At 29.1% G+C, this 57,671-nt stretch carries 52 protein-coding genes and 3 tRNA genes (2 of these 55 only partly in view); 31 read left to right on the forward strand and 24 right to left on the reverse strand.

Translation table 11 applies throughout. The features are described from left to right. The 4 genes in view from ACTTA4_RS01530 to argH are tightly spaced (at most 11 nt apart) and all read right to left on the reverse strand, a layout consistent with a single transcriptional unit that may run on beyond the window. A protein-coding gene (locus ACTTA4_RS01530; RefSeq protein WP_440633238.1) for a lysophospholipid acyltransferase family protein crosses the window boundary here: on the reverse strand, positions 1-167 show its beginning. The gene continues 535 nt to the left of window position 1, outside the view; the window shows 167 of its 702 coding nt (coding positions 1-167); its start codon is at positions 165-167; its stop codon lies off the left edge, out of view. A gap of 11 nt (positions 168-178) precedes the next feature. After that, positions 179-1,393 (reverse strand): diaminopimelate decarboxylase, encoded by a 1,215-nt coding sequence (gene lysA / locus ACTTA4_RS01535; RefSeq protein ID WP_440633239.1) that lies wholly within the window; start codon positions 1,391-1,393, stop codon positions 179-181. Further along, entirely contained in the window at positions 1,393-1,524 is a 132-nt protein-coding gene (locus ACTTA4_RS01540; protein WP_440633241.1) for a hypothetical protein, read from the reverse strand. The genes lysA and ACTTA4_RS01540 overlap by 1 nt, the downstream gene beginning before the upstream one ends. Then, positions 1,521-2,912: an argininosuccinate lyase gene (gene argH / locus ACTTA4_RS01545; protein WP_440633242.1), complete on the reverse strand. Its 1,392-nt coding sequence runs from the start codon at positions 2,910-2,912 to the stop codon at positions 1,521-1,523. The genes ACTTA4_RS01540 and argH overlap by 4 nt, the downstream gene beginning before the upstream one ends. 24 nt (positions 2,913-2,936) lie before the next feature. On the opposite strand from argH, the gene ACTTA4_RS01550 reads away from it, so the two are divergent. Next, the gene (locus ACTTA4_RS01550; protein ID WP_440633243.1) at positions 2,937-3,446 is read left to right on the forward strand and encodes a TlpA family protein disulfide reductase; all 510 of its coding nucleotides are present in this window, start codon (positions 2,937-2,939) and stop codon (positions 3,444-3,446) included. Here ACTTA4_RS01550 and ACTTA4_RS01555 read toward each other — a convergent pair. Beyond that, on the reverse strand, positions 3,443-3,646 hold the full coding sequence (locus tag ACTTA4_RS01555) for a twin transmembrane helix small protein (RefSeq protein ID WP_262590092.1): 204 nt from the start codon (positions 3,644-3,646) through the stop codon (positions 3,443-3,445). The genes ACTTA4_RS01550 and ACTTA4_RS01555 overlap by 4 nt on opposite strands. 49 nt (positions 3,647-3,695) lie before the next feature. On the opposite strand from ACTTA4_RS01555, the gene ACTTA4_RS01560 reads away from it, so the two are divergent. Together ACTTA4_RS01560 and ACTTA4_RS01565 are read left to right on the forward strand one after the other, a co-directional pair. After that, complete coding sequence (locus tag ACTTA4_RS01560) at positions 3,696-4,346, forward strand: alpha/beta hydrolase (protein WP_440633244.1); 651 nt, start codon at positions 3,696-3,698, stop codon at positions 4,344-4,346. Positions 4,347-4,393: 47 nt separating this feature from the next. Then, a complete protein-coding gene (locus ACTTA4_RS01565) occupies positions 4,394-4,963 on the forward strand; it encodes an HNH endonuclease (RefSeq protein WP_262590094.1) in 570 nt (189 codons plus the stop codon). Here ACTTA4_RS01565 and ACTTA4_RS01570 read toward each other — a convergent pair. From ACTTA4_RS01570 to ACTTA4_RS01580, 3 genes are read right to left on the reverse strand one after another with little or no spacing between them, the layout of a single operon-like run. Beyond that, positions 4,960-5,493 carry a demethoxyubiquinone hydroxylase family protein gene (locus ACTTA4_RS01570; protein WP_440633245.1) on the reverse strand — a complete coding sequence of 178 codons (534 nt, stop codon included), beginning with the start codon at positions 5,491-5,493 and terminating at the stop codon, positions 4,960-4,962. The two genes, ACTTA4_RS01565 and ACTTA4_RS01570, sit on opposite strands and share 4 nt — an antisense overlap. Further along, positions 5,477-5,959 (reverse strand): disulfide bond formation protein B, encoded by a 483-nt coding sequence (locus ACTTA4_RS01575; protein ID WP_440633246.1) that lies wholly within the window; start codon positions 5,957-5,959, stop codon positions 5,477-5,479. The genes ACTTA4_RS01570 and ACTTA4_RS01575 overlap by 17 nt, the downstream gene beginning before the upstream one ends. Continuing rightward, the gene (locus ACTTA4_RS01580; protein WP_440633247.1) at positions 5,952-6,557 is read right to left on the reverse strand and encodes a YqaA family protein; all 606 of its coding nucleotides are present in this window, start codon (positions 6,555-6,557) and stop codon (positions 5,952-5,954) included. Before ACTTA4_RS01580 ends, ACTTA4_RS01575 begins: the two co-directional genes overlap by 8 nt. Before the next feature lie 57 nt (positions 6,558-6,614). Here ACTTA4_RS01580 and ACTTA4_RS01585 point away from each other — a divergent pair. Both ACTTA4_RS01585 and ACTTA4_RS01590 read left to right on the forward strand, forming a co-directional pair. Then, a tRNA-Leu gene (locus tag ACTTA4_RS01585) sits at positions 6,615-6,699 on the forward strand. Between the two features lie 6 nt (positions 6,700-6,705). Next, positions 6,706-8,403, forward strand: a complete 1,698-nt coding sequence (locus ACTTA4_RS01590; RefSeq protein ID WP_440633248.1) for an AMP-dependent synthetase/ligase — start codon at positions 6,706-6,708, stop codon at positions 8,401-8,403. A 359-nt stretch (positions 8,404-8,762) separates the two neighbouring features. On the opposite strand, the gene ACTTA4_RS01595 is transcribed toward ACTTA4_RS01590, so the two are convergent. Genes ACTTA4_RS01595 through ACTTA4_RS01610 form a run of 4 tightly spaced genes read right to left on the reverse strand, consistent with a single transcriptional unit; the run spans position 8,763 to position 12,858 of the window. After that, positions 8,763-9,680 carry a CarD family transcriptional regulator gene (locus ACTTA4_RS01595; RefSeq protein WP_440633249.1) on the reverse strand — a complete coding sequence of 306 codons (918 nt, stop codon included), beginning with the start codon at positions 9,678-9,680 and terminating at the stop codon, positions 8,763-8,765. Then, complete coding sequence (gene fdxA, locus ACTTA4_RS01600; protein WP_075484280.1) at positions 9,637-9,963, reverse strand: ferredoxin FdxA; 327 nt, start codon at positions 9,961-9,963, stop codon at positions 9,637-9,639. Before fdxA ends, ACTTA4_RS01595 begins: the two co-directional genes overlap by 44 nt. Further along, on the reverse strand, positions 9,960-10,376 hold the full coding sequence (locus ACTTA4_RS01605; protein WP_440633250.1) for a TerB family tellurite resistance protein: 417 nt from the start codon (positions 10,374-10,376) through the stop codon (positions 9,960-9,962). The genes fdxA and ACTTA4_RS01605 overlap by 4 nt, the downstream gene beginning before the upstream one ends. Before the next feature lie 4 nt (positions 10,377-10,380). Beyond that, positions 10,381-12,858 (reverse strand): helicase-related protein, encoded by a 2,478-nt coding sequence (locus tag ACTTA4_RS01610; RefSeq protein WP_440633251.1) that lies wholly within the window; start codon positions 12,856-12,858, stop codon positions 10,381-10,383. 174 nt (positions 12,859-13,032) lie between these two features. On the opposite strand from ACTTA4_RS01610, the gene ACTTA4_RS01615 reads away from it, so the two are divergent. The 4 genes from ACTTA4_RS01615 (at position 13,033) to ACTTA4_RS01630 (ending at position 19,704) form a co-directional block, all read left to right on the forward strand. Continuing rightward, positions 13,033-14,994, forward strand: a complete 1,962-nt coding sequence (locus ACTTA4_RS01615) for an acetoacetate--CoA ligase (protein ID WP_440633252.1) — start codon at positions 13,033-13,035, stop codon at positions 14,992-14,994. Continuing rightward, positions 14,995-16,221 carry a pyridoxal phosphate-dependent aminotransferase gene (locus ACTTA4_RS01620; RefSeq protein ID WP_440633253.1) on the forward strand — a complete coding sequence of 409 codons (1,227 nt, stop codon included), beginning with the start codon at positions 14,995-14,997 and terminating at the stop codon, positions 16,219-16,221. An 84-nt stretch (positions 16,222-16,305) separates the two neighbouring features. Then, positions 16,306-17,310: a TAXI family TRAP transporter solute-binding subunit gene (locus ACTTA4_RS01625; protein WP_262590104.1), complete on the forward strand. Its 1,005-nt coding sequence runs from the start codon at positions 16,306-16,308 to the stop codon at positions 17,308-17,310. A 72-nt stretch (positions 17,311-17,382) separates the two neighbouring features. Continuing rightward, on the forward strand, positions 17,383-19,704 hold the full coding sequence (locus ACTTA4_RS01630) for a TRAP transporter permease (RefSeq protein ID WP_440633254.1): 2,322 nt from the start codon (positions 17,383-17,385) through the stop codon (positions 19,702-19,704). 1 nt (position 19,705) lies between these two features. On the opposite strand, the gene ACTTA4_RS01635 is transcribed toward ACTTA4_RS01630, so the two are convergent. Beyond that, the gene (locus ACTTA4_RS01635; RefSeq protein ID WP_440619311.1) at positions 19,706-20,131 is read right to left on the reverse strand and encodes a PaaI family thioesterase; all 426 of its coding nucleotides are present in this window, start codon (positions 20,129-20,131) and stop codon (positions 19,706-19,708) included. A 116-nt stretch (positions 20,132-20,247) separates the two neighbouring features. Continuing rightward, positions 20,248-20,324, reverse strand: a tRNA-Arg gene (locus tag ACTTA4_RS01640). 147 nt (positions 20,325-20,471) lie between these two features. On the opposite strand from ACTTA4_RS01640, the gene aceE reads away from it, so the two are divergent. The 3 genes from aceE to ACTTA4_RS01655 are packed head-to-tail and all read left to right on the forward strand — an operon-like array spanning position 20,472 to position 25,678. Next, entirely contained in the window at positions 20,472-23,516 is a 3,045-nt protein-coding gene (gene aceE / locus ACTTA4_RS01645) for a pyruvate dehydrogenase (acetyl-transferring), homodimeric type (RefSeq protein ID WP_440633255.1), read from the forward strand. Continuing rightward, entirely contained in the window at positions 23,516-24,778 is a 1,263-nt protein-coding gene (locus ACTTA4_RS01650; RefSeq protein ID WP_440633256.1) for a 2-oxo acid dehydrogenase subunit E2, read from the forward strand. Before aceE ends, ACTTA4_RS01650 begins: the two co-directional genes overlap by 1 nt. Positions 24,779-24,784: 6 nt before the next feature. Continuing rightward, the gene (locus tag ACTTA4_RS01655; RefSeq protein ID WP_440633257.1) at positions 24,785-25,678 is read left to right on the forward strand and encodes a DMT family transporter; all 894 of its coding nucleotides are present in this window, start codon (positions 24,785-24,787) and stop codon (positions 25,676-25,678) included. Here the strand turns inward: ACTTA4_RS01655 and ACTTA4_RS01660 are convergent. After that, entirely contained in the window at positions 25,675-26,439 is a 765-nt protein-coding gene (locus ACTTA4_RS01660; protein ID WP_440633258.1) for an undecaprenyl-diphosphate phosphatase, read from the reverse strand. The genes ACTTA4_RS01655 and ACTTA4_RS01660 overlap by 4 nt on opposite strands. Positions 26,440-26,621: 182 nt before the next feature. On the opposite strand from ACTTA4_RS01660, the gene ACTTA4_RS01665 reads away from it, so the two are divergent. Then, the gene (locus ACTTA4_RS01665; RefSeq protein ID WP_440633259.1) at positions 26,622-28,061 is read left to right on the forward strand and encodes an NAD(P)-dependent oxidoreductase; all 1,440 of its coding nucleotides are present in this window, start codon (positions 26,622-26,624) and stop codon (positions 28,059-28,061) included. Then, positions 28,061-32,566, forward strand: a complete 4,506-nt coding sequence (gene gltB / locus ACTTA4_RS01670; protein WP_440633260.1) for a glutamate synthase large subunit — start codon at positions 28,061-28,063, stop codon at positions 32,564-32,566. Before ACTTA4_RS01665 ends, gltB begins: the two co-directional genes overlap by 1 nt. Here the strand turns inward: gltB and ACTTA4_RS01675 are convergent. Beyond that, positions 32,559-33,305, reverse strand: coding sequence for an alpha/beta hydrolase (locus tag ACTTA4_RS01675; RefSeq protein WP_440633261.1), 747 nt, complete (start codon positions 33,303-33,305; stop codon positions 32,559-32,561). The genes gltB and ACTTA4_RS01675 overlap by 8 nt on opposite strands. 42 nt (positions 33,306-33,347) lie before the next feature. On the opposite strand from ACTTA4_RS01675, the gene ACTTA4_RS01680 reads away from it, so the two are divergent. The 11 genes from ACTTA4_RS01680 (at position 33,348) to ACTTA4_RS01730 (ending at position 46,467) form a co-directional block, all read left to right on the forward strand. Then, entirely contained in the window at positions 33,348-34,502 is a 1,155-nt protein-coding gene (locus ACTTA4_RS01680; protein WP_262590113.1) for a glycosyltransferase family 4 protein, read from the forward strand. Next, complete coding sequence (gene thrS, locus ACTTA4_RS01685) at positions 34,503-36,419, forward strand: threonine--tRNA ligase (protein ID WP_440633262.1); 1,917 nt, start codon at positions 34,503-34,505, stop codon at positions 36,417-36,419. It begins immediately after the preceding gene. After that, entirely contained in the window at positions 36,420-36,965 is a 546-nt protein-coding gene (gene infC, locus ACTTA4_RS01690) for a translation initiation factor IF-3 (protein ID WP_440633263.1), read from the forward strand. It begins immediately after the preceding gene. A gap of 53 nt (positions 36,966-37,018) precedes the next feature. Further along, positions 37,019-37,225 carry a 50S ribosomal protein L35 gene (gene rpmI / locus ACTTA4_RS01695; protein ID WP_023854436.1) on the forward strand — a complete coding sequence of 69 codons (207 nt, stop codon included), beginning with the start codon at positions 37,019-37,021 and terminating at the stop codon, positions 37,223-37,225. 2 nt (positions 37,226-37,227) lie between these two features. Next, positions 37,228-37,584 (forward strand): 50S ribosomal protein L20, encoded by a 357-nt coding sequence (rplT, locus tag ACTTA4_RS01700; protein ID WP_440633264.1) that lies wholly within the window; start codon positions 37,228-37,230, stop codon positions 37,582-37,584. A 40-nt stretch (positions 37,585-37,624) separates the two neighbouring features. Further along, entirely contained in the window at positions 37,625-38,692 is a 1,068-nt protein-coding gene (pheS, locus tag ACTTA4_RS01705) for a phenylalanine--tRNA ligase subunit alpha (RefSeq protein ID WP_440633265.1), read from the forward strand. Then, positions 38,689-41,097, forward strand: coding sequence for a phenylalanine--tRNA ligase subunit beta (pheT, locus tag ACTTA4_RS01710; RefSeq protein WP_440633266.1), 2,409 nt, complete (start codon positions 38,689-38,691; stop codon positions 41,095-41,097). Before pheS ends, pheT begins: the two co-directional genes overlap by 4 nt. A 5-nt stretch (positions 41,098-41,102) precedes the next feature. Next, positions 41,103-42,911 carry a translation elongation factor 4 gene (lepA, locus tag ACTTA4_RS01715; protein WP_440633267.1) on the forward strand — a complete coding sequence of 603 codons (1,809 nt, stop codon included), beginning with the start codon at positions 41,103-41,105 and terminating at the stop codon, positions 42,909-42,911. Positions 42,912-42,913: 2 nt separating this feature from the next. After that, positions 42,914-43,003: transfer RNA gene (locus ACTTA4_RS01720), tRNA-Ser, on the forward strand. A 114-nt stretch (positions 43,004-43,117) separates the two neighbouring features. Continuing rightward, positions 43,118-45,181, forward strand: coding sequence for a DNA gyrase subunit B (locus ACTTA4_RS01725; protein WP_440633268.1), 2,064 nt, complete (start codon positions 43,118-43,120; stop codon positions 45,179-45,181). A 2-nt stretch (positions 45,182-45,183) separates the two neighbouring features. Further along, complete coding sequence (locus ACTTA4_RS01730) at positions 45,184-46,467, forward strand: ActS/PrrB/RegB family redox-sensitive histidine kinase (RefSeq protein ID WP_440633269.1); 1,284 nt, start codon at positions 45,184-45,186, stop codon at positions 46,465-46,467. Here the strand turns inward: ACTTA4_RS01730 and ACTTA4_RS01735 are convergent. The 3 genes from ACTTA4_RS01735 to ACTTA4_RS01745 are packed head-to-tail and all read right to left on the reverse strand — an operon-like array spanning position 46,461 to position 49,752. Further along, entirely contained in the window at positions 46,461-48,260 is a 1,800-nt protein-coding gene (locus tag ACTTA4_RS01735) for a cobaltochelatase CobT-related protein (protein WP_440633270.1), read from the reverse strand. The two genes, ACTTA4_RS01730 and ACTTA4_RS01735, sit on opposite strands and share 7 nt — an antisense overlap. Continuing rightward, complete coding sequence (gene cobS, locus ACTTA4_RS01740) at positions 48,261-49,235, reverse strand: cobaltochelatase subunit CobS (protein ID WP_440633271.1); 975 nt, start codon at positions 49,233-49,235, stop codon at positions 48,261-48,263. It abuts the gene before it with no gap. Then, positions 49,219-49,752 (reverse strand): J domain-containing protein, encoded by a 534-nt coding sequence (locus ACTTA4_RS01745; RefSeq protein ID WP_440633272.1) that lies wholly within the window; start codon positions 49,750-49,752, stop codon positions 49,219-49,221. The genes cobS and ACTTA4_RS01745 overlap by 17 nt, the downstream gene beginning before the upstream one ends. 17 nt (positions 49,753-49,769) lie before the next feature. Between ACTTA4_RS01745 and ACTTA4_RS01750 the strand changes: the two genes are divergently transcribed. Continuing rightward, entirely contained in the window at positions 49,770-50,030 is a 261-nt protein-coding gene (locus ACTTA4_RS01750; RefSeq protein ID WP_440633273.1) for a BolA family protein, read from the forward strand. On the opposite strand, the gene aroB is transcribed toward ACTTA4_RS01750, so the two are convergent. Together aroB and ACTTA4_RS01760 are read right to left on the reverse strand one after the other, a co-directional pair. Next, entirely contained in the window at positions 50,022-51,125 is a 1,104-nt protein-coding gene (gene aroB, locus ACTTA4_RS01755; protein WP_440633274.1) for a 3-dehydroquinate synthase, read from the reverse strand. The genes ACTTA4_RS01750 and aroB overlap by 9 nt on opposite strands. Next, positions 51,112-51,624, reverse strand: coding sequence for a shikimate kinase (locus tag ACTTA4_RS01760; RefSeq protein WP_440633275.1), 513 nt, complete (start codon positions 51,622-51,624; stop codon positions 51,112-51,114). Before ACTTA4_RS01760 ends, aroB begins: the two co-directional genes overlap by 14 nt. Positions 51,625-51,681: 57 nt before the next feature. Here ACTTA4_RS01760 and ACTTA4_RS01765 point away from each other — a divergent pair, with 57 nt between their 5' ends. From ACTTA4_RS01765 to truA, 5 genes are read left to right on the forward strand one after another with little or no spacing between them, the layout of a single operon-like run. Then, positions 51,682-51,864: a hypothetical protein gene (locus tag ACTTA4_RS01765; protein WP_440633276.1), complete on the forward strand. Its 183-nt coding sequence runs from the start codon at positions 51,682-51,684 to the stop codon at positions 51,862-51,864. Further along, positions 51,839-53,596 (forward strand): hypothetical protein, encoded by a 1,758-nt coding sequence (locus tag ACTTA4_RS01770; RefSeq protein WP_440633277.1) that lies wholly within the window; start codon positions 51,839-51,841, stop codon positions 53,594-53,596. Before ACTTA4_RS01765 ends, ACTTA4_RS01770 begins: the two co-directional genes overlap by 26 nt. Before the next feature lie 25 nt (positions 53,597-53,621). Next, on the forward strand, positions 53,622-54,140 hold the full coding sequence (gene def, locus ACTTA4_RS01775) for a peptide deformylase (protein WP_440633278.1): 519 nt from the start codon (positions 53,622-53,624) through the stop codon (positions 54,138-54,140). Positions 54,141-54,143: 3 nt separating this feature from the next. Then, a complete protein-coding gene (fmt, locus tag ACTTA4_RS01780) occupies positions 54,144-55,064 on the forward strand; it encodes a methionyl-tRNA formyltransferase (protein ID WP_440633279.1) in 921 nt (306 codons plus the stop codon). Continuing rightward, a complete protein-coding gene (gene truA, locus ACTTA4_RS01785) occupies positions 55,065-55,805 on the forward strand; it encodes a tRNA pseudouridine(38-40) synthase TruA (RefSeq protein WP_440633280.1) in 741 nt (246 codons plus the stop codon). Here truA and ACTTA4_RS01790 read toward each other — a convergent pair. The 3 genes in view from ACTTA4_RS01790 to dapE are tightly spaced (at most 31 nt apart) and all read right to left on the reverse strand, a layout consistent with a single transcriptional unit that may run on beyond the window. After that, on the reverse strand, positions 55,785-56,276 hold the full coding sequence (locus ACTTA4_RS01790) for an SET domain-containing protein (RefSeq protein ID WP_440633281.1): 492 nt from the start codon (positions 56,274-56,276) through the stop codon (positions 55,785-55,787). The genes truA and ACTTA4_RS01790 overlap by 21 nt on opposite strands. Positions 56,277-56,307: 31 nt before the next feature. Then, positions 56,308-57,237, reverse strand: coding sequence for a histone deacetylase family protein (locus ACTTA4_RS01795; protein ID WP_440633282.1), 930 nt, complete (start codon positions 57,235-57,237; stop codon positions 56,308-56,310). Further along, positions 57,234-57,671, reverse strand: partial view of a succinyl-diaminopimelate desuccinylase gene (gene dapE, locus ACTTA4_RS01800; protein ID WP_440633283.1) — the 3' end only. Its footprint extends 720 nt past the window's final position; the window shows 438 of its 1,158 coding nt (coding positions 721-1,158); its start codon lies off the right edge, out of view; it ends in the stop codon at positions 57,234-57,236. Before dapE ends, ACTTA4_RS01795 begins: the two co-directional genes overlap by 4 nt.

Consider the following 57,671-nt stretch of genomic DNA (forward strand, 5'->3'; position numbering starts at 1 on the left):
ATTTTTACTGAAAGGATAAACCTTAAGCAAACACTAGTCCAATAGCCCATTAATTTGCCACCAATTAAAACTATTTTTCTTGGTAGGAAAAAAGAAGGTAAAAAAATTATAGAAATAAAAATAATTCCAGTAAAAAAAATTATTGAAAATAAAATGTTTCTTATCATTGTCTCAAAAGCTAAATTAAATCTTTATGCTTTTGTCTTTTTCTAATTATTTTTATTTTGTTGTTTTTAATTAATATTTCTAATGGTTTTGTTCTTAAGTTATAATTTGAACTTAGTGACATTCCGTAAGCACCAACATCACATATTGCAACATAGTCTTTTTCTTGAAGTTCCTGAAAGTTTTTAATAGTTACAAACTTGTCTGTAGTTTCACATATAGGTCCTACAAATTCATAAGTTTTTTTAGAAACTTTTCCAGATTTAATAACAGGTAAAGTTTTGTGAATTGCACCATATAATGCTGGTCTCATTAAATCATTCATTGCTGCATCTAATATAATGAATTTTTTACTTTCACTGTCTTTTATATAAATTACTTTTGTAATCAATGTTCCAGAATTTCCTATTATAGATCTTCCTGGTTCAAATATAATTTTACATTTTTTATTTTTTAAAAATTTTTTAATAGCTAAATTATATTTTTTATAATTAAGTTTTTTATTTTTATCTGAATAAGAAATTCCCATACCACCACCTAAATCGATGTATTCAAATGTATGAGATGTTTTCTTTAAAATATTATCGACTACTTTAAGCATCTTTTCATAAGGCTTATGATCTAAAATTTGGCTTCCAATATGAACACTTAGGCAATTAAGATCTATATTTTGTGAACTTTTGCAATATTCAATTATTTCATAAAATGTTTTTTCATTTACACCAAACTTATTCTCCTTTTTACCAGTCGAAATTTGGCTTAATGTTTTTGCATCAGTATTAGGATTTAATCTTAAACCAATTTTTACAATTTTATTTTTTTGTCTAGCCACTCTATTTATTTCTACTACTTCACTTTTCGATTCTGCGTTTATTAGTAAAATTTTTTTATCTATTGCGTAACTTATTTCATTTGTAGTTTTACCAACTCCTGAAAAGACAATTTTTTTTGGACTAATACCTGCTTTAAGAGCCATCATCATTTCACCAACAGATACTACATCAGCTCCAAAACCAAATTTTGATATTTCATTTATTAAATTTACATTGGTATTTGATTTAACTGCAAAACATATCAATGGTGATATTGATTTAAAATTTTTTTTAAAATTTAAAATATTTTTTTTTAACCTTGAGTAAGAATAGCAATATGTTGGAGTACCATATTTTTTTGCAATTTTTAAAAAGTTAACTTTATCAATAGATAATTTTTTATTTATGTATTTCATTACACTCTATTTTTAGAGAATAGATTTAAATAAACTTGTTTTTTGTCCTCTTTGTATACAGGGTCACCTTTCTTGCCACATGAAAATAATAGTAGCAACATAACTAACATAAATGTGATTTTTTTTATCATTTTAATTTTTTATATTTAGTTATCATTTTTTTAATATTTTCAAAAGAAGTTCCCCCAAATGATTTTTTTGAATTTATAGAGTTTTTTAAATTGAAAATTTCTAAAACCTTTTCTGTCAATTTTGGCTCAATTTTTTTAAGTTCATTTAAACTTAATTCGTTTAAATTTTTCTTTCTTTTTTCAGCTATGTTAACAATAGCAGCTGTTTTTTGATATGCCTTTCTAAACGACATGTTGTGTTCTCTAACTAAATAATCAGCTAGATCTGTTGCTGTAATATGACCTGTATTTGCAAGTTCAAGCATCTTCTTTTTATTTGCACTGCAATTTTTTAAAACTTCATCAAATATTTTTAAGCAATTTATTAAAGTATCATTAGAATTAAAAACCAATTCCTTATCATCCTGTAAATCTTTAAAGTAGGATAGTGGCAAGCCTTTTAGTATCGTTAACATAGAAAAAAAATTTCCGTAAGAAGTACCAGTTTTTCCTCTTAGATATTCTAAGAGATCAGGATTCTTTTTTTGAGGCATAATCGAAGAGCCTGTAACAACTTTATCTGATAAGTTAATTAAGTTAAATCCATCTGAATTCCATATAATTAATTCCTCTGCAATTCTAGAAATATGCATTGAACATACTGAAACTGCATAAAGAAAATCCAGCACAAAGTCTCTATCTGAAACTGTATCTATTGAATTATTGGTTGGTCTTTTAAATCCAAGTTTTTTAGATGTAAAATTTCTATCTATATTAAATGAAGTGCCTGATAGAGCTGCTACACCTAATGGACTTTCATCTAAACAATTTAAATTGTTTAAAAATCTTTTTTTATCTCTAGTAAACATTTCTACATAAGCCATTAAATAATGGCCAAATGATATAGCTTGAGCATTTTTAAGATGAGTAAACCCTGGCATGATAGTCTCTATATTTTTTTCAGCCAGTTTAATTGTGCTTTTGATTACTTTATCTATATTATTATTAATATCTTTTGTTGCAGTTTTAATCCAAATTTTAAAATCAGTTATTACCTGATCATTTCTTGATCTAGCTGTATGAATGTATCCAGCTTCATCACCAATTATTTGAAATAATCTTTTCTCAATATTCATATGAATGTCTTCATATTTTTTATTAAATTCAAATTTTTTGTAAGTTATTTCTTTATAAATTTTATTTAGACCATAAATAATTTTATTTTTTATTTTAAAGGAAATTATCTTTTGTCTAAAAAGCATTTCAACGTGTGCAATGGATCCTTGGATGTCTTCTTTATAAAGTCTCTTGTCTATATCAATAGAATTACCAACTTTTTGAAATAAGTTTGACGCTTCCTTTTGTATTCGCGTGTTCCATATTGCTTGGTTGTTTTTATTTTTTGCCATGATATTTAGTTATACCTAATTAATATGAGAATTTTAGCATTATTTATTTTTTTAATTACAACTGCAGAAGCTAGTGATTTACCAAACATTAAAAATATTGTTATTCATAAAGTTCCAAAAACGTATGAAAATGTATTTTTTTTAAATAAAAAAAATGAAAAAATTAAAATTAATGATTTCAAAGGAAAATTGTTAGTTTTAAATTTTTGGGCTACTTGGTGTCCTCCGTGCAAAGAAGAGATGCCTTCATTAGACAATATGCAAGCAAATTCATCACTTAATAATTTAAAAGTTTTTCCTATTAATATTGGGAAAGAAAAACTAAATAAAGTTGAAGAATTTTTTGCGAAATTAGACTTAAAAAATTTGGAACCTTTTTTTGATCCAGAAGTAACTTTAGCTAAAACATTTTCTCTAAGAGGAGTTCCAACATCAATATTTATAAATAAAGAAGGTGAGGAATTTGCAAGGGTTCTTGGTGACATAGACTTTAATGACAAAGATTTTTTAAAGTGGATTGAGAAATATAATTAGTTTTTAAAAAAATATGCGAAAGCTACCAAAACAAGTATAGCCACAAACTGCAGTAGAACTCTAAGCTGCATTAGTTTATTTGAATATTTTTTACTTGTTTCTCCACCTTTAAATAAAGTACCAATACCCAAAACCAAAACTATTCCAACAGCTATTAAAAGAGCTATAGATAAAATTTTAACTAATATTCCAGAAAACATATTATTATTGTAGTGTGTTTTTAAAAATAAAAAACATAATAAATCATCTATGACATTTTGCCTTAATTCAATCATCATCAAGCCAGAAGAAGGAACAGAAATTAAGAATGCGATAATTTTACTTCATGGGTATGGTGGAGATGGAAAAGACATAAGTATGTTAACTTTAAATTGGAAAAGACATTTGCCAAACACTATTTTTATTTGTCCTAATGGACATGAAAAGTGTGCAATTAATCCTTCAGGATATCAATGGTTTGATTTAACCAAAGAAGATTCATCTTATATCCTTGAAGAGTCAATTAAAGCTGAAAATGTTATTAAAAAATTTATTGAGGAAGTTAAAACTGAATATAACTTATCAAATCAACAAATTTGTTTGTCAGGTTTTAGCCAGGGCTGCATGATGTCTTTGAATGTTGGTCTTACCTCAAGTGAAAAATTTTTATGTGTCGTAGGATTTTCAGGGAAAATAATAGATCAAATTAATTTGAAAGATAGAATAAAAAATAGCACAGATACATTACTAATACATGGTGATGTCGACCAAATTGTTCCATCAACACATTTACTTGAAGCTAAAGATTTTTTAATTCGAAATAATATTCCTGTTGAAACGTTATTAATAAAAAATTGTGACCATCACATTCCTATCGAGGCATCAAGTACAGCATTAAATTATATTTTAAAAAAAATTTAACATCTGATCATATTGATTATGATGCTAAACTAAGTTAATGTTTTAATGTGAACAACTTTATTGAACAAGATGTATCATTAGAAAAATGTCCTGCATTAGTTCTCAATGCTGATTACAGACCTCTAAGCTATTACCCACTATCATTATGGTCATGGCAAGACACTGTGAAATCAGTTTTTCTTGATAGAGTTATAATTGTAAGTCATTATGATAGAACTATCAGAAGCCCTTCATTTAATATGAAGCTACCAAGTGTTATAGCTTTAAAAGACTATATTGTTCCTCAAACGAAACCAAGTTTTACTAGATTTAACGTTTTTTTAAGAGATAAATTTTCTTGTCAATATTGTGGAAGTAATGAGGAACTTACTTTTGATCATTTGCTTCCAAGATCTAAAGGTGGAGAGACAAATTGGGACAATGTTGTTACAGCTTGTTCAGCTTGTAATGTAAAAAAAGGTGGAAAATTATTAAAACATTCAGGAATGAAATTAAATCAATATCCATTCAGACCTTCAACAGAAGATTTACATAAAAATGGTAAGAACTTTCCTCCTAACTTTTTACACAAAAGTTGGATGGATTATTTGTATTGGGATGTTGAATTAGAAACTTAAATTTTTTCAGAAATATTAATTGCAATTTTAGAACCAGTTTTAATTATTTTATCTAAAATACTATAAGGTCCTTTTTTAGTTGCACCCTTTTCATAAGCGATATCCTTATGATTAAGCTCATCTTCTCTAAATTTTGTAATTTTGTTTTTGAGAAATTTTTCATCTTCATCCAATTGATTAATTTGATTTAAGTAGTGTTCATCAATTACTTCCTCTACAGATGCTGTGCATAGCATGGCTGCCTTTTTCCCTAACAAAGTAGAACCAAATCCTAAACCAACACCTAGCAAATCCCACAGTGGTAAAAGTTTTGTAGGAGCAATGTTTCTTTTTTTAATTTCATTTTCAAAGAATTCACTATGTTCCTTTTCATGAATTTTCATATCTTCTATAATTTTTTTCAAATTTTCATCTTTGATAAATGTATTTAAAGCTAACAATTGACCTTCATATATTTTAACTGCTCCACGCTCACCAGCATGATCTACCCTTATAAATTCTTCAATTTTTTTTTTACTTACTTTTGGCATAGTTAAAATAAATTTTTAATGCATTGATTGTAATTAGTATAGAAATTACAATATTGTAAGTTGTAAGTGATAATCCAAAAATTTTAAATGTTACATCTTTGCAGCTAACTTTTTGTTCCTGCAATTGTTTTAAAATTTCTTCTTTGGAAGTTGCCTCAGAGCCATTTTTTAGGTCACAAACTAAAGATTCCTTGATAAATCCTTGTTCAATACCAAAATGATAAATTGATAAGATAGTAGCTGTTAAAAAAACAATTACCAATAAAACCAAAAATATTTTTTCAAACTGAGAAAATTTATAATTCAAGAGTATAATTACTATTGCAATTACATATGGAATTCTCTCTAAGACACAAAGATTGCATGGTTGATGGCCCAAAACATATTCAATAAAGAACGCTAACAATAAAGCAACGAAACTGACAAATAAAATTAGGTTAAGAAACAATGATTTGTTATTAAGCATTAAATTTAAAAATTAAAAATATAATTCCTAATACTATAACTATTAAAATTCCAATTATAGTGAACCATTTTGAACCATGCTTCTCCATGAATTCAGTAAATAAGTCACCAAATTTATAAGATAAATAAGCAACAATAAAAAATCTAAGACTTCTCGAGATTAAACTTACAACAATAAATACTGGTAAACTAAAACCAACAACACCGCTAGCAATAGTGAATGCTTTATAGGGAAGTGGAGTAAATCCTGCTAGAAAAAGAATACTAAGCCAGGCAAAAAAACCTGATCCTTGAGACAAACTTGTCTTCAAATTTTCTACTTTATTTTCATAACCATAAAATTCAATTACATGAATAGCTAAATCATAAAACAAATAACCTAGTAAATATCCAAAAATTCCACCTAAAACTGAAAATAAAGATGCGATTAAAAATATTTTAAAATATTCTTTTTTTTTAGCAATCACCATAGGAACAATCATTACATCTGGAGGTATAGGAAAAAACGAACTTTCAGTGAAGGAAACAATTCCTAAGTACAAATTTGAACTTTTGTGAGCAGCTAAATTTAAACACTTTTTATAAAGACTTTGGAACATTTTTTGGTTTTAATATAATTTTAGTTCTTATACTATTTAATTATAATTTAATTTAATGGGCGAATGGCGGAACTGGTAGACGCGCACGACTCAAAATCGTGTTTCGCAAGAAGTGAGAGTTCGATTCTCTCTTCGCCCACCAAAGTTTATGAATATAAAAAACTATAATAATCTTTTAGAACTATTTTATAATCAGTATACAAAAGAAAAAGCAGATCAAATTTTTCTAAAATCCTTAAAAAATCCAAACGATAAATTTTCTTGGAGAGATACTTATTTGAATATTTTAAAATTAAGCGATGAGCTTAAATCTTTAATTCAAAAAAAAGATAGATGTTTATTAATTTCAGAAAATAGACCCGAATGGATGATATCTGATTTAGCGATAATGTTAGCAGGTGGAATTACCGTGCCAGCCTATACCACTTACACCGAAAGAGATTATGAATATTTAATTAATGATTGTAATCCATCAGTAATAGTTGTCTCAGATCAAGTTCAATATAATAAAATTAAAAATATAATTTCTACAAAGCCATTTATAAAAAAGGTTATCACCTTTGATCAAATTGACAGTCAATCAGATATTTTATGTATTAAAGACATTTTTCTAAAGAACGATTGTGAAGAGATCGATTTTTTAAAATTAGAAATTTCAAGAAAAGATGTAGCTTGTATTATTTATACATCAGGAACCCAAGGTAACCCCAAGGGAGTAATGCTCAGCCATGGGGGGATTTTAAATAATTGTGAAGGTTCTATTTCACTTTTAAAAGAGATAATATCTTACAAACCTAAATTCCTAACTTGGTTACCATTATCGCATTCTTATGAACACACCGTTCAGTTTGTCCAAATAGCAGTAGGAGCCGAAGTTTATTATGCAGAAAGTATAGATAAGTTAATTAAAAATATGGGAGAATGTAGTCCCGATATTATGACAGCTGTTCCAAGATTTTATCAGAATCTGTATCAAAAAATTAATTCGACTTTTAATAAAGCTACTGGTTTTAAAAAATCTCTAATAAATAAAATGCTTTATCTTGGAGAAAAAGTACTAACAAATCAAAAACTTACTTTTTTTGAAAAAGTGCAAAACACAATTTGCGAAAAAATAGTTAGAAAAAAAATAAAAGCTCAATTTGGAGGTTCTCTAAAAGCATTCATTTCTGGAGGAGGTGCGCTGGATAAAGAAGTGGGTGTTTTTTTAAATTCGATAGGTTTACCGACTTTACAAGGGTATGGGTTAACTGAAACCTCTCCAGTTGTAAGTTGCAACCCAATAAAAGATATAAGGATAGATACAGTAGGTCCTGCTTTTAGTGGTAATGAAGTGAAAATTGCAGACGATGGTGAAATTCTGGTTAAAGGCGAAAATGTTATGTTAGGCTATTGGAATAAAAAGCAAGAGACAGAAAAAGTTTTAAAGGATGGCTGGTTATATACTGGAGATATAGGACATTTTGAAAATGGATATTTAAAAATCACTGATAGAAAAAAAGATATTTTAATTACACCAGGTGGTGACAATATTTCTCCTGTGAAAATTGAAAATGATTTACTTAAGATTGAATTTGTAGAGCAAGCATTAGTTTATGGAGATAACAAACCATATTTAATAGCTATTTTAGTTTTAAATAATAATGAAAGTAATGTGTCAGATGAAAACATTTCAAAAGAAATAGAAACAATAAATGAAAACTTATCTAAGATAGAAAAAATTAAAAAGTTTTTTGTAATTAAAGATCAATTTACAATTGAAAATGGATTAATGACACCAACTTTAAAGTTAAAAAGATATAAAATTATTGAAAAGTATAAAAGTGAAATAGAAAAACTTTATTAAATTTCTTTAAATTAATAGTTTATTTACCGCATAAACATTAACTAAATTAATAAAAAAATTTTTTTATAATAAATAAAAAATAAAAAATAATTTTTTTAAAATTCGCTTTTAATTAATGATTTGACATAAGTTGTATAAAAAAATAAAAATAAGTTAACAACGAATCAAATTGATTCGTTAAACTAAAAAGGGAGCTAAAGATGCCTAAGAAAAGAAAAAAAGCGGCAAAGAAAACTAAGAAAAAAGCTAAGAAAAAAGCTAAGAAAAAAGCTAAAAAGGCTAAGAAAAGAAGAAAATAATAACTTAGTATTCTTTACAAAAAACGCTTCTCATAACTTTTTGTGTGAGAGGCGTTTTTTTTATTCGTCTATAGGTTCGTCAGTTTCAGAAATAGGCTCTTCGACAGGTAAATCAGCAGTTGGAGTTTTAGGAGTAGCGCTAATAGCTTGTGTTTGTCCACCAACATTTCTCTTTAATGCTTTATCTAATTTTTTTTGAGTGTCTTCTGGTGATAAATTTAAAATTATCTGAAATTCTGATTGCATTCTTTCATAAGCTTTTTCAAAAAGTTGTCTTTCACTATAAGATTGATCAACCATAAGATCATCACCTTTGTTTAGATCTCTTACAACTTCAGCTAATTCATAAATTTTACCTGATGAAATTTTTGCCTCATATTCTTGTGCTCTTCTACTCCACATTGATCTTTTGATTTTTGGCTTACTTTTTAATATAGAAATACATTTGTTTACTTGATTAATTGTTGCTAAAGGCCTTAGGTGAGACTGTTTGTTAACGGGTACCATACCATTAGCTTTATCTTTTTCAAATTTGATAACGTATGTTTCAACATCAATACCACCGATATTTATTTTTTTAAATTCTGTAATCTGACCAACACCATGTTTTGGATAAACAACATAGTCTTTAATCTTAAATTCTCTTTTTTCAGTTTCTTGTTTTTTAACTTTTTTTATCTCAGGTTTAACCTCATTAGTTTTTGATATTCTTAAATTATCTACTTTCGGTTCATCTGACGTTTCAGTAGTTTTTGAAACTTTTTTTATTTTAGGGGATTTATCTGGAATTTTTTTTAATACTTTTTTAGCTTTTTTTACTACTACTTTTTTGACTTTTTTGGTTTTAGTTTTAGTTTTAGTTTTTACAACTTTTTTAACTTTAGTTACTTTTTTCTTTTTAACTTTTTTTGTCATTTGTTTATCTGATTTGCCTTTAAAGATTTTCTTTAAAATACTTTTCGTACTTATTTTGCTCATTTTTAAATTTTTCGTGATCCGCAGGGGGATCTTTTTTCTCACTTATGTTTGGCCAGATTTCTGAATATTTTTTATTGATCTCTAACCATTTTTCGCTTCCAGGCTCTGTATCTGCTTTTATAGCATCAACGGGGCACTCTGGCTCACAAACGCCACAATCTATACACTCATCCGGTTTAATTACAAGCATATTTTTACCTTCATAAAAACAATCAACCGGACAAACGTCTACACAATCAGTAAGTTTACACTTAATACAATTATCGTTTACAATATAAGTCACTCTTTACTTTCCTCTTTTAATCTATGCTTAATATCCCCCATAGTTTTACTGTCAATGTATAAAAGTCCCGCTAATCTTCTCATAAGATTTGTTTCATACATATCTGCATCTTCATTAGAATAAATAATTGACCAAAGAGCTTCCACTATTTTAATTTTATCTTTTTCAGGTAAATTTTTAATTTCTCTTGTGAAGTCTAAAATTTGGTTTGAATTTTCCTCAATAATTTTTGCATCTTGTATAGTTTTTGTGATTTTTTCACTTTCAAGGCCCAACTCTAGAAGTGTTTTTTTAATTATTTCCTCTTCTTTGTCAGTATAATTTTCATCTATTTTTGCAGCATGGATTAATAAAGCACAAACTTTTACTATTAAATTATTTTCTTCTTTTTTATCTGTCTTTTTAAAAAACATAAAATTAATCTAACTTGAGATTTTTAAGAACTTTAAATGGATTTTCATTTGAAACTTTTTTGTTGTGTATCTTTTTAAATTTTTTAACAGGATTATATTTAAAAAACATGTCTTGATCTTTCTCATAAGTTTTATAACCCATTTTTTGTAATAATTTTTTAAAGCTCTCTTTGCTGCACCCTAAAAGATTTAACATTTCAGGTATCATTTTTATTTCATTATTTTCTTTTGAAGTAGCATTAATAATTTGTACAAAGAGTCTTTCAAGAATATCTATTCTAACAAAAAAATTATCAAATTTTTCAAATCCACAGAGAAGCATAAAGTTTTTATTTTTAGAATCTTTATCTTCTAAAAAATTTAATCCAAAAGTTGGTGGTTTTAAATTATAGAATTTTTGATGAAAATTTTTCCACAATAAGGTTCTTAAAGATACAGCATCTGGTTTTATAAGCTCATAAAGGAATACATGGTATCTTCCAAATTTTACACCCAATTCTCTAAGTACTTTTCTATCTATTTGTTCAAGATTTTTTAAATAATCAGAAACTTGTTCTCTTTTTAAAACACCATTATTTTCATAAAGCTGATAAGCTAGTGCCTTAATTGAAGACTTATCTTCTTTAATGTTTTTTAAATCTATTAAACTTTTCAAGACATCGCTTATTTTAGAGTTTAGCCATTTTTGAATAAAATCATTTAGTTTTTGTTTCGGATTTTGTTCAATAATGTCATCAACAACTAAAGTAAAATTAGGACTCAAATAATCATTTCCTGGTAAGAGTCTAGCAATTGGAAATTCATTCCAATATATTTTAAAATCCTCTTTTAAATCTATTAATCCCGTATCTATAATTGATTGAATTCTTTTATCAAACTCAGGTCCAATTGATTGTCTAGCAGCTTTTTTTAATGACTTGATATCAGTTTCAAGAGAGCCTTTTTTTAAATCTAATTCTAATTTCAAACCTTTGATCTTACCAATAAACTGATCATCTATTTTAACGTCATTGTTCTGTAATATCTCAGTTTTGAATTCCATGTCTTGTTTTAAACCTCTTGCAAGTATACTTGCTCTTTTGTCGATAAAAGTCTTGGTAAGTTCTTCATGAAGTCTATCAGAAAGTCTATCTTCTAAATGTTTTGTTTTTTCTATCCAATAATTTTGATTTTCTACCCAATTATTTTTATTTGAAACATAAGACCAAGTTCTTACATTTGCAATTCTATTTGATAAAGAATCTACATTTCCCTCTAATTTATCAAGTTTCATGAGCTGTAATCTCATGTAGTCTTCTGAAATTAGACCTTTTTCACTGTTTAAAAATTTAAAAACATTTCTGATCACCTCATAATGATTGCCGTAGGTTTTTTTAACAAAATCAGGTATCTGACAACATTCCCATAATAATTTGAGAGTTCTTTCGTTAAATTCTAGATTATTTTTTTCATCTTTTATAAAATATTTTAGCGCTCTTTCATCCTCACATTCGTGAACTTTTCTTAACCATTCCATCTGGGGTCTTTCTTCAAGACTTTTAATCAGTGAATTTGGGTTATTGAAATTAAGATCAGAATTTCTCCAGAATAAAGTTCTTATTTCTTCAAATTTATGTCCTTCAATTAATTCGACTTCTTCAGGTGAAATTTCTTTACAATCACCAGTTATTCCAAAACCACCATCATTTAAATATCTTCCAGCTCTTCCCGCTATTTGACCTATTTCAGATAAATTTAATTTTCTTAATTTTTTTCCATCAAACTTTTTAAGATTTGAAAAATATACATAATCTAGATCCATATTTATTCCCATTCCAATAGCGTCAGTAGCTACTAAAAAATCGACATCTCCAGATTGGTAAAGTTCTACTTGAGCATTTCTCGTTTTAGGACTTAATGAACCCATAACTATAGCTGCCCCACCCTTTTGTCTTCTTATTAATTCTGCTATTGCATAAACTTCCTCTGCTGAAAAAGCTATGATTGCAGTTTTTCTATTTATTCTTGATATTTTTTTATGTCCGGCATAAGTGAGTCTTGACAATCTATCTCTATTAATAAATTCTAAATCTTCGTTTAATTTAGATATGATGTTTTTAATAGTACTAGAACCCATTAGCATCGTAAGTTTTTCACCTCTTAAGTTTAATAATCTATCTGTGAATATGTGACCTCTTTCATGATCTGCACACATTTGGATTTCATCTATGCCTACAAATTCTAAATGTTTTTCAATAGGCATTGATTCGACTGTGCATAAATAATATTTTGCGTTTGTAGGAATTATTTTTTCTTCACCAGTAATTAAAGCAACTTTGTCTATACTAATTTTTTTTATTACTTTATCGTAAACCTCTCTTGCTAATAATCTTAATGGGAACCCAATCATTCCGCTGTCAAAAGATAGCATTGTGTCAATTGCAAGATGAGTTTTACCTGTGTTTGTTGGACCAAGAACAGCTGTAATTTTATTTTTAGGCATTTCTATCTTTGGTGTATAATTTTTTTTACCTACCAGATATTGTTAGTGCTAAAGAACAAAAATAGACTAAAACATGACCGAATCGGAGGGTAAAAAGTTCTCATTTTTATATTAATATTAATGAGAATATCATAATTGAGATTAATTCTATAATAGTAATTTAATAAAATAAAAATGACCAATAAACTTTGGGAAGCATCTTTAAAAGAGAAAAAAAATTCAAATCTTTATGCTTTTGAGAAATTTATTTCAAATAAAATCAAAAAAAAATTTAATTTAAATTACAAAACTTTTTTAAATTGGACTGTTAAAAATTCTCCTGAGTTTTGGAATTATTTTTGGGAATTTTCAGAAATTAAAGGATTGAAAAGTAAAAAAAAAATTAAAAAATCTAAAATATTTTATAAAAATTTATTCCTACCAGGTAGTAAGTTAAATTTTGGTGAGAATTTATTGTCAAAAAATAATGATGATAAGGCAATCACTTTTATAAGCGAAAATGGCTTTAGAGAAGAAAAATCTTGGAGAGAATTAAATTTAAGTACAGGCAAAATTGTAAAGTTTTTAAAGGAAATTAAAATTAAAAAAGGAGACAGAGTTGCAGCTTATATGCCTAATACTATCGAGACAGTTGAGGCGTTCATAGCAGCGTGTACTATAGGAAGCATTTGGTCATCATGCAGTCCTGATTTTGGTATTAAAGGTGTTGTTGAAAGATTTTCTCAAATTAATCCAAAAGTTTTGTTCATTACAGACCAGTATTTTTACAACGGGAAAAAAATTAATGTATTAGAGAGATTATCTGAAATTTTAAAATCTATTCCATCAATTAAAAATGTTGTGATTGTTAATTATCCTGGAAAAAAATATGTCACTAATAAAAGTAAATATAAGAAAATAAATTTAATTAAATGGCGTGAGATTATTCAAAATCAATCTGAAAAAATAAATTTTAAAAAGTATGATTTCGAAAGCGAGTTGACTATTTTATATTCAAGTGGAACAACTGGAAAACCAAAATGTATCTGCCATAGAACTGGTGGAGTTCTTCTTCAACATAAGAAAGAACACCAATTACATTGCGATATAAAAGAAAATGATAACGTGTTTTATTTTACCACTTGTGGTTGGATGATGTGGAATTGGTTAGTAAGCTCGTTAGCTTCAAAGGCATCAATAGTACTTTTTGATGGTTCTCCAATGTATAAATCAAGTGATTTACTTTTAAAAATAGCACAAAGAGAAAAAATTACTCTGTTTGGAATTAGTGCTAAATATATTGATGCTCTAAGAAAATTAGAACCTAATCTTAAATTTAAATATAAACTTCAAAAACTAAAAACAATATGTTCAACAGGTTCTCCTTTATCAAGTGAAGGTTTTAAATATGTTTACAAAAATATTAAAAAGAAAGTTCATCTCTCATCTATTTCGGGTGGTACAGATATTGTATCATGTTTTGTTTTAGGAAATATATATCAGCCAGTAAATATTGGTGAAATACAAAATTCCGGCTTAGGTTTAGATATTGATGTCTTTAATGATAGCGGCAAATCTTTAAAAAATTCTAAAGGTGAACTAGTTTGTAAAAATCCATTTCCATCAATGCCTCTTAAATTTTGGAATGATAAAAATGACGTAAAATTTAAAAAAGCTTACTTCAATAGATATAAAAATACTTGGCATCATGGTGATTATGCTGAAAGAAGAAATAACGATGGTTTTATTATACATGGAAGATCTGACACTACCCTTAATCCAGGAGGTGTAAGACTTGGGACTGCTGAAATATATTCTGAGGTTGAAAAGTTTAAAGAAATTAAAGAAGCACTAGTAGTTGGTCAATCTTGGGATAATGATATCAGAATAATTCTTTTCGTTGTAATGAGTAATGAATACATACTTAATGATTCTTTGCTTAATAGAATAAAAACTCAAATAAGAATAAATGCATCACCAAGACATGTCCCTAGCAAAGTAATTGTTGTAAAAGATATTCCAAGAACCAAAAGTGGTAAAATTGTTGAGCTTGCAGTTAAAAGCACTATAGAAGGAAGTGTTGTTAAAAATAAAGAAGCTTTAGCAAACCCAGAAGTTTTAAAACAATACAAAAATTTGAAACAGTTAAGTTATTAAATGTTAAAAAATATAGTTAAAGATTTAAAACCATCTTCTACCCTAGCAATTAATGAAGCTTCAAAAAAACTTGAGGATGAAGGAAAAAAAATATTTAAATTTGGTTTTGGACAATCACCCTTTAAAGTTCCACAAGACGTAGTAGAGGAGCTTAAAAATAATGCGTATCAAAACAAATATTTGCCTATGCAAGGCCTTTCAGAACTAAGACAGTCTGTTGCAAAATACACATCAAAGAAAAAAAATTATGAATATAATTCTGAAAATGTCATCATAGGACCAGGCTCTAAAGAGTTGATGTTTTTACTTCATGTAATATTCGATGGTGAAATTATATTGCCTGCACCTAGTTGGGTTTCTTACGCGCCACAAGCAATATTAGGAAGAAACAAAATTCAAATTTTACAAACAAAAAGAGAAAATAATTGGTTCCCTACAGCTCAAGAAATAGAGGAAATAATATTAAAAGATAAAAATAAAAATTATTTATTATTTTTAAATTCCCCCAATAATCCTTCAGGACAAGTTTGTGAAAATTTGGAAGAGATTTCTAATGTTGCAAATAAACATAATCTTATAATTTTATCTGATGAGATATATTCAGAACTGACTTTTACAAAAAATTATAAGTCTATTTCAAATTTTTGTCCTGAAAAAACAATTATCAGTACCGGCCTAAGTAAATGGTGTGGAGCTGGTGGTTGGAGATTGGGATATTTTATTGTTCCAGAGAGCTTAAACGACATAAAAAACATGATTAATGTTTTAGCCAGTGAAACCTTTTCAGCAGTAAGTGCGCCTATCCAATATGCTGCAATAAAAGCATATGAAAACAATCATAGTAAATACATTAATAAATCTAGAAATATTTTAAATGCTGTCGGCAATTATGTTTATCAAAATTTAAAATCAAACAAAATTTTAATTAATGAACCTCAAGGAGGTTTCTATTTAATGCCTGAATTTTTAAATTCTAAATTTAAAACTTCATCAGAAATGTGTGAAAATATTTTAAAAGAAACAGGTGTTGCATTATTACCTGGATCAGATTTTGGATTTAATGAAAGTAAAATGCTTGCAAGATTAAGCTTTACCGATTTTGATGGAGAAAAATTCATGAATAGTATTAAGGAAGATCAATCTATTGATTTTAATATAATCGAAAAGTTGGCACCAAAGGTTGTAGAAGGTGTTGATAATTTAAAAAAATGGTCAGAAAATCTTTAAAATCAGCCTATACATCTATTATAATTTTTTGGTAAGATTAATTTATAAAAAATAACGACATACAATTATAGAGAGGGAAAAATAATGAAAAAAATAATCACATCCCTATCAAGTGCTTTACTGATTTTATTTGCATCACTGTCCTTAACTACAGTTGCTAAATCAGCTGAGTTCTTCACGATAGGAACTGGTGGACCTACTGGAGTATATTTCCAAACAGGTAACGCTATATGTAAAATGCTTCATAAATCAGCAATTAGTGCTGAGCACGGTAGAAAAAAAGGTACAGCTAAAGCGTATAGATGTACTGCTCCATCGACAGGTGGTTCAAACTACAATATTGGACAAATAGCAGCTGGAGAATTTCAATTTGGTGTAGCTCAATCTGACTGGCAATATCACGCAGTGAATGGTTCAAGCAAATGGGAAGGAAAACAGTTTAGTGATTTGAGAGCTGTGTTTTCAGTTCACAATGAACCTTTTCAAATTTGGGCTAGAAAAAAAGCAAGAATTAAAGATTTTGCAGACTTAGAAGGTAAAGTAGTAAACATTGGTAACCCTGGTTCTGGTCAGAGAGGAACTATGGAAGAGCTAATGAAAGCTATGGGTGTTGATAATAGTTTCTTTAAATCAACAACAGAGTTAACTTCTTCAGAGCAAGTGAAAGCTTTATGTGATGGTAAAATTGATGCATTTGGTTATTCGGTTGGATTTCCAAATGGTGCAATGGAACAGGCAGCAACTTGTGCCGCTAAAGCATCTCCAATCAATTTGACTGGACCAGAAGTTCAAGGCTTAATTGATGGTGCTGATTATTATGCGCAGGCTGTAATTCCTAAAGGCACTTATACAAAACAGAAAAAAGATGCTACTACATTTGGTGTTAAAGCAACTGTGGTAACTTCGGCAGATGTTTCTGAAGAATTAGTATACTTAGTTACAAAAGCAGTTTTTGAAAACTTTGATGATTTCAAAAAACAACATCCAGCATTTGGATTTTTGGAAAAGAAAAACATGATTAAAGATGGTTTATCTGCTCCACTACATCCTGGTGCAATTAAATATTATAAAGAAGCTGGATTAATGTAATCTAAGTTTTTTACTTTTTAAAAGGCCTGGTAATTTTTACCGGGCCTTTTTTTTATGGTATGAATATTTCTTATGAGTGATTCAATTAGTGCCAATATAAAAAATAAAATAAGCGAGGATTTATCACCAACTAGAAACATTACTGGATTTCATTTAAAGGTAGTATCTGCAATAGCTATCATTTGGTCCTTATTTCAACTTTGGTACGCATCACCATTTCCATTTATGTTGAATATTGGAATGTTCAAAGGTTTACCGGCTAGAGCAATACATTTAGGATTTGCATTAACTTTAGCATTTTTAATTTACCCGGTAGCAAAAGGAAAAAAAATTTCATTTTTTGATATTATTATAAGTTTTGTAGGTGCTTTTTCTTGTCTCTATATTTATTTTTTTTATGATCAACTAGTAGAGAGGGGTGGTGTCCTTTTAAGTTTGGAAATCACTGATACATTTAATTTTCCAGTGGAATTAATTTTAGGAGGATGTGGTATTTTAATTCTTTTAGAGGCCACAAGAAGAGCAATTGGATTACCTTTGGTAATCATTGCAACTTGTTTTTTATTATTTTCATATTTTGGAAGGTATGCCCCTGAAATAATATCTCATGGAGGCTTGTCTTTAAATAGATTGGTAGGATTTCAATGGTTGGACCAAGAGGCAATATTTGGAATCCCTATTGGGGTTTCCGTAGATTTTATTTTTCTGTTCGTTTTATTTGGTGCCTTACTTGAAACAGCAGGTGGTGGTAAATATTTTTTAGATTTAGCTTTTGCGATGGTTGGTAAAATGAGAGGTGGACCAGCCAAAGCCGCAATTCTAGGTTCAGGAATGACTGGCTTAATTTCAGGATCATCAATTGCTAATACCGTAACTACTGGAACATTTACTATTCCAATAATGAAAAAAACAGGTTTCTCTAAAGAAAAGGCAGGTGCGATTGAGGTTTCATCATCTGTAAATGGACAAATAATGCCGCCTGTGATGGGTGCCGCAGCATTTGTAATGGCAAGTTTTATTGGGGTTACTTATTTTGAAATAGTTAAACATGCTTTTTTACCTGCAATTATTTCCTATATTGCTCTATTTTATATATCTCACCTAGAAGCTTTAAAATTAAATCTCAAAGGAATGGACGATGCGGATGTTCCAAATTTGAAAAAGACATTTTTATCTGGAATTCACTTTTTAATTCCTATTTTTGTTCTAATTTATACTCTTGTTTATTTAAGGTTCACTGCTTCGTATTCAATTTTTTATGCAACAATTACTTTAATTTTAGTAAATCTAATCAACTTAATAATTAAAAATAATTATTCTAAAGATTCTTTTAAAGAATGGTTTAATCAAACAATCGTTGGTTTTGAAAAAGGGGCATTGAATATGGTAGCAGTTGGTATAGCAATTGCTACAGCTGGTATCATAGTAGGTGCAGTTGGCTCAACAGGCTTAAGTACAAACTTAATTATTGTTATCGAATCTATTGCTAAAGATAACGTCACAATACTATTATTTTTAACAATAATTTTATGTTTGTTGTTAGGAATGGGTTTACCAACCACAGCAAACTATGTTGTGGTTGCATCTTTGATGGCAACTGTTTTAGTTGATGTTGGAAATGCATCTGGGTTTATTTTTCCACTTATAGCAGTTCATTTATTTGTTTTTTACTTTGGACTGATGGCAGATGTAACACCGCCAGTAGGACTAGCCTCTTATGCAGCTGCGGGAATATCTGGAGGAGATCCATTGAGAACTGGTGTTCAAGCATTTTGGTATAGTTTAAGAACAGGAATATTACCAATAGTCTTTTTATTTAATCATGAACTTTTACTTATTGGTATTGAGAATATTTGGCATGGACTAGTTGTTATTATAACTTCATTAATTGGAATTTTAGTTTTTACATCAGCGACACAAGGATGGTTTATAAATAAACTTAAATGGTACGAAATTATTATTTTTTTAATCATTTCTATTTCTTTGTTGTCTCCAGGTTTTGTTTTAAATAAATTTTATCCAAAATATAATTATGAAGAAATTAGTAAAATAAATTCATTAAAATTAGATTCAGAAAAAGAAATTCAAATTAAAATAACGAGACCTAGTTTATATGGAGAAAGATATAAGCTTTTTGTAATATCAAAAAATACATTTGAGGATCATTTTACTCTAGAGGATTATGGGATTACTTTATTAGAGCAGGATGAAAAAATAATAGTTGATAATTTAAAATGGAATGGAGAAGCAAAAAAAAATGGTTTTGAAATGGGAGATTATATCAGTGAATTCAAAATTGAAAATTCTGATAGACCATCGAAAAATATAGTTTATCCAATTGCTTTAATTTTATTAGTTATTTGTGGATATTTTAATATCAGAAGAAAGGAATGAGTTAACCACCTGGACCTAAGTTTGAAGGTTTAACTTTTAAAATTTTCCAAACTCCAGTTGCTGATGTTATAATTTTATTATTACATTTTAGCTCACAAAATAAAAATATTAATGTATTTGTTTTTTTTAATATTTTTGTGTGCCCAATAATTTCATCACCAACTTTTGAGGCACCAATAAATTTAATATCTAACGAAATAGTTACACATGGAGCGTTACCAGCAGATCTGTGAGCTGCGGTTCCAGCACCAGCATCTATTAATGCTGATAGATAGCCTCCATGAGTTATTCCTGCAGCATTTAAGTGATTTTCATTTATAGTAGATTTAAATTCATATTCAGTTTCAGAGATGTTTCTAAACAAAACACCTCCATTATGTTTCATGAACCCTGGGGTTAGACTTATTTGTTCAAACTCATTACTCATAAAATTTACAATACAATTGTTAATAGCAATAATAACAATGTAATAATTATAAAAAAGTAAATTACTGATTTTTGTAAAGAAGCTTTTAATAGCCAATCAATCATTTTTTTCCTTTTTGGTGGACCGCCCAGAACTCGAATCTGGAATCTCCCGGTTCGTAGCCGAGCGCCTTATCCAATTTGGCCAGCGGTCCAAAATTAATTTTATTAAAGATACTGTATTTTATGGTTTTATTAACAAATTTTGTTCAATTAAAACACAGCTTTGCATAAAAAGATTAATTAATGTGATAAAATAACATAAAAATATATTTTATTTGAGTGTATAAGCCTTTTAAATAATGAGCGAAAAACTACTTGTTCCTGACATTGGTGATTTTGAGAATGTTGAGGTAATAGAATTACTTGTAAAGCCAGGAGACACAATCAAGGAAAATGATCCAATAGTTACAATTGAAAGTGATAAATCTAGTGTTGAAATTCCATCAACTATTTCAGGAAAAATTGATACTATTAATGTCAAAGTAGGTGATAAAGTTTCAAAAGGTGATTTACTTTTAAGTTTAAGCAATTCAACCAAAAGTCTCCCAGAGACCAATCTTCCTAAAGATACAGAGAATATTATTAAACAAGCTGAGGAAGCTATGGCTGTAAATAAAAAAGAGGAGCTGGTGAATGTTCCAGAGCCAGCTAAAGAAAAAAAACAATCTATAATTCAAGTTACAAATGTATTAGATACAGATCCTTTAGAAACTCAAGATTGGCTAGAATCTTTATCTGCAGTAATTTCAAAAGATGGAAATCAAAGAGCTCATTTTTTAATTAAGGAATTAATCAACAAAGCCTATCGTGAAGGAGCAAATATTCCTTACACCCAAAATACTCCGTATATAAATACCATTCCTCCTGAGGCTGAAATAAAATCAAATGGAGACCAAAATATTGAGAGAAGAATAAGATCTCTGATCAGATGGAATGCAGCTGCAATGGTAGTAAGAGCTAACAAAAAATTTCCAGAATTAGGTGGACACATAGGAACCTTTGCATCTGCTGCAACTTTATATGATGTTGGAATGAATCATTTTTGGAGAGCAAAAAACAATAAATTTGGAGGTGATCTAGTATATTTCCAAGGACACAGTGCACCTGGAATGTATGCTAGAGCATTTTTAGAGGGTAGATTAACTGAGAAACAACTAGATAGTTTTAGACAGGAAGTAAAACCTGGAGGATTATCTTCATACCCTCACCCTTGGCTAATGCCAAATTTTTGGCAATTTCCGACTGTTTCGATGGGGTTAGGACCAATGCTTGCAATTTATCAAGCAAGATACATGAAATATTTAATCAATAGAGGATTGATTAAAGATGAGGGACGAAAGGTATGGGCTTTTTTAGGAGATGGTGAAATGGATGAACCAGAATCTATGGGTGCAATTGGATTAGCAGCTAGAGAAAAACTAGATAATTTAATTTTTGTAATTAATTGCAATCTTCAAAGACTTGATGGACCTGTAAGAGGAAATGGAAAAATTATACAAGAACTTGAAGGTAGCTTTAGAGGTGCTGGATGGAATGTCATAAAAGTTATTTGGGGTTCATACTGGGACTCATTGTTAGCTAATGACAAAACTGGTCAATTAGTAAAAATTATGAATGAAACTGTAGATGGTGAATACCAAGCTATGAAAGCAAGAGATGGTGCATATGTACGAGAAAAGTTTTTTGGAAAAAATCCAGATACTTTGGAGATGGTTTCATCTATGTCAGATAAAGATATTTGGAGATTAAATCGAGGAGGGCACGATCCTCATAAGGTATACGCAGCTTATGATAAAGCAATTAAAAACCAAGGAAGTCCAACAGTTATTATTGCAAAAACAATCAAGGGATATGGAATGGGAAAAACAGGTGAAAGTGTAAACACTACTCACCAAACTAAAAAATTAGATGTGGATGATCTTATGTATTATAGAGATCGTTTTGACGTTCCCCTAACTGATGAACAAGTTAGAAACATAGAATACTTTAGGCCTGATGAGAAATCTCCAGAGATTAGATACATAAAAGAAAGAAGGCTTAAACTAGGAGGCTATTTGCCAGAGAGATCAACCTTTGCAAAACCTATTAAAGCACCATCAAAAGATATTTTTGATTTTATGAAAGTTTCAACTGGTGAAAAAGAAATGTCTACCACAATGGCGCTGGTCAGAATGTTAACTAATTTGTTGAGAGATAAAAATATTTCACCTAGATTAGTTCCAATTATCCCAGATGAAGCAAGAACATTTGGTATGGAAGGATTTTTTCAAAAAATTGGAATATACGCTCATGAAGGACAGAAATATGAGCCCGAAGATGCTGCACAACTAAGTTCTTATAGAGAAGATAAAAGCGGACAGGTACTTGAAGAAGGAATTAATGAGGCAGGAGCGATGTCTTCTTGGATTGCAGCTGCAACTGCTTATACAAATCATGATATTGAAATGATTCCAATATACATTTTTTATTCTATGTTTGGATTTCAAAGAATTGGAGATTTAGCTTGGGCTGCTGGTGATAGCCAAGCTAGAGGTTTTTTAGTTGGTGCAACAGCTGGAAGAACAACATTAGCAGGTGAAGGATTACAACATCAAGATGGACATAGTCATTTGATTGCATCAACAATTCCTAATTGTGTAACTTATGATCCTACATTTCACTATGAATTAGCAACTATTTTTAGAGAGGGTCTAAGAAGAATGCATGAGAAGAAAGAAAATGTTTTTTATTATATTACAACAATGAATGAAAATTATTCACATCCTGAAATGCCTAAGGATAAAAATTGTGAAGAGGGAATTCTTAAAGGAATGTATAAGATAAAGGAATTTAACAAATATAAAAAAACAAAACTTCAACTTTTAGGCTCAGGAACAATTTTAAGAGAGATGATGTCAGCAGCTGAAATTTTACAAAACGACTATCAAATTGATAGTGAAATATGGAGTGTTACAAGTTTTAATGAGTTAAGAAAAGATGGGATGGAAGTTGAAAGATACAACCTTCTAAATCCCGACAAAACTCCTAAAAAATCATATGTAGAGCAATGTCTTGGAAGTACTGAAGGACCAATTATGGCAGCATCTGATTATATGAGAATGAACTCTGATCAAATAAGACCTTACACAAACAATAAGAGCTTTTATTCTCTAGGTGCAGATGGTTTTGGAAGAAGTGATACTAGAAAAAATTTAAGAAAATTCTTTGAGGTAGATAAAGAACATTTAGTAGCTTATGGATTAAGCATTTTAGCAAAAGAACAATTGATAGCTTCAAAATATGCAAAAGATGCTATGAAAAAATACAAAATTGATGGCGATAAACCTATGCCAACAAAATTATAATGTCAGATATTGAAATTAAGGTACCAAACATAGGAGATTTTAAAGATGTTGAGGTTATCGAAGTATTGGTAAAAAAAGGCCAATCAATAAAAAAAAATGACCCTTTAATTACAATAGAAAGTGATAAGTCTAGCGTAGAAATACCATCTAGTTTTGAAGGTAAAATTTCTAACTTAAATATAAAAGTTGGAGACAAAGTATCTGAAGGAGATTTAATTTTAACTTTAGAAAAGTCATCACAGATAAATAAAAAAGTTGAACAGAAGCCAATAATAGAAAAAGAATTTAAAAAAATTGAAGTAATAAAACCTGAAGTTCAACAAGAAACTAAAGTTTTAAATAATGTATCTAATATTTCATCAGCAAGCCCAAAAGCTAGAAAATTTGCTAGAGAACTCGGTGTAGATATAAATAAAGTTTTAGGAAGTGAGAGAGATGGAAGAGTTGTTGAAGAAGATATCAAAAAATTTGTAGCATTAAGATCAAACAATAACACTGAGGTTGTTGAGGAAAAAAAACCAAGCAAAATCAAAAATGAATTTGAGCATTCAGATTTTGGTCAAATAGAGATCAAAGATATACCAAGAGTAAAAAAATTATCATCAAAGTATTTAACAAATTCATGGACCACTATACCTCATGTTACAAATCATGATGAGGCTGATATTACAGAAATGGAAAACTTCAGAAATTCTTTGACTGATATTTATACGGGAGAAAAAATTAAAATTACTCCTTTAGCATTTATTGTAAAAGCTTTAGTTGCTTCGTTAAAAAAATTTCCAAGTTTTAATTCTTCAATTGATGAAATTGAAACAGGTAAAATGACAATGAAAAAATATTACCATATAGGTATAGCTGTAGACACTCCAAATGGACTAATGGTTCCAAAAATTAGAAATGCTAATAATAAAAAAATTTCTCATATTAGTAGAGAGTTGAGAGAGGTAAGTGAGCTTTGTAGAAATTTAAAAATAGATAAAAAAGAATTGTTTGGTGGTTCAATGACTATTACTAGTTTGGGTGGAATAGGTGGATCATTTTTTACACCAATAATAAATTATCCTGAAGTAGCAATTTTAGGAGTAGGTAGATCAGAGAAAAAACAAATTTATATAAATGGAAAGTTTCAAACTAGAACAATGCTACCGATTTCTTTGTCTTATGATCATAGAATTATTGATGGAGCTGAGGCAGCAAGATTTAACAATGATCTTAAAGAAAACTTAGGCAAAAATTTTGCTTATAAGCTAGCTGTATAATCAAAAATGTCTAAGCCTATTTCCCTATTAAGTGCTTTGTTATGCACTTTTATATGGGGCACAACTTTTATTGCTCAAGATACTGGCATGGACAATATTGGTCCTTTTACATTTAATGCTGTTAGATTTTTTGTTGGTTTTTTAGCTATTACCCCACTCGTAATTTTATTTGAATTAAAAAATTTTAAACCAGAATTAAAAACAGATAAAAAAACATTTGTAATTTATGTGTCTTTAATAGGATTGTCCTTATTTTTAGGTTCTGCATTACAACAGGTTGCTTTGCTCTATACAGATGTTGCAAATGCAGCCTTTTTTACGATCTTTTATGTACCTATGGTGCCTATCATAATTTATTTGTTTGGAAAAAAATCAATACATTGGAGTGTATGGCCTTCAGTAATTTTATGTTTAATTGGAGGATATTTATTAACAAATTTTTACGATGCAACTGTTAGGTTGGGAGATACCTTGGTTGTACTAGGAGCTTTATTTTGGAGCACACATATTATATTTACTGGAATTATTATTTCTAAATACAATCTTCCACTTACAATTGGAGCAATTCAAACTTTAATCGTAGCTATTTTGTCTTTTTTCATTGGAATTCTTTATGAAGAATTTGTTTGGAACAACATTCTAATGGAAATGTATTCTATATTATATGCTGGAATATTATCTGGAGGATTTGCATTTGTATTACAGATTTATGCACAAAAAAATATTACACCTGCACCAGCAGCAATTATATTTTCCCTTGAGGGTGTATTTGCAACTGTAGCTGCATGGTTTATTTTAAATCAAGTATTAGATATAAATAATATACTTGGATGTTTTTTTATTTTGAGTGGAGTTTTATTATCACAATTACTCCCACTTATAAAAAGAAAAAAAATTTAATAAATTAAACTAAACAATACTAAAGCAATTATTATTCTATAAATTACAAATGCATTCATAGAAAACTTATTTATAAAAATTAAAAAATATTTAACTGTTAAAAAAGAAAGAATAAAAGAAGATATAATTGCAATTATTACCAAATAATTAAATTCTGTTGGTTGATTAAAAATATCTTTTAAACTAAGTACACTTGCACCAGCTAATGCTGGGATAGATAGTAAAAAAGATATTTTACTCGAATCCACTCTATTAAACTTTAAAATCCTCGCAGCTGTTATTGTAACGCCTGCTCTGCTTACTCCAGGTATCAATGATAAAATTTGCATTACTCCTATAAATAAAATTGATTGAATATTTAAATTTGTAGAAATTTTTTTATCAAAACGACTTTTGTCAGAAATGTATAAAACAATTGCAAATATTAAAGTTGTCCATGCAATAGTTTCAATGTTTCGTAAACTATAAATTAGCCCTGTAGTGTATAAAATATATCCAAAGATTATTAATGGAATAGATCCAATAATAATTAAACTTATTAGTCTTTTATTTTTATTAATGTTTAATAACTCTTCTTTGAAATAATAAACTATTGCAAAAAGAGATCCTAGATGAAGGCTAATATCAATTAGTAATGAGCTAGATTTAAATTCATACAAACTCGAAACTAAAATTAAATGTGCAGAAGAACTTATTGGAAGAAATTCTGAAATCCCTTGAATTGCTGAAAGGATTAAAACTTCTATAATATTCTGAAACATAATTTCTTCGTAGCTTATAAAGCTTATATTTCAAACAATACGATTTGATCATAGTAGCTATGCATTTATTAGAAACCCGTTTGTTTATAACAAAAATGAAAGATTAAAGGTCAATAAATATGACCTATTAAATGCTTTATTTTATAAAATCATTATATAATTTGCCGAAAATTATATTTTTTATGACTGACAAAATGTTAAAATTTGTAAAAATAGGTCAGCAAACTCCACCTAAAAGGGAAGTTGATCAAAGAAAAAAGGATTTTAACGAGATATATGACGAATATATCAACGAAAAAGCTAAAGAACAATCAAGTAGATGTTCTCAGTGCGGAGTTCCTTTCTGTCAGGTTCATTGTCCTTTAAGTAACAATATTCCTGACTGGCTAAAGTTAACTGCCGAGGGAAGATTAAAAGAAGCATACGAGCTTTCACAAAGCACTAATAATATGCCCGAGGTTTGTGGAAGAATCTGTCCGCAAGATAGATTGTGTGAGGGAAATTGTGTAATTGAACAGTCTGGTCACGGAACAGTTACAATTGGTTCCGTTGAAAAATATATAACAGATAATGCTTGGGAACAAGGTTGGGTTAAACCAATCGAAGTTACAAATGAAAAAAATCAAAGTGTCGGAATTATAGGAGCTGGTCCTGCGGGATTAGCAGCGGCAGAACAGTTAAGAAAAAATGGGTATAAAATTACAGTTTACGATCGTTATGATAGAGCTGGAGGATTATTAATATATGGAATTCCAAATTTTAAATTAGAAAAAGAAATAGTCGAAAGACGAACAAAGCTTTTAAGAGATGGTGGAATAGAATTCATACAAAATTTCGAAGTTGGCAAGGATGCAAGCTTAGAGCAATTAAGAAAAAAACATGATGCAGTATTAATTGCAACAGGAGTTTACAAAGCTAGAGAAGTTAATTTACCAGGTAATGATTTAGACAATATTTTTCCAGCAATGGATTTTCTTACAGCATCAAATAAAAAAGGATTGGGTGATGAGGTTGAATTATTTGATAAGGGAATTCTAAATGCAGAGGGAAAAGATGTTGTTGTAATTGGTGGAGGTGATACCGCAATGGATTGTGTGAGAACTTCAGTAAGACAAAAAGCAAAATCAGTAAAATGCTTATACAGAAGAGATAAAGAAAATATGCCTGGTTCAGCAAGAGAAGTTGCAAATGCTGAAGAGGAAGGTGTTGAATTTGTATGGTTATCTAGTCCTAAAGAATTTAAAGGAACTAATAAGGTAGAAAATTTACTTGTAGATCAAATAAAGTTAGGTGAACCAGATGAAACTGGTAGAAGAAAACCCGAAGTACAAGAAGGATCAAGTTATGAAATAAAAGCAGATATGGTTATTAAAGCTCTTGGATTTGATCCAGAGGATTTACCTAATTTATTCGATAGCAATAAACTTCAAGTTACAAAATGGGGAACAATAAAAACTGATTTTGATACTATGGAAACTAATCTAAGTGGTGTTTTTGCTGCTGGGGATATAGTTAGAGGAGCTTCATTAGTTGTTTGGGCAATTAAAGATGGTAGAGACGCAGCAGATTCCATAAAAAATTATTTAGAAACAAAATCCAAAAATGAGAAAAAAGTTGCTTAATGAAAACTTATAAAAAAAATTTTGATCTACTTAAGAAAAACAATGTCTATTCTGAGGATATGGAGCATGATGCGTGTGGAGTAGGTTTAATAGCTTCCACTGAGGGAAAAAAATCCAGGAATGTAGTTGAATATGGAATTGAAGCTTTAAAAGCTGTTTGGCATAGAGGTGCGGTAGATGCTGATGGGAAAACAGGAGATGGAGCTGGAATTCACGTAGAAATTCCAAAAGATTTTTTTATTGAGAAAATTGAAGTTACAGGACACACGCACGATAATTCTGAAATCTGCGTAGGAATGATTTTTCTTCCACGTAATGACTATGCAGCACAAGAGAGCTGTAAAACAATTGTTGAAAGCGAACTAACAAAAAATGATTTTAATATTTATGGATGGAGACAAGTTCCCGTTAATCCAAAGGTTTTAGGTGAAAAAGCTTTTCAAACTATGCCTGAAATTATTCAGGTACTTTTCAAACCTAATAATAAAGAACTTACAAATAAAGATTTGGAGAGAAAAATTTATGAGACAAGAAGAAAAATCGAAAACGAAGCTTTCAAAAAATCATTAAATAATTTTTATATTTGTTCCTTAAGTTCAAAATCAATTATTTACAAAGGAATGTTCTTAGCTGAAGCAATTTCAGAATTTTATCTAGATTTAAATGATGAAAGGTTTGTATCAAGATACGCAATATTTCATCAGCGGTTTTCAACCAACACAGCTCCAAGTTGGAATCTTGCTCAACCATTCAGAGCAATTGCACATAATGGAGAAATTAATACTTATAGAGGAAACAAAAATTGGATGAAAGTTCATGAACAAGAAATGAATAGTCCATTATTTGATGATATAGAAAATCTTAAGCCAGTTATTCAACAAGGAGCCTCAGATTCTGCGGCTTTAGATAATGTTTTCGAATTATTAAACATTTCAGGTCAACCTGCACCATTAGCTAAATTAATGTTAGTTCCTGATGCATGGTCTAAGAAGAATAAGACTTTACCAAAAGATCATCAGCAATTATTCAATTTTTTAAATAGCACAATGGAACCTTGGGATGGACCTGCCGCTATAGCTGGAACTGACAATGAGTGGGTTATTGCAGCAAACGATAGAAATGGATTAAGACCTCTAAGATATGCAATCACAAAGGATAAGTTATTGTTTGCTGGCTCAGAAACTGGGATGATCGAGCTAAATGAAAAAAGAATTTTATCAAAAGGAAGATTAGGTCCTGGAGAAATTATAGGAGTAAGAATTGAAAAAGGTAAAGTATTTACTAATAAACAAATTAAGGATTACTTAGCAAAAGAGTACAAACATTTTAATTCACAAATTATTGATTTAGATGACAAGCTAACGATTGAGGATGAAAAAAATTCTTTTTCAGGGGATGATCTAAGAAGAAGACAGTATACTTTTGGAATTAGCTTAGAGGATCTTGAATTAATTTTACACCCTATGGCTGAGGATGCAAAAGAGGCCACAGGGTCTATGGGTGATGATACCCCTTTAGCTGTGCTATCAGATAAATATAGACCTCTGTATCATTTTTTTAGACAAAATTTTAGCCAAGTTACAAATCCACCAATAGACTCTTTGAGAGAAAACAAAGTGATGAGTTTAAAAACAAGATTTGGAAATCTAGGCAATATTCTAGATTTTGATAATTTAACAAAACAGAATATTTACGTTCTTAATAGCCCAATCTTATCTAATTCTCAGTTTGAAAAATTTATCAATTTTTTTGGAAATAATTCAACAATAATTGATTGCACCTTTGAAGAAAGTAATAGTTTGTACGAAGCTATTAAAAAAATTCAAAAAGATGCAGAAATTGCTGTTAGACAGGGTGTTACACAATTAATTCTTAGCGATAAAGATATATCAATTTCAAAACTTCCAATTCCAATGCTGCTTGCAGTAGGTGCAATCAACTCGTTTTTAATTGAGAAAAAATTAAGAGGATATGTATCAATCAATGTCCAATCTGGAGAAGCATTAGATACACACTCTTTTGCAACTTTAATCGGTGTTGGAGCAACAACAGTCAATCCTTACTTGGCGTTCGATAGTTTATATCAAAGATTTGAAAAAAAATTATTTGGAAAGTTTAGCTTTGAAGAATGTGTTGAAAGATACATTAAATCTGTCAATGCAGGTTTATTAAAAATCATGTCTAAGATGGGTATCTCTGTCTTAAGTTCTTACAGAGGTGGATGCAATTTTGAGACTGTTGGATTGAGCAGAACTATTGTTTCAGATTATTTTCCAGGAGTTGTGTCTAAAATTTCTGGTATTGGACTTACTGGAATTGAAAAAAAAATAAGAGCAATTCATAAAGAAGCATTTGAAAGCACAGATACAATTCTTCCTATTGGAGGGATTTATAGATATAGAAAAAATGGAGAAACACACCAATATCAAGGGAAACTTATACATTTACTTCAAAGTGCAGTTGGTTCTAATTCTTATGACGCCTATAAGAGATATGCAGAAGGCATTTATAATTTACCACCAATAAATTTAAGGGACTTAATTGATTTTAGAGAAAAAAAATTAAAGGGAGCTATAGATATTTCAGAAGTAGAACCAATAGAAAATATTTTAAAAAGATTTGGAAGCGGAAGCATGTCTCATGGTGCTTTATCTAAAGAGGCACATGAAACTTTGGCTACAGGTATGAATAGAATTAAAGGAGCTTCTTGTAGTGGTGAAGGCGGAGAAGATGAAAAAAGATTTAAAGTTTTAGATAACGGAGATAGTGCAAACTCAAGAGTAAAACAAATAGCTTCAGCAAGGTTTGGTGTAACAGTTAATTATTTAAATAATTGTAATGAGATTGAAATAAAAATTGCACAAGGTGCAAAGCCAGGAGAAGGTGGACAACTTCCAGGTTTCAAAGTTACTGATGAAATAGCAAAGTTAAGACACTCAACGCCTGGAGTAACACTAATTTCTCCTCCACCACACCACGATATTTATTCAATTGAAGATCTTGCGCAGCTTATTTACGATTTAAAACAGATTAATCCAAAAGCAAGAATTGGAGTAAAACTAGTTGCATCTTCAGGAGTTGGGACTATTGCTGCAGGAGTTGCTAAAGCAAAAGCAGACATAATATTAATTTCAGGACATAACGGTGGAACTGGAGCTACCCCGCAAACAAGTGTAAAATACGTAGGTATTCCATGGGAGATGGGATTAACAGAGGCTAATCAGGTTTTAACATTAAATAATCTTAGACATACAGTTACACTTAGAACTGATGGGGGAATTAAAACAGGTAGAGATGTTGTTATAGCAGCCATGATGGGAGCAGAAGAGTATGGAGTTGCAACAACTGCTCTAGTTGCAATGGGATGCATAATGGTAAGACAATGTCATTCGAATACATGTCCCGTTGGTGTCTGTACTCAAGATGAAAAATTAAGAGAAAAATTTACTGGAACACCAGATAAGGTTGTTAATCTATTTACGTTTATAGCAACTGAGGTTAGAGAAATTTTAGCTAAATTAGGTTTTAAATCATTAAACGATATTATTGGTAGAACTGATTTACTTAGACAAGTTAGCAAGGGTTCAGATAATTTAGATGATTTAGATTTAAATCCTTTATTTGTTCAAGCAGATACTGGGAACAATACTAGATATTGTGAAAACCAAGAAATTAATTCAGTGCCAGATACTCTAGACCAAGAAATATGGCCGGAGATTGAAAAGGCTTTAGATAATTCTGAAAAAATTGAAAAAGAATATTTAATTAAAAATACACATAGAGCAGTTGGGACAAGAATTTCTCATCATTTATATAAAAAATATGGTTATGAAAAACTTGATGATAATTTTTTAGTATTAAACTTTAAAGGATCAGCTGGTCAATCTTTTGGAGCCTTTTCATCCAAAGGTTTGAAGTTAGTATTAAAAGGTGATGCAAATGATTATGTCGGCAAAGGTCTTTCAGGAGCTACAATTTCTATAAGACTACCAGAAGAAAGTAACTTAGTTTCAAATGAAAATACTATCTTAGGAAATACAGTTCTATACGGAGCAACATCTGGAAAACTTTTTGCAGCTGGTCAAGCTGGTGAAAGATTCTCTGTAAGAAATTCAGGTGCAGTTACAGTTATTGAGGGATGTGACTCGAATGGATGTGAGTATATGACTGGTGGAACTGTAGTAATTCTAGGAGATGTTGGAGATAACTTTGCTGCTGGTATGACAGGTGGTATGGCATTTATCTATGATAAATCAAAAGAATTTGAAAAAAAAGTAAACCCAGAGTCAGTAGTTTGGCAGAATGTTGAAACAGATTATTGGAAAGAAAGTTTAAAAAATTTAATCAAAGAACACCATGAAGAGACAGGATCTTTGTTATCTAAAGAAATAATTGAAAATTATGATAATGAAATTAATAATTTCATTCAGGTTTGTCCTAAAGAAATGTTAGATAAACTGAAAAACCCGATCAGCTTAAAAAAAGTTATAAAAGAAGTTAGTTAATTAATAATTTTAATTCTTTTAAGATTATATTAAGCCATTTCTTATTTGATAAGCTATGGTCACCTTTTTTTACAATGATCAATTTCTTTTTTGCTTTTGGAAATAGTTTTAAAACTTTTCTAGAATAACTTACCGGTACAGCTTCATCATATTCACCATGCACCATAGTAACATTAATTTTTGAATTTATTTTTTTATTTAAAACTCTATTTTTTCTTCCATCTTTTATAAGCTGATAAGTGATTGGATACTCATAATTCGCATGTTTTAGGTGATATATACCTTTCTGGATTGTTTCTTGCTTTATTTTTTTGGAGAATTTTTTCCACATCAAATTTTCTAAAAACTCAGGTGCCGAGCCAATTCCCAAAAATCCCATAATTTGTTTTTTAAATATTTTGAATTGTCTTAAAGCAATCCAAGCACCCATACTTGAACCAATGACATAAAAATTATTATTTTTTATATATTTATTTATCAATATAGAAGTTTCTTTAGTCCATTTTGAAATATTTCCATTTGTGAATTTACCTGTAGATTTTCCATGACCTGAATATTCTAAAGCAAGAAAACTTATTTTATTTTTTCTTGCAAATTTTAAAAAAGCTTCTGGCTTTTTTCCCTCAAGATCTGACATAAATCCATGTAAGAAAACTATGAATGGAGAATTTTTATAAATTTTACAAATATGTCTAATTTTCTTAGTCTTTGAAATTTTGTGGAATCTGAAATTTGCCATAATCATTTATAAGAATTTCTAATTAATATATAATCATATCAAATGTCATCTAATTTAAAAGTTTTGCAAGTAATACCAAAACTTGGATATGGTGGTGCAGAGACCGGCTGTTATGATATTGCTCACTATTTGCCAGAAAACGGTTGTAAGTCATTTATAGTTACTAGTGGTGGTGAGTTACTTAAATTTGTAGATAAAAATAAAGTAAAAGTTTTTAGACTTCCAGTTCAGAGTAAAAATCCAATATTAATTTTAATTAATGCAATAATTTTAACTTTTATTATTTTAATTAATAATATTTCGATCATACACGCCAGAAGTAGAGCGCCTGCATGGTCTTGTTTAATAGCCTCCAAGATAACAAGCAGAAAGTTTGTAACTACATTTCATGGAACTTATAATTTTAAAAGTAATTTGAAAAAATTATATAATTCAGTAATGGTTCGATCTGATTTAATTATTGCAGGATCAAATTTTATTTTTTCACACATCAAAGAAAATTATTCAAATTATTTAAATCAAAAAAAAAAATTATTAGTAGTATTTAGGGGAATTAATGTTGATTATTTTGATCCTACTACAAAACTTGAAACTGAAGAAAAAAAATTATTAAAACAATGGGAAATAGAAAAAGATAAAAAGATTATACTTTTGCCTGGTAGATTAACTACATGGAAGGGACAAGAAGTATTTATTGAAGCAATTAATCTGGCAAATATTGAATTAGGTTATGAGGCATTTTATGCTGTTATCCTTGGAAGTGATCAGGGAAGAGACTTGTATAAAAAAAAACTAATAAGGCTTTCAGAACAATATAGGTTAACTAAACAGCTAAGATTTATCGATCACTGCAAAGATATGGCATTAGCTTACAAAGTTTCTGATATAATTGTTTCAGCTTCTATTGAACCAGAAGCTTTTGGTAGAGTTTCTGTAGAGGCCCAATCTATGGAGAAACCAATTATTGCGAGTAATATTGGTGGCTCTAATGAGACTGTCATTGATGAAAAAACAGGCTATTTATTTAAAGCGGGTGATGCAAAGTCTTTAAGTCAGAAAATTTTAAAAACACTGACAATTGACGAAACTCAATTAAAATTAATTGGTGTTGAAGGAAGAAAAAATATAGTTCAAAAATTTAATGTTGAAAAAATGTGCTTTTCTACTTATTCAGAGTATAAAAGATTAATAAATTAAATGCCTATAATTACATTACCTGATGGAAATAATATCGATTTCCCAAATAAAGTTACTGGATTAGAAGTAGCAGAAAAAATTAGCAAATCATTAGCTAAACAAGCAATGGTAATAAGTGTAGATGGCGAATTAAAAGACTTAGAACATTTAATTGAGAAAGACTGTTCGGTAAAAATTTTTACATCTAAAAATCCTGAGGGTCTAGAAACCATTAGGCATGATACTGCTCACATATTAGCAATGGCAGTACAAGAATTGTTTCCAGGAACACAAGTTACGATTGGCCCTGTAATTGAAAACGGATTTTATTATGATTTTGCTAGAAAAGATCCGTTTACAGAAGATGATTTAACAAAGATTGAAAATAAAATGAAAGAAATTGTTGATCGAGACGAGATTACTAAAAGAGAAGTTTGGGATAGAAATAAAGCCATAGATCATTTTAAAAAAAAAGGTGAAATCTATAAAGCCGAGTTAATTGAGGCAATACCAGAGAATGAGGATGTTTCAATTTATTTTCATGGAGATTGGCATGATCTTTGTAGAGGACCTCATCTTTCTTCAACAGGTAAAATAGGTAAATACTTTAAATTAATGAAAGTTTCAGGAGCTTATTGGAGGGGTGATTCAAACAATGAAATGCTTCAAAGAATTTATGGTACAAGCTGGGCTTCTCAAAAAGATTTAGATGAGCATCTAAAAAGAATAGAAGAAGCAGAAAAAAGAGATCATAGAAAATTAGGAAAAGAAATGGACTTGTTTCATTTTAGAGAAGAAAGTCCAGGCTCAGTTTTTTGGCATGAGAGAGGGTGGGCATTATTTCAAAAATTAATTAATTATATGAGAGGTAGACAAGATGCTGCTGGATACAAAGAGGTAAATACACCTGAAATTTTAGACCGACAATTGTGGGAAAAATCTGGTCACTGGGAAAAATATGGAGAGAATATGTACACATCAGAAACCCCTGATGAAAAAGTGTTTGCGATAAAACCAATGAATTGTCCAGGTCACATACAAGTATTTAATCAAGGGTTGAAAAGTTATAGAGATCTTCCATTACGTATCACAGAATTTGGTAAGGTTCATCGTTACGAACCATCGGGTGCTTTACATGGTTTGCTTAGAGTAAGAGCTTTTACACAAGATGATGCGCATATTTTTTGTGCGGAAGATCAAATTACGAGTGAGTGTTTAAATGTAACAAATTTAATATTAGATATTTATAAAGATCTTGGTTTTGAAAATGTGATTTTAAAATATGCTGATCGACCGGAGGTTAGAGTTGGAGATGATGAGGTTTGGGATAAGGCAGAAGCTTCACTTCTCGAAGCAGTTAAAGCTTCTAAGTTAGAATATAGTATTAATAAAGGTGAAGGTGCTTTCTATGGGCCAAAAATTGAATTTGTTTTAAGAGATGCTATCGGAAGAGATTGGCAATGTGGAACTTTACAAGTTGATTTAAATTTACCTGGAAGATTAGATGCATCATACGTTGATAAGGACGGAACAAAAAAAGTTCCTGTTATGCTTCATAGAGCTCTATTTGGTTCTCTAGAAAGATTTATAGGAATACTGATTGAAAATTATGCTGGTAAATTTCCTTTTTGGATTTCACCTTTACAAACAATGGTAATTCCAATTTCAGAAGAATTTAATGATTACGCAATAGAAGTATCTAAAAAAATTAAAGATGCAGGCATAAGTTCTGCAGTTGATATTAAAAATAATAATTTAAACTATAAAATTAGAGATCATTCTTTAGCAAAAATACCTCTTTTATTGATTTGTGGTAAAAAAGAAGTTGACTCCAATTCAGTAACGATTAGAAGGTTAGACTCTAATAAACAAGAAAATATGGATATAGATTCATTTTTAAAAACTTTCTCTGCTTTAAATAAAGCATCATCAAACTAAGTGGCAGATTTCAAACAAAACTACTTTCAAAGAAGAACAAAGGATAGAGGCCCAAGGTCTAATAACCGAATATCTTCACCAGACGTTCAAGTTATTGCAAGTAATGGTGAAAATCTTGGAGTGATAAGCACTAATGAAGCTATATCAATGGCAAAAAACCAAGGTTTGGATTTAATTGAAATCGCACCTAATGCTAACCCACCTGTTTGTAAAATAATGGATATGGGAAAGTATAAATATGATGCACAAAAAAAAGCAAATCTTGCAAAAAAGAAACAAAAAATAATTTCATTAAAAGAAATTAAAATGAGACCTGTAACTGAAACTCATGATTATGAATTTAAGGTCAAAAATGCAAAAAAATTTATTTCCAAAGGAGATAAAGTAAAATTTACTATCAGATTTAAAGGGCGAGAACTCCAACACTCTCATTTAGGCAATGAATTGATGGGTAAAATTAAAGAGGATATGAAGGATATTGGTAGAGTAGAGTTGCAACCTAAATTTGATGGGAAGCAAATGATCATGGTAATTCAACCTTTATAAGCCTTAATAGAGGTTGTAAAATTTCAACATTCTTTGTATAAGTCCGCAGAATTATGCCAAAATTAAAAACAAAAAGCTCAGCAAAAAAAAGATTTAAAATATCAGCTAAGGGTAAAGTTATATCTGCTCAAGCAGGTAAAAGACACGGTATGATTAAACGAACGAATTCACAAATTAGAAAATTAAGAGGCACTACAACTTTGTCCAAACAAGATGGCAAAATTGTTAAATCATACATGCCTTACAGTTTAAGAGGGTAACAATGGCAAGAGTTAAAAGAGGCGTAACAAGTAAAGCAAAACATAAAAAAGTTTTGAAAGCCGTAAAAGGTCAGTGGGGCAGAAGAAAAAATACTATCAGAGTTGCTAAACAAGCTATGGAGAAATCCATGCAGTATGCTTACAGAGATAGAAGAAATAAAAAAAGAGATTTCAAATCATTATGGATACAAAGAATTAATGCTGGTGTAAGAGCAGAGGGTATGACTTATTCAAAATTTATTAATGGTTTAAGTAAATGTGGTGTTGCAATAGATAGAAAAATTTTAGCTGAAATTGCTTACGATAGTCCAGAAGCATTTAAAACAATTGTACAAAAAGCTCAATCCGCTTTAAATTAATCTCTATTGTTTTTATTTCTTAAGGAAATAATCTACTAATATGTCAGACATAAAAAATATTAGAGATCAATTTTTATCAAAGCTCAAAAATGAGCTAAGCTTAGATGAAATCAATTCAATTAAAACAGAGTTATTTGGAAAAAATGGTCAAATTTCATCTTTATTCAAAACTGTAGGATCAATACCAGAGTCTGATAGAAAAACTTTTGCAGCAGACTTGAATAAAATAAAAGATGAACTGCAATCTTTAATTTCAGAAAAGATTAAAGAAATAGAAACAAAAGAAGTTAATCAAAAACTTGAAAAAGAAAAAGTTGATATAACTTTACCTGAAAGACCTTTTGTTAGAGGAAAAATTCATCCTGTATCTCAAACTATAGATGAAATTTCATCTATATTTTCAGAAATTGGTTTTAGTGTTGAAGAAGGACCAGATGTAGAAAATGAATATAATAATTTTACTGCACTAAATACTCCAGATAATCATCCTGCTCGTGATATGCACGATACTTTTTATTTAGATGAAAATAAGGAAGTTTTGTTAAGAACGCATACTTCACCAGTTCAAATTAGAACTATGTTAAAAGACAAGCCACCGTTTAAAATTATTGCTCCAGGTAGAACATATAGATCAGATAGTGATCAAACACATGCACCAATGTTCCATCAGGTTGAGGGTCTTCATATAGATAAAGATATTAACATGGGTCATTTAAAGGGATGTTTAAATTATTTTATTAAAGAGTTCTTTGAAGTGGAAAAAATCAAAATGAGATTTAGACCAAGTCATTTCCCTTTTACAGAACCATCTGCAGAAGTAGATATTGGTTATGAAATTAGAGATGGTAAAATTGTTATAGGAGAAGGGGATCAGTGGCTTGAAATTTTAGGATGTGGAATGGTTCATCCTAATGTTTTAAAAAATGTTAAAGTTGATCCTGCTAAATACCAAGGATATGCATTTGGCATAGGTATAGATAGGTTAGCTATGCTAAAATATGGTATTAATGATTTAAGAGCTTTTTTTGACTGTGATTACAGATGGTTAAATCATTTTGGATTTGATCCTCTTGATGTTCCCACAAATTATAGAGGTCTGAGTCGATGAAGATAACATTTGATTGGTTAAAAGATCATTTATCTGTAAGTGCCAAGGAAGAAAAGTTACTTGAGAAATTAACTGATATTGGACTTGAAGTAGAAAGTGTTGAAAATTTATCTGAAGGTTTAGATTTATTCAAAGTAGCAAAAATTTTAAAAACTGAAAAACATCCTAATGCAGACCGTTTAAAAGTTTGTGATGTTGATGTAGGTGAAAAAGAGATTAAGAAGGTCGTATGTGGTGCACCAAATGCTAGAGAAGGTTTAATTACTGTTTATGCTCCTCCTGGTGCGGTTATTCCAAAAAATAAAACTAAATTAGTTATAGCAAAAATTAGAGATGTTACATCTTATGGTATGCTTTGTTCTGAATCAGAACTCAATTTGTCTGAAGAAAGTGATGGAATTACTGAGCTTTCATCTTCGAAATACAACAATAGTATTGGAAAAAGTTTTTTTACTCAATCAAGTTCTAATTTGATTGATTTATCTATCACACCCAACAGACCGGACTGTCTTGGTGTTAGAGGGATAGCTAGAGATTTAGCAGCTTCAGGCTTTGGTAAATTAAAACAGATTAAAGAACAAAAAATAAAATCGAAAAAATCTCAAACAATTAAAGTAAAAATTACAAACGAAAAAAACCAAGGATGTTTTTCTTTTGGAAGCTGTTTGGTAACAAATGTAAAAAATACCGAAAGTCCAAAGTGGTTAAAGGATAAATTAATTTCTATAGGTCAAAAACCCATTTCAGCAATTGTTGATATTACAAATTATGTAATGATTGATATTAATCGCCCATTACACGCATATGATGCTGATAAAATTGAAAAAGGTATAATTGTTAGAAACTCAAAATCTGGTGAAGAGTTCACAGCTTTAGATAACAAAACCTATAAACTTGAAGATAATATGTGTGTAATTAGTGATGATAAGGGTGTGTTAGGACTTGGTGGTATTATCGGAGGCACAAGATCTGGAACAGAAATGGATACACAAAACGTTTTAATCGAGTCAGCTTATTTTGATCCAAGATCAATTAGAAGAACAGCAAAAAGATTAAATATTGATACAGATGCAAAATTTAGATTTGAAAGAGGAATAGACCAATTGTCAATTGAAGAAGGTTTAAACAAAGCAGCTTTTTTAATTAAAGAAATTTGTGGTGGTGAAATTAGTAAGATTGATATACAAAAAATTAGTACATTTAAAAATCCAATAATTAAATTTGATCCAAATTCATTTGAAAAAGTAACAGGTTTTAAAATTTTAACGAAAAATATGTTAAAAATTTTAGATAACCTAGGTTTTATGTGTAAAAAAGATAAAAAAGTTTTTAAATTAACCATTCCATCTTGGAGACCAGATATCACTCAGGAAATAGATGTAGTTGAGGAATTGGTAAGAATAATTGGATATGATAAAATCAAAATAGAAGAACCAATCAAAGAGAGAAAAAAATCTACTTTAACACAAACTCAAAAATTATTTCATTTCCTTCAAAGATCTGTTGCTTCAAAAGGTTATTTGGAGGCAATTACATGGTCTTTTACAGATGCAAAATATAATGATCATTTCAAAGGACAAAATAATGAATTAAAAATTGTAAACCCTATAAGTTCAGAATTAGGAGTTTTAAGAAATTCAATATTTTCAAATTTAATTATGTATATGAGCAAAAATATAGATAGAGGATTTAAAGATTTATCTATTTTTGAAATAGGACCAACATTTTTTGGAAAACAACCTGGAGAACAAAATATAGTAGTCTGTGGTTTATCTGCTGGAAAAAAATCTCGTCTTTCTTGGTTGGAAAAAGAAAGAAATGTCGATGTTTTTGATATTAAAAAAGATGTAGTTCAAACCTTAGTTGAAGCAGGTTACGATGCAGAAAAATTTTTTATTGATGACGAAACTCCTGACTATTATCATCCAGGTAAATCTGGAAGACTATTTTTGAACAGAGGTAAAGAAAGTGTGGCTGCATACTTTGGTGAAATTCATCCAAATATCATTAAGCAAATAGATATGAAAACTGAGTCTTTAGTAGGTTTTGAAATATTTCTTGATAATTTAAAATTACCAAAAAAATCATTGAAAGATCAGAAAACAAAATATTCTGTTTCAGATTATCAAAAGTCAGAAAGAGATTTTGCTTTTATAATTGATAAGAAAATTAAGGTTCAAGATTTGGTAAATGTTGTATCAAATGTTGATAAAAATTTGATTTCTAACATTAAAGTTTTTGATGTTTATGAGGGCGATAATATTCCTGAAAACCAAAAATCAATTGCGATCAGTGTTACAATTCAATCTCAAGAAAAAACTCTTAAAGAAGCGGATTTAGATCAAATAAATAAGTCAATTATAGAAACAGTCGAAAATAAAACTGGCGCTAAAATTCGATCCTAAAGCCAATGAGTTCAATCGATAATATAAGAAATTTTGCAATCATCGCACACATTGATCATGGAAAATCTACTATTGCAGATAGATTAATTCATAGTTGTGGGGGGCTAACAGAAAGAGAGATGAAAGCTCAAGTTTTAGACTCAATGGATATTGAACGAGAGAGAGGCATCACCATTAAAGCTCAAACAGTAAAGTTAAATTATAAAGCTAAAGATGGAAAAGAATATATTTTAAACATTATAGATACTCCAGGCCATGTAGACTTTAGCTATGAGGTTAGTAGATCATTATATGCATGTGAAGGTTCAATTTTGATTGTGGATAGCACACAAGGAGTTGAGGCCCAAACTTTAGCAAACGTTTACCAGGCATTAGATACAAATCATGAAATTGTCCCAGTATTGAATAAAGTAGATTTGCCAGCTTCTGATTTAGAGAGAACAAAAAAGCAAATCGAGGAAGTTATTGGAATAGACACAGAGAATGCCATTCCGTGTTCTGGAAAAACTGGCGAAGGAATAGGAGATATTTTAGAGCAAATTATAACCACATTACCAGCACCAAAAGGAGAAAGTTCATCAGATTTAAAATGTTTACTAGTTGATAGTTGGTACGATACTTATTTAGGAGTTGTCATATTAGTTAGAGTTATAGATGGGAAACTTTCAAAACATATGAAGATCAAAATGATGTCTACAAATCAAGAATATATCGTTGAAAAAGTTGGTGTTTTTACACCAAAGCCAGTTGATATCACTGAATTAAAAACAGGAGAAATAGGATTTATAACAACAGGAATAAAAGTGTTATCAGAAACAAAAGTTGGAGATACAATTTGTGATGCAATAAAACCATTAAATGAAGCTTTGCCAGGTTTTAAACCTAGTAAACCTGTAGTATTTTGTGGATTGTTTCCTGTAGATAGTTCAGAGTTTCAAAAATTAAAAGATGGTTTAGCAAAGTTACAATTAAATGATGCAAGTTTTTCTTTTGAACCAGAATCATCTTCGGCTTTAGGTTTAGGATTTAGATGTGGGTTTTTAGGTTTACTTCATCTAGAAATAGTAACAGAACGACTTGAAAGAGAATTTGATGTTAATTTATTAACAACAACCCCTGGTGTAGTTTATAAAGTTCATTTGAATAATGGTGATACTATGGACTTACAAAATCCTTCAAGTTTACCAGATCCTACATTAATAAAATATATTGAAGAACCTTGGATTAAGGCAACCATTATTACTCCAGATCAGTACTTAGGTTCAATAATTAAAATGTGTCAAGACAAAAGAGGAGTGCAAACCAACCTTAGTTATTCTGGAAGTAGAGCAGTAGTAAATTATGAACTTCCCTTAAACGAAGTTGTGTTTGATTTCAACGATAGACTTAAGTCAATGACAAGTGGATATGCAAGTTTTGATTATGAAATAATTGAGCATAGAGAAGGTGATCTAGTAAAACTTGGTATTTTAGTCAATGCTGAACCTGTTGACGCTTTAGCTATGATGATACATAAAGATTTTGCTCAAAAAACAGGGAGAGAAGTTTGTGAAAAACTTAAAGACCTTATTCCAAGACATAATTTTATGATTCCTGTTCAAGCTGCAATTGGAGGAAAAATTATTGCTAGAGAAACTATCAAAGGGTTTAAAAAAGATGTGTTAACAAAAATTCATGGTGGTGGAGCTACAGATAGAAAAAGAAAATTATTAGAAAAACAAAAAAAGGGTAAGGCTAGATCAAAACAATTTGGAAGAGTGGAAATACCTCAAGAGGCATTTATTGGTGTTCTTAAAATTTCGAAAGAAAAATAACTGGAGAGGTGGCCGAGTGGTTGAAGGCGCACGCTTGGAAAGCGTGTAAAGGAGCAATTCTTTCATGGGTTCGAATCCCATTCTCTCCGCCATTAAATATGCCATGTTTTTCAACAATAATTTGAGTATATAACTGTTAAATTATTAAGATAAATCAGCAATTTTTCAAAAAAATGTTATAATTTTTTCTTTCCAAAATTTAAAAAATGACAAGCAAAAATACATATCAAGCAGATTCAATTAAAGTTTTAAAAGGTCTTGAAGCAGTCAGAAAAAGACCAGGGATGTATATAGGAGATACTGATGATGGCACAGGTTTACATCATATGGTTTATGAGGTTGTAGACAACTCGATAGACGAGGCATTAGCAGGTCATTGTAAAAATATTAATGTAAAAATTAATTCTGATGGAACAGTTACTGTAAATGATGATGGAAGAGGTATCCCTGTTGACATGCATAAAGGGGAAAAAAAATCTGCAGCCGAAGTAATTATGACTCAACTTCATGCAGGTGGTAAGTTTGATCATGATTCATATAAAGTTTCTGGTGGACTACATGGAGTTGGTGTTTCAGTTGTTAATGCATTGTCGGAAAAACTAGAATTAGAAATAAATAGAGATGGAAAAAGACATTTTATAGAATTTAAAAATGGTGAAGCAAAATCTCCCCTTAAAGTAGTTGGAAAATCTAAAAATACAGGAACTCAAATAACATTCTTGCCTTCAAAAAATATATTCTCATCAATTAAATTTAGTGCAAATATTTTAATTAAAAGAATGAGAGAATTAGCCTTCTTAAATAAAGGTATAAAAATAATTTTTACTGACGCCAGTCAAAAAAAAGAAAAAATATCTGAATTTAAATTTGATGGTGGTGTTTTAGAGTTTGTAGATTTTTTAGATGAGAAAAGAGAAAAACTACAAAATAAAAATGGTAATGATTTATTTCGAAAACCAATTTACATTGAAGGCAAAAAAAATAACGTTGAAATAGAGTGTTCATTAAAATGGAATGCTGGCTATGCAGAAGATATATTTCCATACACAAATAATATTTATCAAAAAGATGGTGGAACACATTTATTAGGTTTTAGAAGCGCTCTTACAAGGGTCGTAAACAAATATGCAAACGAAAATAATTTATTAAAAAAAAATAAATTAGCTATTTCAGGAGATGATATTAAAGAAGGCTTAACATGTGTGCTTTCAACTAAAATCCCTGATCCTAAGTTTTCTTCACAAACTAAAGATAAACTGGTTTCATCTGAGGTAAGAATGATTGTTGAGACTTTAGTTAATGAAAAACTATCAATATGGTTTGATCAAAATCCATCGATTGCAAAAATAGTTTTAGCTAAAGTTATTCAAGCAGCTATGGCAAGAGATGTTGCAAGAAAAGCTCGAGAAAATGTTAGAAGAAAGGGAGCGCTTGAGTTAAGTGGATTACCAGGAAAATTAGCTGATTGTCAGATTGGAAAACAAGAGGGTACAGAATTGTTTATAGTTGAGGGAGACTCAGCAGGTGGTTCAGCTAAACAAGGAAGAAATAGAGCAAATCAAGCTGTTTTGCCTCTACGAGGTAAGATTTTAAACACTTATGTTGAGGATATAAATTTAAAAAAAAATGGTAATGGTAATGGCAATGGTTCAGATCTAAGAACAAAAGCTCTTGCAAAAATGATATCTTCTAATGAGATAGTAACATTAATTAATGCACTCGGACTTGATCCTAAATCTCAGGAAATAGATTTAAAAGATCTAAGATATGGTAAAATAATTATAATGACTGATGCCGATGTTGATGGTTCTCACATAAGAGCATTGTTGTTAACTTTTTTTAATAACAAACCATTTAATAAATTAATTGAAAATGGTCATGTTTATTTAGCTCAACCACCATTGTTTAAAATTAATAAAGGTTCAAAAGGAATTTATATTAAAGATGAAAAAGAATTAGAGGATTATATTGTAAATAATAACAAGGAATTAAAGAAATTGAAAAGAGGATCAAAAGATTATTTAAATTCCTTGGATTTAGAAAAATCAAAAATGAACATACAAAGATTCAAAGGTCTTGGTGAAATGAATCCAGAAGAGTTGTGGAATACAACTTTAGACCCCGAAACAAGAAATTTGCTTCAAGTACAGTACTCTAAAGATCTTAAAAAAGATCAAAGTCTTATCCATACACTAATGGGAAGTGATGTTGCGTTAAGAAAAGATTTCATAGTCTCAAATGCTATCAATGTAAAAAATCTTGATATTTAAAAATGAAGTTTTTTGAAACTTCAAAACACCATTCATTCAAAAAATCTACTTATATTAGCTTAAGATGGATAGGGATAATTGGACAGTTAATTGCAGTTAATTTTGTATACTTTGTATTAGATTTTAAATTTGATTTTATAACTTCTAATTTAGTTATATTGGTTGGTATCATAAGTAATTTTTACTTAATTTTTATTTACAAAAAAACTCAATTATCAGATAGATCAGCTTTCATTTTTTTAGTTATTGATATTTTGCAACTAGCTATATTACTTTATTTATCTGGTGGAATTATTAATCCTTTTGTTATTTTCATAATTATTCCGAGTGTATTTTCATCCTCTAATTTAAGTTTTAGAACAAATACTTTGCTTGTATTGTTAACAGCTTTTTCAATTATCTTTTTAACTTTTTATTCAACAGAATTACCTTCTCCACTTGGTGATCATTTTCATGTAAGCTCTTATTACTATTATTCTATTCCAATTGCTTTGATTGTTGCTCTTGTTTTTTTGAATTATTTTGCAATGACTTTTGGAACTCAGTCTAGGTTAAGAAAAGAAGCCCTAACTAAAATGGAAGAAGTGATGGCCAAGGAACATGAGCTTTTATCCTTAGGTGGTCAAGCTGCTGCAGCCGCACATTCTTTGGGAACACCACTTTCCACAATTAAAATAATTACCCAAGAGTTACTAAAACAATTTGAAGGTAACAAAGATGTAGAAAAAGATATCAATTTATTATCCAGTCAGGTTGAAAGATGTAATGAAATATTAAAAAAATTAACATTAAATCCAGATGAAGAAGATGAATTTATTGATAAGGATATCTCTATTAGAGATTATTTAAATGAAATTTTAAATTCATTTAAAGAGATAAGCACAAAGAAATTTGTCTTTAATTTTGATCAAGACTCTAACTCAAAAAAAATAGTTAAATCAATAGAAATTGTATATGGATTAAGAAATTTTATAGGTAATGCTAATAAATTTTCTGATGAAAATATTTTTATAAATTTAAAGAGCGATAGTGAATTTACAGAAATAAGTATTGAGGATGATGGTCCAGGCTATCCAAAAGATATTTTGTCAAAAATTGGAGAACCATATTTAAAATCAAATAACCCTCAAGATAAATCAAAAACAGGACTTGGTTTAGGTTTGTTTATAGGAAAAACATTGTTAGAAAAAAATTTTGCTGCTGTAATATGCAGAAATTCCAAAACGAGATCTGGTGCTGAAGTGATAATTAAATGGAGAAATAAAGATTTATTTAATATTCAATGAATTTTTTTTTTTGTTTCGAACAAAGAGCTAAGCTGAGATATCATCACATCTCCTAATTCATTAACATCAGTAATTTTTATAGCTCTGTCGTAATACCTCGAAACATCGTGGCCAATACCAATCGCTAAAATTTCAATATCAGATTTATTCTCAATAAATTTGACCATTTTCTTTAAATGTTTTTCTAAAAAGTCTCCTGAGTTTACTGAAAGTGTTGAGTCATCAACTGGAGCTCCATCAGAAATTACCATTAAAATTTTTCTTTCCTCTTTTCTTTTTTTAATCCGGTTGTATGCCCATGATATAGCCTCTCCATCAATATTTTCTTTTAGCAAACCCTCTTTTAACATCAGGCCTAAATTATTTTTTGCCTGTCTCCAATGTGTGTCCGCACTTTTATAAATTATATGTCTTAGATCATTAAGTCTCCCAGGTGTTTTTGGTTTTGAATTTTTAGTCCAAAATTCTCTACTCTGTCCACCTTTCCAGTTTTTTGTGGTAAATCCCAAAATCTCTACTTTGACCGAACATCTTTCGAGTGTTCTTGACAGGATGTCCGCACAAATAGCAGCAATCGTTATTGGTCTCCCTCGCATAGACCCAGAATTATCAATAAGCAAAGTTACAACTGTGTCTTTAAAGTCTAGATCTTTTTCTTTTTTAAATGACAAAGAGTTATATGGATCCATTATTATTCTTGGTAACTTTGAACTATCAAGCAAGCCTTCTTCTAAATCAAATTCCCAAGCTCTATTTTGCTTTGCTAATAATTGTCTTTGAAGTTTATTAGCTAACTTAGTAATTACATCTTGGAAACCAATTAACTGTTGATCTAAATTTTTTCTAAGTTTACTAGCCTCATCTGCATTTTCTAGATTTTCAGCTTTAACAACTTCATCGTATTGTGTAGTAAATATTTTATAATCAATATTTGCATTATCAATTTTTTTTTGAATTACCTGCTCAGAGTTTTGTTCGTCAGACTCAACATCGGATAACTGCTCATCCAAATTAAACTCGTCAATACTATAATCAGCATCAACAGATGCCTCAGTTTGCTGCTCATCATTTTCATCTTTGCTATCTTCATTGTCTTTATTTTGGTCATCATTTGAGGGATTATCTTGACCTTGATCTTGATTTTCTTCCTCTTCTTGATCTTCCTCATCGCTTTGAAAAATATCCATTTCTTCTAATATTTCAGAAAATTTAGTACTGTATGCATTTTGATTTTCTAAATTTTTTAACAAAAACTCTTTATGTTGCTTAATTGATTGCTCAAAATCTTTTTCCCAGAAATTAAGCATTTTAGATGTTAAAGGATTTAGGTCTATATTATGAAAATTTTTAAGCATATATAGCTCAAATGCTTCAGCAACAGGAACGTCTTCTTTTGTTTTAAGCTGATCTTTTCTTTTACGATTAATTATTTGTGAATAGTTTTCAGAAAAATTTTTTTGAATTCCTTTCAACATTTTGCCCCCAAGGGCCTCATATCTAATTTTTTCAGCTATATTATATAAAGATCTAGAGGAAGTGTTTGAAGGCAAATTTTTTCTATAAATTTTTTCATTAGAAAATCTTTTTTTAAGTGCTCTAGAGTCTGTTTCAGCCCTTAATTTTATAAAATCACTTGGACTAGTTAGATCATTTATTTCAAAAGACGAAATATCTTTAGTCTTTTTAGCTTCAGAGGATTTGTTGTTTATATCAATGTCGTCTGCGATAACTTTTGCTGTTGAAGATAAAGCAATTCTAAATTTTTCTTTTAAATTTGTTTCTTTATTGCTCATTTAAATTTGAATATTGATCAAAGATTCAGGCAATTCTTCACCAAAACATCTTTGATAATATTCCGCGATTGTATTTTTCTCAATATCATCGCACTTATTTAAAAAGGTTACTCTAAATGCATATCCGGTATCCTTAAAAATTTCAGAATTTTCAGCCCAATGAAGAACTGTTCTTGGACTCATTACAGTAGATATATCTCCAGCAATAAAACCTTTTCTAGTTAAGGATGCTACTTTAATCATATTAGCAACTTTTTCTTTTCCCTTAGCATTATTTAAATTTTTATTCTTTGCTAAAACTATATCCATTTCTCTATCCAGGCTTAGATAGTTTAATGTTGTTACAATATTCCATCTATCCATTTGACCTTGGTTAATTTGCTGTGTTCCGTGATAAAGTCCACTAGTATCACCAAGCCCAACGGTATTAGATGTAGCAAATAATCTGAAATACTTATTTTGACTAATTACTTTATTCTTATCCAGTAGTGTGAAATTTCCTTCAGCTTCCAACACTCTTTGAATAACGAACATAACATCGGGTCTTCCAGCATCATACTCATCAAATACTAAAGCAACTGGATTTTGAATTGACCATGGCAGAATACCTTCATTGAACTGCGTTACTTGTTTTCCATCTTTAAGGACAATTGCATCCTTACCTATTAAATCTATTCGACTAACGTGACTGTCTAAATTTACTCGAATACAAGGCCAGTTTAATCTTGCAGCTATTTGCTCTATGTGTGTTGATTTTCCAGTACCATGATATCCTTGTACCAATACTCTTTTATTGAAAGCAAATCCTGAAATGATTGCAAGTGTAGTATCTCTATCAAATTTATAGTTTTTATCTATTTCAGGCACATATTCACTTTTTTTTGAAAATGCATCTACTTCCATTTCGGAATCTATTCCAAAAGATTGTTTTAAAGAAACTTTTATGTCAGGCTGAATGTTAAGATTTGGAGTCAATTTTTTCCCTGTAAGTATTTTTTAGCTGTGTGTAAGCTAAAGTTATTAGTTTTAATTTTTCCTCGTGTTTTTTATTTCCGGCATTCATATCAGGGTGAAATTTTTTAACAAGCACTTTGAATTTTTCTTGTATTTTTTGCCACTTTAGACCTACAGATATTCCCAATATTCCAAATGCTTTAATATCTTTATGATCAAATTTAAATTGACGCATATGATTATAGTCTCCATTGAATTTATCTTTATCAAATTCATCTTTTAAGGTTGTGTTCCATAGAACTTTAAAAAAATTATCTGAGGAGCTAAAATTCTGGGTAGGTTTATGCCAAGTCATATCTGACTTTAAAAAATTGATTACTTGATTATCACTCATCCCTGAAAAATAATTCCAATTTTTGTTAAATTCTTTGACATGTTCAAGACAAAGCATTCTATATTTCCTGCTATTATCCTTCTCAATTGGCGCTCTGTATTCACCAATTTCATTACAATTATTCCAGTCACAAATATTTTTCATGATATAATATTTACTATATGGATATAAATGAATTAATTGCAATTATAAAAAAAAAATTATCAGATCAAATAAATATTCAAAGTATAGATATAGAAGATAAATCTTTTCTTCATAAAAATCACAAAGGTAATCAGGAAGGCAAATATCATTTAAAATTAAGTATAGTTTCTGATGAGTTAAAAAGTATGAACAGAATTGAAAGCAATAAAAAAATTTATAGAGTATTAGATAAAGAATTGAAAGAAACTATTCACTCAATTCAAATTCAATTATCTTAAGTAATCATTAAAAAATTTTTTCAGTCTTTCTTTTGGATATTCAATATTAATTTGTGGAGATCCAATTTTTTTTAAAAGTACTAAATTAATTTTTTGAGATTTATTTTTTTTATCCTTTATCATGAAAAATAATATTTTATTTATATCTTTTTTTTTAAAAAATTTATTAACAGATATTGATAGATTTAGATTATTGATATGATTTAATATTAGGTTGTAATCACTTTTTTTAAGTATTTTTAAATTTAAACTAAAACTTAATGCTGTCTTTATCCCTAGGATTACTGCTTCACCGTGATTTAATTTTTTATTGTAATTTAAGCTTGCTTCATAAGCATGGCCAAACGTATGTCCAAAATTTAAAACTTTTCTTAAATTTTTTTCTTTCTCGTCTTTTTCGACCACACTTTTTTTAATTTTACAGCTTTCATAAATTGCTTTTTCAATAAATGGAGAACTCAGTTTAGTAATTTTATTCACATTCTTATTTAAAAATTTAAATAAATTTTTATCTCTTATCAGAGAATGTTTTAAAATTTCACCATACCCACAAACAATCTCTCTTTTTGGCAACGATTTAAGAAAATCAACATCTGATATAACTAGGTTCGGTTGATAAAAACTACCAATTAGGTTTTTTCCATAATGTGAATTTATGCCAGTTTTACCACCAATTGAAGAGTCAACTTGGGATAAAAGTGTTGTTGGTATATTTATAAATTTCATACCTCTTTTAAAGATACTTGATGCAAAACCACTTACATCACCTGTAATACCACCACCTATTGATATTAAACAGTCATCTCTAGAAAAGTTTTTATTTAATAAAATTTCTAGGATCTTATTAATAATATTAAAGTTTTTATTGGCCTCACTAGCATTAAAAAAACATATATATATTTTCTTTTTTTTTAATGAATTTTTTATTTTAGTGATAAATTTTTTTGGTACATTTTTATCAACTACAAGAAGACATTGATTGAATGTTAAGGAATTATTCTTAATTATTTTTGATAGGTTAGTAATTAAATTTGATCCAATTATTATTGGGTATTTTTGTGTTTTTGTTTCTATTTTTAATTTAATTGGTTTCATAAATTTCTTTAATTTTGCTTACTATTTCATTTTTTGTAAGATTATCACATTTGATTTCATATAAGGCTTTAGAATAAATGTTAGTTCGTTTTTTAATTAAATCAATTAAATCATTATCTGTAGCATTAATTGTTAAAGGTCTTTTTTTACTATTTTTAATTCTTTCAACTAAAATTTTTTCATTCCAATTTAACCAAAATGAATAATGATTTTTTAAAACTTCATTTCTAATAATTTTATTTGCAAAAGCACCTCCTCCAAGAGAGATAACTGTAGAACTAAGTTTTAATTTTTTAAGTGTAGTTTTTTCTTCAATTTTTCTAAAATATTCTTCTCCTTTTTTCTCAAATATTTTTCGAATTGTTGTATTTAAATTTTTTTCTATTTCTTTATCTACATCTACAAAATTTAACTTAAATTTTTTTGCTACCAAAGAGCCTATAGAACTCTTACCAGAACCCATCATACCTAGAAAAACTAGATTTTTTTTTGATTTCATAAGTTTAAATATTGAAAAAACACAAATATGTCTTAATTTGAAATTAACTAAAGTTATATGCAATTCAACAAAAATACAAGTTCAGGTAAAAAAAGTATAATTGGACTAGTTGTTAAATCTATTTTTGGACTAGTAATTGTTCTTGGCGTTGTTTTAATCCTTAATTCAATTGATTTTCCTGCTCCTAAAAAGGAAATTCAAAAAATTATTCCAAATGAAAATTTTAAAATTGTTAAATAAAAAATTCCTTTTTATTTTTTTAAGCAATCTAATTATTTTAAATCCTATTCACGCAGAAGATAATCCAATTGATATATGGAATCTCGAAAAAAAAGAAAATGAAACTGTTGAGAAAGTAGTTGTTATTGAAGGTGAAAATAATAACGATAAAATAAGTGTCTTTGATATGCAGTCAGATAAAAATACTGGCTCAATAGAATTAGATGAAAATTTAATATCAAAAGAAGTTAAAATCGTAGGATTATATGATCCTGAAGAACATGGTTTGACTATTGATATGTGGACGAATTCTGATGGTCAAAAGCTAAAAAGCTTATTTGAGAGTTTAGAAAAAATTAATCTTTCTAATGATGCATTAGAAATTATGGAAGTCTCATTATTAACTAACGCTCATTATCCTAATCAAAATATTACTGAAAATGAATTTTTAAAATTTAAATCTGATTGGTTAATCAAAAATTCTAATTTAGAACTCATTGAAGAATTTTTGGTTAATAATCAAATTGTAAATTCTCATCCTAAACTAACTAGACATTTATTAGACAACTATTTATCAGGCCAAGACATAAAAAAGACCTGCGAATTTTTTACAAAAATTAAAGAACCAGTTGAAGATGAATATTTATCTAAATTAAATTTATATTGTTTAGTTAATTATGGAAAAAATGAAGAAGCCCAATTAATTCTAGATCTTAAAAAAGAGCTAGGTTTTCAAGATGAATATTTTGAAAATAAAATGAATTACCTGTTTGGTTATATTGATGAAGTATCTAAAGAAGTCTCTGAAAGTTCAGTATTTGACTTTCATTTAGCTCATAGAACAAATCCAGAATTTTCATTTGAACCCAATGAAAATACGCCTCAATTAATTTGGAAATATCTATCAAATTCAAATTTACTACCAGATCTAAGTAACGTTGACATAAATGATCAAGATAAAATCTTAATTATTGAGAAAGCCGTAAATTATAAAATTTTTTCTGAAAAAGACTTATTTGAATATTATAAAAAATTTCAATTTAATATTGATCAATTGTTAAGTGCAACTGATACTTACAAGTTGCTGTCTCCGTTAGAAGCAAGAGCATTAATTTATCAAAGAGCACTTTTAACGAGTGAAACAGAATTGAAATTGGAATTTTTACAGTTGTTGAAGCAGCTATTTGAGGACAATAACATTGGATTAGCTTTTGATATAGAGCTCAATAGCTTTTTGAAAGAAATTGAAGTAGATGATGTTCCTTCAGATTATTTAAGTTTTTACAATAATTATTCAAAAAATCAGAATTCAGAATTCAAAAAAATTCAATACAATAATAATATTTTACATCAATCTAAGTGGGTAAATTATTTTAGAGGAGATTATTCAAAATCCGAAATACAAGAAGATTTAAAAAAATTTCTAGATAGAATAATTTTTAGTAATGAAACTTTGTCCACTAAAGATATAATTTTTATAGAAAGTCTGAAATCAGATGGAGTAGAAATACCAAGCGAGTATGACAGTTTGTTTTCACAAAAGCCTTATGAGCTAGATGGAAGTTTAGTGGACTTGATAGAGGCAAATGAAGTTGGAACAGTTTTATTGTCTTTAATTGAGATAATAGGTAATAGCAAAATAGAAAATATTGATGAAAAAAGACTTTATTTTATTTCGAATACACTAAATCAAATAAATGCTGATTTAATAAGAAATAAGCTATTGCTAAAAGTTCTTCCTTTAAAAGTATAAAAATTATAATAACATACAAATTTTTATGGCGATAAGAACGATTATTACAGAACCAAACAAATTACTTCGACAAGTATCAAAACCTGTAGAAGTTGTCGGAAGTGAAGAGCAAAAATTAATGAATGATATGCTCGATACAATGTATGATGCAAATGGCATTGGTCTTGCAGCAATTCAGATTGGTATACCAAAAAGAATTATTGTGATGGATATAAGCAAGGATGAAAACAAAAAAGAGCCTAGATACTTTGTGAATCCTGTAATAAAAAATAAAGATCCACTAAAGGCAACTTATGAAGAAGGGTGTTTGTCCGTACCAAATCAATTTGCTGAAATAGATCGACCAAGTAAATGTGAAGTAGAGTATTTAGATTATAATGGAAAGAAACAGCTACTAAAGGCAGATGGATTACTTGCAACATGCATACAGCACGAAATGGATCATTTGGAAGGGATATTATTCATCGATTATCTCTCAAAACTAAAAAAATCAATGATCATAAAGAAACTTTCAAAATTAAAATCAAATACAGCTGAAGTTTAAAAAATGTCAAAAAAGTTAGTTTTTATGGGTACGCCCATGTTTGCTGTACCAATTTTAAAATCTTTATATCAAAATGGATATGATATTTCTTGTGTGTATACACAGCCACCTCAAAAATCAAAAAGAGGACAAAAAATTAATAAGTCTCCAATACAAGGTATTTCTGAAACTTTAAATTTAGAATATAGAACGCCGCCGGTTTTAAATAATGAAGAGGAGTATAATTTTTTAAATTCTTTAGATGCTGATCTAGCAATAGTTGTTGCTTACGGACAAATCATACCTAAAAAATTTCTAAACCTAACTAAAAAAGGTTTTATAAATATACATGCATCTTTACTGCCTAAATGGAGAGGTGCCGCACCAATTCAACGATCAATTATGAATTTAGATCAAGAAACTGGAATAAGTATAATGAGAATTGCTGAAAAATTAGATACAGGACCAGTTTGTAATAATTATAAAATCCAACTTAATGAAAATTTGAATGCGTTAGAAATTAGTGAAAAGCTTTCTAGCTTAGCAGCAGAAAAAATTTTAGATAACGTAGATGATATTTTAGATGGTAAAGCAAATTTTATTGAGCAGGATCATTCGAATGCAACCTATGCATCTAAAATTCAAAAAACTGAAGGTAAAATTAACTGGGATGAAAATGCTGAAAAAATTATTGGTAAGATAAACGGTTTATATCCATCACCAGGAGCATTTTTTATGTATAATGGAGAAAGATATAAAATTCTAAAAGCTCAAGTTGGAAGAGCTCAAGGAAATCCAGGGTCAGTATTGAATGATAATCTTGAAATTGCTTGTGGTAATAATCAATCGATAATTATTAAGGAAATTCAGAGGCAAGGGAAAAGACCTCAAAATATTGGTGAATTTATTCAAGGTTCGCAGATAAAAAAAGGCTCAAAAATATAAATGTTTAGATATCAGCTTTTGATAGAATATTTAGGCACAAATTATAAAGGTTGGCAAATTCAAAAAAAAAATAAAACTATTCAAGGAATACTCCAAGACAAAATTAGAAAGTTATTAAAAGAAAATATTACCATAGTTGGATCAGGTAGAACAGATGCTGGTGTTCATGCTATCGAGCAGTCAGCACATTTTGATTTAAAAAATAAATTATTGAACTTAGATAAATTTATTAACTCAATTAATCACTTTTTAAAAAATGAAAATATTACAATCCTTAAAATAAGAAAAAGAACTAGTAACTTTCACTCAAGATTTTCTGCAAAAAAGAGAGTTTATAAATATTTCATTTTAAATAGAACAAGTTCACCTGTGATTGAAAAAAATCAAGTTTGGCATGTAAGAAAAAAATTGGATTTAGATTTGATGAAATTAGGTGCAAAAAAATTAGTTGGTACTAAAGATTTCTCAACATTTAGAGCTTCAAGTTGCAATGCTAAGAGTCCAATTAGAACGATGGATTTTGTAAAATTAAAATCTTTAAATGATAAAATAGAAATTCATTTTAAATCTCAATCTTTTCTTCAACAGCAAGTACGATCTATGGTTGGTTGTTTAAAATATTTAGGTGAAAAGAAATGGGATTTAAAAAAATTTGACAAAGCTCTAAAATCTAAAAAAAGGTCATTGTGCGCTCCTCCAGCACCACCTACAGGATTATTTTTATCTAGAGTTTTTTATTAGATTTTTTTTATTACTCATGGCAAATTTTTTATTTATACGCCATCTGGATTCTGCTCTTACAATGTACCCACAACAATTTTTTGACTTACACTTACAAGGAAATTGTTTATAATTTTCATCATAACCAAAACCATAATCGCAGGTAAACTCTTCACCTTTTTTGATATCTCTAATTGCTTTAACCCAAATTTTTAGACCCTTACCATCATAATCACAATTATTGTCACAAGAATGATTAATTAATCCTGCAGTATTCCATGAAAAATCTCCATCAAGGTCATATCTTTTGTTGATAGTAAATAAATAGATTGGTTTACTATTGTCATATTTATCAGACTCTTCAGTTTGTTTTTTTGTAATTAGTTTACCAACGTAATCGATTATCTTTGTACCTTCTTTGATATCTTTAGTAGCATAAAGTCCTCTACCTTTTTTATCGATATCAGATTTTTTAATTTTATATAATTTCATTGAGCTTTATTTAGTTTTTTATTGGGAATTATCAATTAAATTCTATTAAAGCATCAACATGTCTTTGTGTACTATCTTGTAGTGCTTTTAAGTCATATCCACCTTCTAGTATAGATACTACATTACCTCCACAAAATGATTTTGAAATTTCTAAAGTTCTTTTTGTAATTGTATAATAATCTTCAGCATTAAGTTTTAATTGTGCCAAAGGATCATCAATATGAGCATCAAAACCTGCAGAAAATAATAGAAATTGCGGTTTAAATTCTTTTAATTTTTTTAATACCAGTTCATATGCAGTTAAATATTCTCTAGCACTTGTTCCAGCTTCAAGTGGAATATTTAAAATATTATTAAATTTTCCAATCTCTTTTTCAGAGCCTGAACCTGGATAATATGGAAATTGATGAGTGGAAATATATAAAACTTTTTCATTATTGAAAAAAATATCTTGTGTCCCATTTCCATGATGGACATCAAAATCAATTATAGCTATTTTTTTATAACCATATTTTTCAATTAAATAATTAGCCCCAACTGCAACATTGTTGTAAATACAAAAGCCCATTGCTTTCTCTTTTTCTGCGTGATGGCCTGGGGGTCTTACTGCACAAAAAGCATTTTTAAATTCTTTTTTTTCAACACCATCAATCGCTGCTAAAATTGATCCAACAGCATCTTTTGTTGCTTCTTTACTACCAGGGGAGATAACTGTATCTCCATCTAAGAAATTAAATCCATTTTGAGGGTACGATTGATCGACATGATCAATATACTTAGAAGAGTGAGTTTTTATTAATATTGATTTTTCAAATTTTGAAGGCTTTTTCCAAATTAAATTTTTGTTATCTAATCTTTTAAAGTTATCAATAACAGCTGTAACTCTATCTATTTTTTCAGGATGTCCATCTCCTGTATTGTGATTTTTGTATGTATCAGAAGTAATTAAAGCTGTTTTCACTTAAAATAATTCTTTAAAATATTTGAATAAATTAAAGTTAATTTTTTTAAATCACCTAAAGAAACTGCCTCATCTACTTTATGCATTGTTTTTCCAACCAAACCAAATTCTAAACAGGGAGCAATTTTTCTAATAAATCTTGCATCAGATGTACCTCCTGTTGTTGAGAGTTCAGGCTTAATTTTTGTAATTTTTTTAATTATATCTTGTATCATATATGTAGTTTGATTTGGTTTAGTTAAAAAAGCTTCACCAGATACACTATATTCAATTTTGTAATTTGACTTATTTTTATTACAAATTTTCTTCAATATTTTATTTATTTTTGTTTTAATTGAATTCGATGAGTGTCTATTATTAAATCTAATATTAAAAGTTGCATTAGCCAAACCTGGAATTACGTTATCAGCTGTGTTATCAATATTTATTTTTGT

This window comes from Candidatus Pelagibacter sp. HIMB1485 (genome assembly GCF_052048055.1).
In the GTDB taxonomy this organism is placed as follows: Bacteria; Pseudomonadota; Alphaproteobacteria; order Pelagibacterales; family Pelagibacteraceae; genus Pelagibacter.

What these genes read in the sequence shown, in the direction of transcription:
- ACTTA4_RS01630 (WP_440633254.1), top strand. Translation starts at nt 17,383, where the DNA reads ATGAGTGATTCAATTAGTGCCAATATAAAAAATAAAATAAGCGAGGAT.
- gltB (WP_440633260.1), top strand. Translation starts at nt 28,061, where the DNA reads ATGAAAACTTATAAAAAAAATTTTGATCTACTTAAGAAAAACAATGTC.
- ACTTA4_RS01760 (WP_440633275.1), bottom strand. Translation starts at nt 51,624, where the DNA reads ATGAAATCAAAAAAAAATCTAGTTTTTCTAGGTATGATGGGTTCTGGT.
- ACTTA4_RS01620 (WP_440633253.1), top strand. Translation starts at nt 14,995, where the DNA reads ATGTTAAAAAATATAGTTAAAGATTTAAAACCATCTTCTACCCTAGCA.
- rpmI (WP_023854436.1), top strand. Translation starts at nt 37,019, where the DNA reads ATGCCAAAATTAAAAACAAAAAGCTCAGCAAAAAAAAGATTTAAAATA.
- ACTTA4_RS01655 (WP_440633257.1), top strand. Translation starts at nt 24,785, where the DNA reads ATGTCTAAGCCTATTTCCCTATTAAGTGCTTTGTTATGCACTTTTATA.
- ACTTA4_RS01555 (WP_262590092.1), bottom strand. Translation starts at nt 3,646, where the DNA reads ATGTTTTCTGGAATATTAGTTAAAATTTTATCTATAGCTCTTTTAATA.
- ACTTA4_RS01765 (WP_440633276.1), top strand. Translation starts at nt 51,682, where the DNA reads ATGCAATTCAACAAAAATACAAGTTCAGGTAAAAAAAGTATAATTGGA.
- ACTTA4_RS01725 (WP_440633268.1), top strand. Translation starts at nt 43,118, where the DNA reads ATGACAAGCAAAAATACATATCAAGCAGATTCAATTAAAGTTTTAAAA.
- truA (WP_440633280.1), top strand. Translation starts at nt 55,065, where the DNA reads ATGTTTAGATATCAGCTTTTGATAGAATATTTAGGCACAAATTATAAA.
- thrS (WP_440633262.1), top strand. Translation starts at nt 34,503, where the DNA reads ATGCCTATAATTACATTACCTGATGGAAATAATATCGATTTCCCAAAT.
- ACTTA4_RS01615 (WP_440633252.1), top strand. Translation starts at nt 13,033, where the DNA reads ATGACCAATAAACTTTGGGAAGCATCTTTAAAAGAGAAAAAAAATTCA.
- lysA (WP_440633239.1), bottom strand. Translation starts at nt 1,393, where the DNA reads ATGAAATACATAAATAAAAAATTATCTATTGATAAAGTTAACTTTTTA.
- ACTTA4_RS01770 (WP_440633277.1), top strand. Translation starts at nt 51,839, where the DNA reads ATGAAAATTTTAAAATTGTTAAATAAAAAATTCCTTTTTATTTTTTTA.
- lepA (WP_440633267.1), top strand. Translation starts at nt 41,103, where the DNA reads ATGAGTTCAATCGATAATATAAGAAATTTTGCAATCATCGCACACATT.
- ACTTA4_RS01605 (WP_440633250.1), bottom strand. Translation starts at nt 10,376, where the DNA reads ATGTTTTTTAAAAAGACAGATAAAAAAGAAGAAAATAATTTAATAGTA.
- ACTTA4_RS01745 (WP_440633272.1), bottom strand. Translation starts at nt 49,752, where the DNA reads ATGAAAAATATTTGTGACTGGAATAATTGTAATGAAATTGGTGAATAC.
- aceE (WP_440633255.1), top strand. Translation starts at nt 20,472, where the DNA reads ATGAGCGAAAAACTACTTGTTCCTGACATTGGTGATTTTGAGAATGTT.
- pheS (WP_440633265.1), top strand. Translation starts at nt 37,625, where the DNA reads ATGTCAGACATAAAAAATATTAGAGATCAATTTTTATCAAAGCTCAAA.
- ACTTA4_RS01665 (WP_440633259.1), top strand. Translation starts at nt 26,622, where the DNA reads ATGACTGACAAAATGTTAAAATTTGTAAAAATAGGTCAGCAAACTCCA.
- pheT (WP_440633266.1), top strand. Translation starts at nt 38,689, where the DNA reads ATGAAGATAACATTTGATTGGTTAAAAGATCATTTATCTGTAAGTGCC.
- ACTTA4_RS01595 (WP_440633249.1), bottom strand. Translation starts at nt 9,680, where the DNA reads ATGAGCAAAATAAGTACGAAAAGTATTTTAAAGAAAATCTTTAAAGGC.
- ACTTA4_RS01660 (WP_440633258.1), bottom strand. Translation starts at nt 26,439, where the DNA reads ATGTTTCAGAATATTATAGAAGTTTTAATCCTTTCAGCAATTCAAGGG.
- ACTTA4_RS01625 (WP_262590104.1), top strand. Translation starts at nt 16,306, where the DNA reads ATGAAAAAAATAATCACATCCCTATCAAGTGCTTTACTGATTTTATTT.
- argH (WP_440633242.1), bottom strand. Translation starts at nt 2,912, where the DNA reads ATGGCAAAAAATAAAAACAACCAAGCAATATGGAACACGCGAATACAA.
- ACTTA4_RS01570 (WP_440633245.1), bottom strand. Translation starts at nt 5,493, where the DNA reads ATGCCAAAAGTAAGTAAAAAAAAAATTGAAGAATTTATAAGGGTAGAT.
- ACTTA4_RS01575 (WP_440633246.1), bottom strand. Translation starts at nt 5,959, where the DNA reads ATGCTTAATAACAAATCATTGTTTCTTAACCTAATTTTATTTGTCAGT.
- ACTTA4_RS01540 (WP_440633241.1), bottom strand. Translation starts at nt 1,524, where the DNA reads ATGATAAAAAAAATCACATTTATGTTAGTTATGTTGCTACTATTATTT.
- ACTTA4_RS01680 (WP_262590113.1), top strand. Translation starts at nt 33,348, where the DNA reads ATGTCATCTAATTTAAAAGTTTTGCAAGTAATACCAAAACTTGGATAT.
- ACTTA4_RS01790 (WP_440633281.1), bottom strand. Translation starts at nt 56,276, where the DNA reads ATGAAATTATATAAAATTAAAAAATCTGATATCGATAAAAAAGGTAGA.
- ACTTA4_RS01675 (WP_440633261.1), bottom strand. Translation starts at nt 33,305, where the DNA reads ATGGCAAATTTCAGATTCCACAAAATTTCAAAGACTAAGAAAATTAGA.
- ACTTA4_RS01735 (WP_440633270.1), bottom strand. Translation starts at nt 48,260, where the DNA reads ATGAGCAATAAAGAAACAAATTTAAAAGAAAAATTTAGAATTGCTTTA.
- ACTTA4_RS01650 (WP_440633256.1), top strand. Translation starts at nt 23,516, where the DNA reads ATGTCAGATATTGAAATTAAGGTACCAAACATAGGAGATTTTAAAGAT.
- fmt (WP_440633279.1), top strand. Translation starts at nt 54,144, where the DNA reads ATGTCAAAAAAGTTAGTTTTTATGGGTACGCCCATGTTTGCTGTACCA.
- ACTTA4_RS01580 (WP_440633247.1), bottom strand. Translation starts at nt 6,557, where the DNA reads ATGTTCCAAAGTCTTTATAAAAAGTGTTTAAATTTAGCTGCTCACAAA.
- ACTTA4_RS01560 (WP_440633244.1), top strand. Translation starts at nt 3,696, where the DNA reads ATGACATTTTGCCTTAATTCAATCATCATCAAGCCAGAAGAAGGAACA.
- aroB (WP_440633274.1), bottom strand. Translation starts at nt 51,125, where the DNA reads ATGAAACCAATTAAATTAAAAATAGAAACAAAAACACAAAAATACCCA.
- ACTTA4_RS01610 (WP_440633251.1), bottom strand. Translation starts at nt 12,858, where the DNA reads ATGCCTAAAAATAAAATTACAGCTGTTCTTGGTCCAACAAACACAGGT.
- ACTTA4_RS01550 (WP_440633243.1), top strand. Translation starts at nt 2,937, where the DNA reads ATGAGAATTTTAGCATTATTTATTTTTTTAATTACAACTGCAGAAGCT.
- def (WP_440633278.1), top strand. Translation starts at nt 53,622, where the DNA reads ATGGCGATAAGAACGATTATTACAGAACCAAACAAATTACTTCGACAA.
- rplT (WP_440633264.1), top strand. Translation starts at nt 37,228, where the DNA reads ATGGCAAGAGTTAAAAGAGGCGTAACAAGTAAAGCAAAACATAAAAAA.
- ACTTA4_RS01635 (WP_440619311.1), bottom strand. Translation starts at nt 20,131, where the DNA reads ATGAGTAATGAGTTTGAACAAATAAGTCTAACCCCAGGGTTCATGAAA.
- ACTTA4_RS01750 (WP_440633273.1), top strand. Translation starts at nt 49,770, where the DNA reads ATGGATATAAATGAATTAATTGCAATTATAAAAAAAAAATTATCAGAT.
- ACTTA4_RS01590 (WP_440633248.1), top strand. Translation starts at nt 6,706, where the DNA reads ATGAATATAAAAAACTATAATAATCTTTTAGAACTATTTTATAATCAG.
- ACTTA4_RS01730 (WP_440633269.1), top strand. Translation starts at nt 45,184, where the DNA reads ATGAAGTTTTTTGAAACTTCAAAACACCATTCATTCAAAAAATCTACT.